We start from the raw sequence: 55,674 nt of genomic DNA on the forward strand, positions 1-55,674 counted from the left end.
GACGAGATGGACGGGCGCAGCGAAGCCCGCCTTGGCCGCGGCGCGGAGCGCGTCGGCGGAGAGCGTGCCGCGGCCGGGACCTAGCTCGACCCAGACGGCGTCCAACCGGCCTGCGCGGTCCCACAGGTCGGCTGCCCAAAGGCCGAGGAGCTCCCCGAACATTTGGCTGATCTCGGGCGAGGTGGTGAAGTCGCCGCCTGCGCCCAGCGGGTCACGCGTGGCGTAGTAGTGCGCGTTGGCGGCGGCCATAAACTGGCTGACCGGGATCGGCCCGGCGAGCGCGATGGCACGCGCTAGGCGTTCAGGGAGGTGGGGGTCGGATTGGTCCATCACGTTTTCCGCTCCAGGCCCGCCGCGGGCAAAGCCCGCGTCGTCAGACGGGCTGCGCCCGCTGGCCGGGCTTGCCGGCGTGGCGCGGCGCGGCCGCGTTCTCGCCGGCTACGCCACGCTCTCCGTGCCGGCAATGGGCTCGACACGCTCGCGGCGGTGCTTCGCGGTAAGGACGAGGTAGAGCCCGCCCAGGATCATGGGCACGCACAGCCACTGCCCCATGTGCAGGCCCGTCGCCTCCGCAAACTCCCGCAGGTGGCTGTCGGGCTCGCGGAAGAACTCGACCACGAAGCGGGCGAGGCCGTAGCCGAGCAGGAACAGGCCGACGAGCTTGCCCGGCTCGTAACGCGCCTTGGTGCGCCAGAAGGCGAACCACAGGATCGCGAAGAGGAGGATGCCTTCAAGACCCGCCTCGTAGAGCTGGCTCGGGTGGCGCGCCGGCTCGGGGACGCCGAAGGGAACGGTGCGGTCGAACACGATCGCCCAGGGCACGTCTGCGGGCTTGCCCCAGAGCTCGCCGTTCACGAAGTTCGCCAACCGCCCGAAGAACAGGCCGAAGGGGACGCAGCACGCGACATAGTCGTGGACGCGCAGCCAGTTGAGCCCGTGGTTGCGCGCGAACAGCATGATGCCCAGCGAGGTGCCGATCACGCCGCCGTGGAACGACATGCCGCCGTCCCACAGCCGCAGCACGCGCAACGGGTTGGCGAACATGTCGGGCGCGTAGAACAGCACGTAACCGAGCCGGCCGCCGAGGATGATGCCGAGGGTCGCGTAGAAGACTAGGTCGTCGGCGTGGCGCCTGGCCATGGGCGCAGCCGGCTCACGCAGCAGGCGGAGCAGGTACCACCAGCCGATCACGATGCCCGCGATGTACGCCAGGCTGTACCAGCGCAGGCTGAAGCCGCCGACGGTGAATACATCGGGACGCAGCGGGAGATCGCTGAAGCGGATGTGGCCGGCGGTGCTGGCCAGGGTTTCTAGGATCAAGGTCTTTTCCCCTCTGGTCGCGGGCTGCATAAAGATGGTCGAGAACAAACCCAAGCGGAGAGAGGGATGCCGACCGAACTTGACCGCATGATGGATGCGGGGCTCGAGCAGCTGACGGGCCAGGGCGGGCCGGCGATGACCGCCACGGTCGAGCGGGACGGCCTGACGCTGCCGGTGATCGCCACCGCGCCGCCGACGCTGCCCGCGTACATGCGGCACTTCTGCGCGCAGCACGGTGATCTGACCTTTCTCGTCGCGGGGGAGGAGCGGTTGAGCTTCGCGCAGATGCTGGAACAAGGCGAGGCGGTCGCGCGGGCGCTGGTCTCGCGGGGCGTCCGCAAGGGCGATCGGGTGGGCATCGCGATGCGTAATTCGCCGAGCTGGATCGCGCTGTACATGGGCGCGGTGATGGCGGGCGGCGTCGCCACGCTGCTCAACGGCTGGTGGCAGTCCCACGAGTTCGCGCACGCGGTCGCGGACGTGGAATGTTCGCTGATCCTCGCCGATCCACCGCGCGCCAAGCGCCTGGCGGCGATCGACGGGCTTAAGCCACCGGTGCTGGTGATTGACGATGCGTTACCGCTCGCCCAGGCGCTCGCGCCTTTGTTGGGCGAGGGTGGGCAGGTCCCGTTCCCCGACATCGGACCGGACGACCACGCCACCATCCTGTTCACCTCCGGCTCGACGGGGCAATCGAAGGGTGCGCTGTCGGATCATCGCGCGGTGGTGCAGGCGACGTTCAACTACCTGGCCCAAGCGCTGGTGATGCTCGGCATCGCGACCAGGATGGGCACGCCGCCCCAGGGTCAGCCGGCGACGCTCCTCAACCTGCCGCTGTTCCACGTCACCGCCGAGGTGCCGATGTTCCTTCAGAGCTTCGCCATGGGCAGGAAGCTCGTGCTCATGCCGAAGTGGGACGCGGAGGAGGCGATGCGGCTGATCGAGAGGGAGCGCGTCACCTACTTCGTCGGCGTGCCGCTGATGAGCTTCGAGATCCTCAACCACCCGAAGCGCGGTGCTTACGACCTGTCCTCCGTCACCGACTTCGCCGCGGGCGGCGCGCCGCGGCCGGTTGAGCACGTCAAGCGCATCAACGACGAGATGGGCGGCGGAGCGCCCCTGATCGGTTACGGCCTCACCGAGACGAACGGCGTGGGCACGGGCAACTGGCGGTCCAATTATCTGGAGAAGCCGGCCTCGGCGGGCAGGCCGTCGCTGCCGCTCGTCGACCTCGCGATCAAGGACCCGACCGGCCGGACGCTCGGCGCTAACGAGCGCGGCGAGGTGTGCATCCGCTCGGTGTGCAACTTCCGCGAATACTGGAACAACCCGGAAGCGACGCGCGCCGCCTTCACCGCCGACCGCTATTTCCGGACCGGCGACATCGGCTATCTCGACGAGGACGGTTACCTGTTCATCGTCGACCGTTTGAAGGACATTATCATCCGCGGCGGCGAGAACATCAGCTGCCAGGAGGTCGAGGCCGCGCTCTACGAGCACCATGAGGTTGCGGAGGCGGCGGTCTTCTCGCTCCCCGACGGGAGGCTCGGCGAGATACCGGGCGCGGTGGTCGAGCCGCAGCCCGGCCACGCGCTGTCCGAGGAGGGCCTGCGCGAGTTCCTGAAGGCGCGGCTCGCGGCGTTCAAGGTGCCCGCGCGCATCTGGATCGTCTCCGACCCATTACCCCGATTGGGGACGGAGAAGATCGACAAGGTGGGGCTGAAGGCGACCTACCGCGCGGTGTACGCGGCGGAGGGCTAGCGCAGGCGCTTCACCAGGAAGCTCCGGCCGCCCTCCACCTGGGCTCGGTAGCCGCCCAGCGCGGCGGTGCGGATCGTGATGGACTTGCCCGCCCTGGGGTCGAAGCTGCTCGGCTCGACCGATTGCCACGACGTGCCGTCGGCGAGCTGAAGGTTCCAGCGGCCGTGATCGCGCGCCGGCTCGACGGTGCGGACCGTGGAGGTCAGCTCGCGCACCTCGGGCGCTCGGCCGCCCGTCGCCGCGGCCAGGGCGTTGTCGGCGCTGCCGGGCAGACCGAACCGGCGGCGCTGCTCGGCCGCCAGCCGCTCGCGGTCGACCACCAGCACCTCGTCGCGAACCTTGGCGACGGCGACGCCGTCCGCCAGCCGCTCGAAACAGGCGAGCCGCTCCGGCGCGCCGGGCACGGCGCGGCAGCGCGCCAGGTCGTCCAGGAGGCGCGCGCCCGAGCCCTCGCGCTGTGCGGAGGCTGTCGCGGGCAGGAGAAGGAGCAGCAGGACGCAGCACGGCGACGAACGGAACATGGGTCACTCCAACGGGTGGGAAGCCGGACTTGTAGTATGAATGGCCGATCCGGCCTGTATCGAATTTGCAACAGTGGAATACGAAACGACGCCGGCCTGTCCGGAATCGTCACACCGGCATTGCGGCACGGTCGTTTTGTTCCTTTAGTCGCGCCCAGAGCCGGGCCAGCCCGGCCGCGAACAGTGACGGCGTCGGCCGTTCAAGGGGGTATGACCAGATGATGACCCGTATCCGCGCGCGCTTGTTGGCGTCCGCGCTTCTCGCCGGTGGCGCCGCGTTCGCGACCCCGGCGCTCGCCCAGGTGGCGCCGCAGGAGGCCGTGAACGACGGCAACGCCGACATCGTCGACCAGACTGACGCCGCGCAGACGGCGGCCGAAGACGTGGTCGTCACCGGCTCGCGCATCGCGCGTCCCGACCTGGAGCTGTCGAGCCCCGTGACCGTGGTCGGCGCGGAGGAGATCGCGCTGCGCGCGCCCGCGTCCGTGGAGCAGGTGCTGCGTCAGCTTCCCGGCGTCGCGCCCGGCATCAATCCGGCCGTCAACAACGGTGCCAACGGCGTCGCCTCCTTCAATTTCCGCAATCTCGGCACCAACCGCAACCTGGTCCTGCTGAACTCGCGGCGCGTGGTTCCCTCCACGATCGCCGGCGTGGTCGACTTGAACGTCATCCCCGTGGCGCTGATCGAGCGGTCGGACCTGCTGACGGGCGGCGCCGTGACCAACTACGGCGCGGACGCGATCGCGGGCGTGATCAACTTCATCACCCGCCGCGATTTCTCCGGGTTCGAAGCCAACGCCCTCTACGGCGTGACGGAGCGCGGGGACGGCCAGAGCTTCCGCCTCGACCTGACCACGGGCGCGAACTTCGACGACGGCCGCGGCAACGTGGTGCTGGGCGTCAGCTACACCGACACGCGCCCCGTGCTGCAGGGTAACCGCGACATCGGCACCGTGTCGCGCGCCTCGACCTTCGCCGGTACGACGTCACCCGCGCGCGGCACGCCGCAGGGCTCCAACACCGCCGTGCCGGCGTCCGTGTTCTTCCCGATCCAGAACTCGCGCTTCGATCCGGCGTCCGGCACGATCGTCGCCGGGCTGTCGGACTACAACTTCAACCCGCTCAACTACTTCCAGACGCCGCTCGACCGCTGGAGCGTTTACGGCTCGGGCCATTATGAGATCACGAGCGGCGTCGAGGCGTTCACCGAAGCGCTGTTCACCCGCTCGACCGTGGTGCAGAACCTGGCGCCCACCGGCACGTTCACCGAGCAGTTCCAGGTTCCGCTCAACAACCAGTTCCTCACGCCGGCCCAGCGGACGCAGCTCTGCGCCGCCGCCAACGTTCCCAACGCCGCCGGCGTGTTCCCGCTCGGCGCGGCCTGCCCGGCCGCGATCGCCGCGGGCACGGAGATCACCGGCATCTTCGCCCGCCGCTTCGTCGAGTCCGGCCCGCGCGTCGGCACGTTCCGGACCAACCTGTTCCAGGTGACCGCGGGCTTCCGCGGCTCGATCACCGAGTCGCTGAACTGGGAGGTCTTCGGCCAGTACGGCGAGGCCGAGCGCCGCTCCGTCAACACCAACACGGCGCTGCGCAGCCGCGTGCAGCAGGCGCTGCGCGGCTGCCCGACGGGCTCCACCGCGGGCTGCGTGCCGATCAACATCTTCGGCGCGGAAGGAACGCTGAGCCAAGCGTCGCTCGCCTTCGTGGGCGTTCCGACGACGCAGACCACCAACACGGAGTTCGCGGACGCGCAGGCGATCATCAGCGGCGACCTGGGCTTCTCCAGCCCGCTCGCCGACTCGCCGATCGGCATCGCGGTCGGCGCCGAATACCGCCGCAACGCCGCCAGCCAGCTGGGCGACCTGCCGAACCAGATCCCGGGCGAGATCCTGGGCGCGGGCGGCGCGTTCCTGACCATCGACGGCGAGATCGAGTCGACCGAGTTCTTCGGCGAGCTCAACGCGCCGCTGATCACCGACCGGCCGTTCTTCCACGACCTGACGCTGGAGGCCGGCGTCCGCTACTCCGACTTCAGCACCACGGGCGGCAACACCACCTACAAGGTGGGCGGCAGCTGGTCGCCGATCGAGGCGGTCAAGTTCCGCGGCCTGTACACGCGCGCCGTCCGCTCGCCGAACGTCTCCGAGCTGTTCTCGCCGGTGAACACCGTGCTGAACAACCTCGCGGTGGATCCCTGCCAGGGCACGGTGGCGCAGGTCCAGGCGCGGGGCGCGAACAACGTCGCGCTCTGCACGGAGCAGCTCAACCGGGTCGGCCTCCCCGCATCGGCGCTGGGCAGCATTCCGGCGCCGATCGCCGGCCAGATCAACGTCACCAGCGACGGCAACGAGAACCTCGATCCGGAGCGGGCGACCACGATCACGGCGGGCGTCGTGCTGCAGCCGCGCAGCATCATCCCCGGCCTGTCGATCACGGCGGATTGGTACCGCATCCGCGTGCGCGGCGCGATCACCACGCCGACCGTGGGCGACATCCTGAACGGCTGCTTCAGCCAGGCGAGCCCGGCCGACACGCGTTGCCAATTGATCTTCCGCAACCCGCTCACCGGCGGACTCAGCGGTTCGGCGGCGACGACCCAGGGCGTGTTCCTGCTCACCAGCAACCAGGGCTTCCTGGAGACGGAGGGCGTCGACTTCAACCTGTCGTACACGCGTGACTTCGGCGCGGTCCGCTTCAGCGGCTTCGTGAACGGCAACTATACCGACAAGAGCCGGTTCCAGTCGAACCCGAACTCGTTCATCCGCGAGTGCACCGGCTTCTACAGCGTGTCGTGCGACCCGCCGCAGCCGGAGTTCTCGCTCAACGCCCGCGCGACGCTCGGCTTCGAGGGTGTGGACGTGTCGCTCCTGTGGCGTCACATCAGCGAGCTCGAGTACGAGCCGCGCACCGGGGCGAACGCCACCACGCAGCCGGCGGCGGGCACGGTGGGCAGCTTCGGCTCGTCCAACCCGGCGAGCGTCGTCGAGAGCTACCGTCAGATCGACGAGTTCAACTATTTCGACCTGAACATCGGGTTCGACCTGACGGACGCGCTCCGGCTCAACTTCCTGGTCGAGAACCTGCTCGACAAGGACCCGCCGGAGGTGGGCAACACGATCGGTTCGACCTCGTTCAACAGCGGCAACACCTACCCGTCGGTCTACGACGCGCTGGGCCGCCGCTTCACCGCGAGCGCGCGCCTGCGCTTCTGACGCGCGGCTGAGGTTCGGAGAGGAGAGGGGCGGCGGCCGCGAGGCCGACCGCCCCCTTTCTTTACGCCGCCGCCCTGGTCGTCGCGCGGCCGCGGATCAGGTCCGCCGCCTTTTCGGCGATCATGATGGTCGGCGCGTTGGTGTTGCCGCTGACCAGCGCCGGCATGACGGACGCGTCGATCACGCGCAGGCCGTCGAGCCCGCGGACACGCAAGGTCGGGTCGACCACCGCGCGCGTGTCGTCCGCGAGCCCCATGCGGCAGGTGCCGACGGGGTGGTAGATCGTCTCGGCGTTGGCGCGGACCCAGGCGTCGACCTGCTCGTCGGTCCGGACGTCCGCGCCGGGGGCGAGCTCGTCGCCGCGATAGGGGTCGAGCGCGGATTGGGCGACGACCTCGCGGCCGATCTTCACCGCTTCACGTAACACGCGTCGGTCCTCGGGCGTGGACAGGTAGTTCGCCTGGATCCTGGGGTCGGCGAACGGGTCGGCGGAGTGGAGGCCGATCACGCCTCGGCTCTCCGGGCGGAGCTGGCAGAGGTGGAGCGAGAAGCCGTCCTCCGTCGCCTTGACCTTGCCGTGGTCGCGCATGATCGCGAGCACGGCGTGGATCTGGATGTCGGGCCGCGACAGGCCGGGCCGCGAGGGGAGGAACGCCCCGGACTCGAGATATTGCCGGCGGCCGAGCCCTTGGCCGCGGAGCAGGTAGTTGAGCCCGACGGCGAGCTGACGGAGGCCGCGCGTCGCCGAGTAGGCGGTCCGCAGGTCGCGGCTGCGCCAGTTCATGGTGACGTCGAGATGGTCCTGCAGGTTCTCGCCGACGCCGGGCAGGTCGTGGACGGGCTGGACGCCGGCCGCGCGGAGCATATCCGCCGGCCCGATACCGGAGAGGTGGAGGATGTGCGGCGACTGCACCGCGCCCGCCGCGAGCAGCACCTCGGCGTCGGCGTGCGCGACCTCGCGCCGGCGGCCGCGCGCGTACTCGACGCCGACCGCGCGGCCGCGTTCGAGGAGGATGCGCGTGGTGCGCGCGTCGGTGACGACCGTCAGGTTGGGGCGGTTCAGGGCGGGCCGGAGATACGCCTCGGCGGCGCTCCAGCGGCGGCCGTCGGAGATGGTGAGGTCGTAGCGCCCGAACCCCTCGCATGACCTGCCGTTGAAGTCGTCGCAGCGCGGATAGCCCGCTTGGGCGCCCGCCTCGATCAGCGCGTCGTCGAACGGGCTCGCGCCCTCGCCCGCGGAGATGTGGAGCGGACCCTCGGCGCCGTGATGCTCGCCCCCGCGGTGGTGGCGTTCCAGGCGGTGGAAATAGGGGCGGACGTCGTCCCAGCCCCAGCCGGTCAGCCCCATCTGCCGCCACTCGTCATAGTCGAGCGGGTGGCCGCGCATGTAGATCATGCCGTTGATCGCCGACGAGCCGCCCAGCCCACGCCCACGCGGCCACCAGAGGCGGCGGCCGTCGAGGTGCAGCTCGGGCTCGGTCCAGAAGCCCCAGTTGTGCTTGCTCTTCTGCTTGATGAGCTCGCCCACGCCGGCGGGCATGCGGACGAGGACCGAGTCGTTCTTGCCGCCGGCCTCCAGGAGGAGGACGCGGACGGCGGGGTCCTCGGAGAGGCGCGCGGCGAGGACGCAGCCGGCGGAGCCCGCGCCGATGATGATGTGGTCGTAGCGGGTCATGCGCCTCTCCTGGGTGCTTATGGCGTAAGGACGAGTTTGCCGACGTGCTCGCTCCGCGCCATCGCGTCGAAGGCGGCGCGCCAGTCGGCGAGTTCGTAGGCGGCGTGGACGCGCGGTCGGATGCGGCCCTCAGCCGCGAGCGAACATATCGCGTCCAGGTTCTCGGCCCCGCGCTCGGGGAAGCGGCGGCCGTACTCGCCCGCGCGGACGCCGATGACCGAGAAGCCTTTGATGAGCGGGACGTTGGTCGGCACGGTCGCGATGCGGCCGCTCGTGAAGCCGACGACGAGCAGCCGGCCGCCGAAATCGATGCAGCGGGTGGATTCGTCGAACACGTCGCCGCCGACGGGATCGAACACCAGGTCCGCGCCGCCGCCCGTCAGCTTCTTGACCGCGTCGCGGAAGCCGGCGGCGGGCATGGTGGCGTGGGGCTGGTGTTCGGACGCGATCACCTCGAGCTTGGCGGGCGAGCGCGAGGTGGCGATGACGCGGCCGCCGAGCGCTTGCGCCAGGTCCACCGCCGCGAGCCCGACGCCGCCGGTCGCGCCGTGGACGAGCACCCACTCGTCCGCCTGCAACCGCCCGAGGCGCACGAGCGCGACATAGGCGGTGAGGTAGGCTGCGCCGAGCGCGGCGGCGGTGGCGTCGTCGGTGCCGGGCGGGATCGGGCGCGCGGCGGCGGCGTCGACCGCGACGAGGTCGGCGAAGGCGCCGAGCCGCGTGCCGGCCGCGACGCGGTCGCCCGGGCGGAACGCGCCGTCCGCATCCGCTTCGACCACCTCGCCCGCCATCTCCATGCCGAGGGTGAAGGGGAGGTCGGGCTTCAGCTGGTACGCGCCGCGCGTCATCAGCAGGTCGGGGTAGTTGAGCGACGCCGCGCGCACGCGGACGAGGAGCTGACCGGGGCGGCGTTGCGGCTCGGGAACCTCGTCGAGCGACACGCCCGACAGGTCGTCCGAGAGCGCGGAGACCCGCAGCGCCCTCATGGCCGGCAGAGCAGGTCGAGCATGCCGTCGACGAAGCCCTCGCGTAAGCTCGGCGCGTGGATGCGGCTGAGGCCGACGGCGACCAAGGCGTAGGCGCGCAAGCCCGCCTCGCGTTCCGGGAAGCCCGCTTGGCGCAGGCAGTCCGCGAGGAAGCCGAGCACGACCTCGTCGTGGCGGTCGACGGCGGCCTTGGCGCGGGCGTCGCTTTCGCCCCAGGCGCGCATGGCGAGGCTGAGGCGCGCGAGGTCGTTGCGGACCACCAGCGCGGAAAGGAGACGGATGCGGCCCACCGGATCGCGCTCGGCGCGCGACACGGCGGCGAGTAGGTCGGTGATCTGCTGGTCGGCGAAATAGCCCGCGAGCCGGCCCTGGTACGCGTCGAAGTCGGGGAAGTGGTGATAGAAGCTGCCCGTGGAGACGCGGAGCTCGTCGGCCAGGGGGCGGAGCTTGAGCGCCTTCAAACCGCCGCGCTTGAGCAGCGCCTGGCCCGCTTCCAGCCAATCGCGGGGCGTCAGGTCGCGGGTGATCGGCTGGGCGGTCGCCATAACGGAAGTTACGCGCGGTTCGGCGGGCGCGTAAAGGGGCGGCTAGCGGGCCAGCACTTCCGCCAGCCGCTCGCGGTCGAGCTTGCCTTCCCAGCGGGCGACGACGATCGCGGCGACAGCGTTGCCGATGAAGTTGGTGAGGCTGCGGCACTCGCTCATGAAGCGGTCGATGCCGAGGATCAGCGCCATGCCCGCGACGGGCACGCCGGGTACGATCGAGAGCGTCGCCGCCAAGGTGATGAACCCTGCGCCCGTGACGCCGGCCGCGCCCTTGGAGCTGATCATCGCGACGCCGAGCAGGAGGAGCTGGTCGCCCAGGCTGAGCTCGACGCCGACGGCTTGGGCGATGAACAGCGCGGCCAGCGTCATGTAGATGTTGGTGCCGTCGAGGTTGAACGAGTAGCCGGTGGGCACGACGAGCCCGACCACCGCGCGGTCGCAGCCCGCCTCCTCCAGCCGCTCCATGAGCGCAGGGAGCGCGGACTCGGACGAGGAGGTGCCGAGCACGAGCAGCAGCTCGGCCTTGAGGTACGCGATCAGCCGGAGGATCGAGAAGCCGTGCGCCCGCGCGATGCCGCCCAGCACGACGAGGACGAAGAGGAGCGACGTGCCGTAGAAGGTGGCGACGAGCCCGCCCAGGCGGACGAGCGACCCCGCGCCGTACTGGCCGACGGTGAAGGCGATCGCGCCGAACGCGCCGATGGGGGCGAGGCGCATGAGCATGTGCACGATGCGGAACACGACGGCCGACAGCCGCTCCAGCGTCGCGAGGAGCGGGCGCGCGGGCTCGCCGACGAGCGAGAGCGCTACGCCGAACAGCACGCCCACGAACAGCGTCTGGAGGATGGAGCCCGACGTCAGCGCGGAGACGAGCGTGTCGGGGATGATCCCGAGTAGGAAGCCGGTGACGCTCGTGTCCGCGGCCTTGCCGGCGTAATCGGCGACCGCGCCCGCATCGAGCGTCGCGGGATCGACGTTCATGCCCGCGCCGGGGCGGAGCAGGTTGGCGATGACGAGGCCGACGACGAGCGCGAAGCTCGAAACGACGAGGAAGTAGGCCAGCGCCTTACCTGCGACGCGGCCGACGGCGCGGAGCTCGCCCAGACCGGCGATGCCCACCGCCAGCGTCAGGAAGATGACGGGCGCGATCACGGTCTTCACGAGCTTGATGAAGCCGTCGCCGAGCGGTTTCAGCGCGCGGCCGGTCTCCGGCGCGAAATGGCCGAGCAATGCGCCGAGCACGATGGCGGCGAGCACCTGGAAATAGAGGTGCCGCCAGAGGGGGGTAGAGATCATGTCCGCGTGATCGTAACCGCCCGCGTGGCCCGGTCCACCCGGACGGTGACGCCGGGCAGGCGGAGCTCGAAGCCGTCGGCTTGGCGCCAGCGCTCGGGCGTCATCGGCTCGCCGTCGAGCGCGCGCCAGTCCGCCTCGTCGAGCAGCGTCACGTCCTCCAGGCGCGAGCCGGCGCGGGCGGCGGCGAGTGCTGCGATATAGTCCTCCAGCGCGCGGTCGCGGCCTTCCCAGTCGAGCCAGGAGAGCTCGTCCTGGCAATAGGCGTTGTTGTTGCCGCCTTGCGTGCGGCCGAACTCGTCGCCGGCGGTGAGCATGGGGGTGCCGAGGCTGGCGAACAGCGTGCCGAGCATCGCGCGGGCGGCGGCGTTCGGGTCGGGGTCGGTCCAGCTCACCTCGTCGGCGTGGCCGTCGCGGTTGCCTTCGCCGTTGGCCCAGTTCTCGCGGTGCGCGTAGGTCGCGACGTCGCGGAGCGTGAAGCCGTCATGCGCGGCGGCGAAGTTGACGGAGCGCCCGGCTGCGAACACGTCCGCCGAGCCGCACAGGCGTGTGGCGAGCACGCCGGCCGATCCGTCGCCGCGCCAGAAGCGGCGCACGTCGTCGCGGTAGCGGTCGTTCCACTCGAGCCAGGCGTCCGGGAAGCGGCCGAGCTGGTAACCGCCGGGGCCGGGGTCCCAGGGCTCGGCGATGAGCACGCGGGTGCTCAGCAGCGGGTCGGCGGCGATCTCGGCGAAGATGGGTGCTGCCGGGTCGAAACCGGGGCCTCGGCCAAGCACGGCGGCGAGGTCGAAGCGGAAACCGTCGACGCCGCACCGCGCGAAGTGACGCAGGGTGGCTAGCGTCAGCGCGCGGACGTGCGGGTCGGCGAAGTTGAGCGTGTTGCCGGTGCCCGTGTCGTTGATCAGCTCGCCGTGCGGGCCGCGGGCGTAGGCGTCGGGATCGAGGCCGCGCAAGGAGAGGGTGGGGCCGTGCGCGTCGCTCTCGCCCGTGTGGTTGAAGACGAGGTCGAGGATCACGCCGATTCCCGCCTCCCGTAGCGCGGCGACGATGGCGCGCAGCTCGGCGACGCCGCCGGGGACGAGCCGCGGGTCGAGCGCCATGGGCGCGACGGGATTGTAGCCCCAGGCGTTCACGAGCCCGAGCGGGGGCAGGTGGCGCTCGTCGATCGCGGCGGTGATCGGCATGAGCTCGACCGCGCCGACGCGGAGCTTTCGGAGGTGCGCGACGACGGCGGGATGGGCGAGCGCGGCGAGCGTGCCGCGCTGTTCGGGCGGTACGTCCGGGTGGCGCATGGTGAAGCCGCGGACGTTGAGTTCGTAGACGAGGCGGCCGGGGCGGAAGAGGGGCTGCTCGCAATGCGCATCGAACGGCTCGGGCACGATCGCGCGGGGCACAAGGTCGGCGGTGTCCGCGCCGTGGGTGGCGAGGCGGGGGTCGTAGGTGAAGCGGCGGTCGAGTTCCTGGGCGTACGGGTCGACGAGGAGCTTGGCGGGGTCGAACCAGCGGTCGTGCGCGGGAGCGTAGGGGCCTTCGGCGCGGTAGGCGTAGCGCTGGCCGGGGCGGACGTGGGGGACGTGGAAGGACCAGACGTCGCCGGTGCGGGACATGGGGAGGCGCTGTTCGGCGTCGCCGGTGAAGAGGCAGAGGTGGACGGCGGTGGCGTGCGGGGAGCGGACGGCGAAACGGGTGCCGGTGGGGTGGTGATGGGCGCCTAAATCCTCCCCCGCCCATGGCGGGGGAGGGGGACCAGCGTAGCTGGTGAAGGGGGAGCTACGGGATGCGGTATCCCGTTGCTCCCCCTCCACCACGCCCTGCGGGCGCGGTCCCCCTCCCCCGCTGTAAGCGGGGGAGGACTTTAGGTCGGTCACGTCACGACGTCCGGCGCCGTCCGCCCGGTGTGCCGCTCGATCCCGGCGATCTCCTCGGCCGCGGCAGTGATGTCGCGGAGCATGTCGGGGGTGTCGCGGTCGAGGTCGCCGCCCGCGGGCTCGTAGCGTTCCAGGTACACGCGCAGCGTCGCGCCGCTCGTGCCCGTGCCCGACAGGCGGAACACGACGCGGCTGCCGCCCCGGAAGAGCACGCGTGACCCCTGGTTGCGGCTGACGGAGCCGTCGGTCGGGTCCTCGTACGCGAACTCGTCCGCCGCCTCGACGGTGAGCGGGCCGAAGCTGCGGCCGGGGAGCGACGGCAGGCTCGCGCGTAAGGCGGCCATGAGCGCGTCGGCCCTCTCCGTCTCGACGCCCTCATAATCGTGGCGGGCGTAGTAGTTGCGGCCGAACCTAGCCCAGTGCTCGCGCGCGATCTGGTCGACGCTCTTGCCGGTCGCGGCCAGGATGTTGAGCCAGAGCAGCACCGCCCACAGCCCGTCCTTCTCGCGGACATGGTCGGAGCCGGTGCCCGCCGACTCCTCGCCGCAGATGGTCGCCATCCCGGCGTCGAGCAGGTTGCCGAAGAACTTCCATCCCGTCGGCGTCTCATAGGCGGGGATGCCCAACTCGGCCGCGACGCGGTCGGCGGCGGCGGAGGTCGGCATGGAGCGGGCGATGCCCTTCAACCCCGAGGCGTAGCCCGGCGCGAGATGCGCGTTGGCGGCGAGCATCGCCAGGCTGTCGGACGGTGTGACGAACCGCCCGCGCCCGATGACGAGGTTGCGGTCGCCGTCGCCGTCGGATGCCGCGCCGAAATCGGGGGCGTCCGGCCCCATCATCAGCTCGTACAGCTCCGCTGCGTGGACGAGGTTGGGGTCGGGATGGTGGCCGCCGAAATCGGGCAGCGGCGTGCCGTTCCGCACCGTGCCCGCCGGGAAGCCGAGGCGGCGTTCGAGGATTTCGTGCGCGTAGGGGCCGGTGACCGCGCTCATCGCGTCGAACGCCATGCGGAAGCCGCCATCCACCGCTTGGGCGATCGCCGCGAAGTCGAACAGGCGCTCCATCAGGTCGGCATAGTCGGCGACCGGATCAACTACCTCGACGGCCATGCCGGCGACCTGCACCTCACCGGGCGCGTCGAGGTCGATGTCGGGCGCGTCGACGGTGCGGTACTCGGCGATGTCGCGCGTGCGGGCGTAGATGGCTTCCGTCACCTTCTCGGGCGCGGGGCCGCCGTTCGCGATGTTGTACTTGATCCCGAAATCCTCGTCGGGGCCGCCGGGATTGTGGCTGGCGGACAGCACGAGGCCGCCCAGCGCCTCACGGATGCGGATCATGTTGCTGGCGGCGGGCGTGGAAAGGATGCCGCCGCGGCCGACCACGACGCGACCGAAGCCGTTCGCCGCCGCCATGCGGATCGCGACCTGGATCACCTCGCGGTTGAGGAACCGGCCGTCGCCGCCGATCACCAAGGTCGCGCCCGTCTTGCCTTCGATCGCGTCGAAGACGGACTGGATGAAGTTCTCGGCGTAGTGGGGCTGCTGAAAGACGCGGACCTTCTTGCGTAGGCCCGACGTGCCGGGCTTCTGGTCGGGATAGGCTTGCGTCGAGACCGTCCGGATCATTCAAGTCCTTCCACGAGGCTGGCGAAGAGCTGGGCGTAGCGGCGGCCGCTCGCTCCCCAAGAGAAGTCCTGGCGCATGCCGTTCTTCTGCATCTGCGTCCAGGGCGTGCGCCGGTCGTAGAGGTCGACCGCGCGGGTGATGGCGCGGGTGAGGTGCGGGAGCGTCACCTCGGGAAACTGGATGCCCGTCGCGACGCCCGCGGCGATCGCGGCTTCGTTGGCGTCGATCACCGTGTCGGCGAGCCCGCCCGTGCGCGCGACGATGGGCACGCACCCGTACGCCAGGCCGTAGAGCTGGGTGAGCCCGCACGGCTCGAAGCGCGAGGGGATCAGGATCGCGTCCGCGCCGCCCTGGAGCAGGTGGGAGAGCGCCTCGTCGTAACCGACCCGCACGCCGACGCGGCCGGGGAAGCGCTGGGCGGCCTCCCGGAACGCGGCTTCGAGCGCCTGATCGCCGCTGCCGAGCAGCGCGAGCCGGCCGCTCATGCCCACCAGCGCATCGACGGCGCTCGCGAGCACGTCCATGCCTTTCTGCCAGGTGAGGCGGCTCACCACGCAGAAGATCGGGCCAGGACCGGGGTCGAGCTCGAACCGCTGTTCGACGGCGCGCTTGTTGGCGGCGCGCTTGGGCAGCGTCCGGGCCGAGTAGCGGGCGGGGAGGGCGGCGTCGATCTCCGGGCTCCAGATGGCGGGGTCGATGCCGTTGACGATGCCGTGGACGCGTTCGCCCTTGGCGGCGATCAGGCCTTCAAGGCCCATGCCGAAGCGCGGCTCGCGGATCTCGTCGGCGTAGGTCGGGGAGACGGTGGTGACGGCGTCCGCCGCCTCCAGCCCCGCCTTGAGATAACCGACGCCGCCGTAATATTCGATGCCGTCGACCGACCAGGCGCTCTCGGGCAACCCGAGATGCGGGAAGATCTCGGCGTCGTAGCGGCCCTGGAACGCGATGTTGTGGACGGTGGCGACGGCCTTGGCCGCGCGGCCCGGGCCGGGGGCGAAGCGGAGATAGGCGGGCGCGAGCCCCGCCTGCCAGTCGTGCGCGTGGAGGACGGCGTAGGTGTGCCCCGGCACCGCGCCGCTCGCGAGGTCGGCGGCGGCGCGGGCGAGGGCGGCGAAGCGGCGCCAGTTGTCGTCCCAGTCGCGGCCCGTCGCGTCGGCGTATGGACCGCCGGGGCGGGCGAAGAGCTCAGGCGCGTCGAGGATCAGGAGGGGGTGATCGCCGAGCTTGCTTGCGAGCAGACGGGCGGGATGGCCGAGCAGGTCGGGCCATTGGTGGACGGCCTTGGCGCGCTTCGCCGCGGCGGTGACGGCGGGGTAGCCGGGGAGGAGGGTGGTGACCTGCACGCCGTGCGGGGCGAGCGCTGCGGGGAGCGCGCCGACGACGTCGGCGAGGCCGCCGGTTTTGACGAGGGGGTAGGCTTCGGAGGCGACGGAGAGGACGGAGAGCATGGCCTAAAGTCCTCCCTCGCCATGGGCGGGGGAGGGGGACCATGCGAAGCATGGTGGAGGGGGAGCTACGGGATGCGGCATCGCCCTGCACCCCCTCCACCACTCGCTACGCGAGCGGTCCCCCTCCCCCGCAACTGCGTTGCGGGGGAGGACCGAGGTGGCGTTTTCCGTCACCCCGCCAACCGATCGATCATCGGCTGCGTGATCAGGCAAATCCCCTTGTCCGTCCGCCGGAACCTACGTCCGTCGAGCTCGGGGTCGTCGCCCACCACCAGCCCGTCGGGGATCACCACGCCGCGGTCGACCACGACCTTGCGCATGCGGCTGCCCCGGCCGATGTGGCAGCCGGGCAGGATCACCGCCTCGTCGAGCATCGAGTAGCTGTGCGCGCGGACGCCGGTGAAGAGCAGCGAGCGGTGGATGCTCGACCCTGAGACGATGCAGTCGCCCGAGACCAGGCTCGCGACCGCGACGCCGCGCCTTCCGTCGACGTCGTGGACGAACTTGGCGGGCGGGGTCAGCTCCGAATAGGTCCAGATGGGCCAGCCATGGTCGTACAGGTCGAGCTCGGGGACAACGTCGGTCAGGTCGATGTTCGCCTCCCAATAGGCGTCCACCGTGCCCACGTCGCGCCAGTAGCTCTGCTGCTCCAGGCTGGATCGAACGCAGCTCGTGGAGAAACGGTGCGCCTGGGCGTGGCCGTGCTTGACGAGGTACGGGATCAGGTCCTTGCCGAAGTCGCGGCTGGAATTGGGGTCGTCGGCGTCGCGGCGGAGCTGCTCGATCAGGAAACGCGTGTTGAAGGCGTAGATGCCTAAGCTGGCCAGCGCATAGTCGGGATTGCCGGGAATGCCGGGCGGGTCCTTGGGCTTCTCGACGAAGGCAGTGACGCGGTCGGTCTCGTCCACCGCCATCACGCCGAAGCCGGTCGCCTCGCGGCGCGGCACCTCCATGCACGCGACGGTGACGTCGGCGCCGCTGTCGACATGCTGCTGGAGCATGATCTCATAGTCCATCTTGTAGATGTGGTCGCCCGCGAGGATGACGATGTACTCGGGCGGACCGTAGCTCTCGATGATGTCGATGTTCTGGAACACGGCGTCGGCCGTGCCCTCGTACCACTGGAACTCGGAGATGCGCTGCGAGGCGGGGAGGATGTCGAAGCTCTCGTTCCGCTCGGGGCGGAGGAAGGTCCAGCCGCGCTGGAGGTGGCGGATCAGCGAGTGCGCCTTGTACTGGGTCGCGACCGCGACGCGGCGGATGCCGGAGTTGATGGCGTTCGACAGCGCGAAGTCGATGATGCGCGACTTGCCGCCGAAATAGACGGCGGGCTTGGCGCGGACGTCCGTCATCTCGTGGAGGCGCGACCCGCGACCGCCGGCGAGGACGTACGCCATCGCGTCGCGGGCCAGAGGTTGGCGGTGCCGGTCGGTCATCGGTTCTCTCCCGTTCTTATCCTTCATATTCCAACATGATCGTCGCGAGCGGCGGCAGCGTGACCCAGGCCGCGCCGTCCTTGGCCTCGACGCCGCCCATGTTGCCGCAGCCCGAGCCCCAGTAATCGTGCGCGTCCGAGTTCACGATCTCGCGCCAGCGGCCCGAATGGGGCAGCGGCACGCGATAGGGCGCGCGGGCGACGGGGGTAAGGTTGGCGATCACCGCGACGGGCGGGCTGTCGGGCGCCTTCCGTAGCCACGCGAAGACGCTGTTCGCGGCGTCGTCGACGACCAGCCACTCGAACCCTTCCGGCTCGCAGTCGCGCGCGTGGAGGGCGGGGCGGTCGCGATAGGCGCGGTTGAGATCGCGCACCAGCTTGCGCACGCCCTCGTGCGCGGCGCTGGCCCGCAGCTCCCAGTCGAGCGCGCGGGCCTCCGACCATTCGCGGCGCTGGGCGAACTCCTGGCCCATGAAAAGGAGCTTCTTGCCCGGATAGCCCCACATCATCGCGTAGAGCGCGCGGAGGTTGGCGAACTTCTGCCAATCGTCGCCCGCCATCTTGTTGAGCAGCGAGCCCTTACCGTGGACGACCTCGTCGTGGCTCAGCGGCAGGACGTAGTTTTCCGACCAGGCGTAGGTCAGGCCGAAGGTGAGCTCGTTGTGGTGGTAACGGCGGTGGACGGGCTCCTTGCTGAAATACTGGAGCGTGTCGTGCATCCAGCCCATGTTCCACTTGAAGCCGAACCCCAAGCCGCCCTCGTGCGTGGGCGCGGTGACGCCGGGCCAGGCGGTCGACTCCTCGGCGACCGTGAACACGCCGGGGTGGCGGCCATAGACCTCGCGGTTGACCTGCTGGAGGAAGCGCACCGCCTCCCAATTCTCGCGGCCGCCCTCCTGGTTCGGGATCCACTCGCCCGCGCGGCGGGAATAGTCGCGGTAGAGCATGGAGGCGACCGCATCCACGCGAAGCCCGTCGACATGGTAGCGCTCGGCCCAGAACAGCGCGTTGTTGACGAGGAACGACGCGACCTCGCGCCGCCCGAAATTGTAGATCGCGGTGTTCCAGTCGGGGTGGAAGCCGAGCCGCGGGTCCTCATGCTCGTAGAGCGCGGTGCCGTCGAAGCGCGCGAGCCCGAACGCGTCGGTGGGAAAGTGGGCGGGAACCCAGTCGAGGATGACGCCGACCCCTGCGCGATGCGCGCCGTCAACGAAGCGGGCGAAGCCTTCGTGATCGCCGAAGCGGGCGGACGGCGCGTAGAGGCCGGTCGTCTGATAGCCCCAGCTCGGATCATAGGGGTGCTCGGAGACGGGCAGGAACTCGATGTGCGTGAAGCCCATCTCGACGGCGTAGGGGATGAGGCGGTCGGCGAGATGGTCCCAGGGCAGGAACCAGCCATTCTCGTCGCGGTCCCAGGAACCCGGATGGACCTCGTAGATGCTGACGGGGACGCGGCGGGGGTCGACCTTGCTCCACGCCTCCCGGTGCGCCGCGTCCTGGAACTCGTGGTGCGGCGGGCCGGTGACGATCGAGGCGGTGGCGGGGCGGAGCTCGGCGGCGAAGGCGTAGGGGTCGGCTTTGAGCGGCTGGAGCTGGCCGTCGCCGCCGACGATCTCGAACTTGTAGTGCCGGCCCGAACGGATGTCGGGGACGAAGATCTCCCACACGCCCACGTCTTGGCGGTGGCGCATGGCGTGGCGGCGGCCGTCCCAGTCGTTCCAGTCGCCGACCACCGCGACGCGCTGCGCGTTGGGCGCCCAGACGGCGAAGTGGACGCCTTCGGCGCCCTCATGCTCGATCAGGTGCGCGCCGAGCTTGTCGTGGAGGCGGAAGTGCGTGCCTTCGCCCATGAGCAGGTCGTCGACAGGGCCGAGCACGGGGCCGAAGCTGTAGGGGTCGGTGGCCCACCACTCCGCGCCATGGCCGCGGGCGCGGTACTTGACCGGTTGCGGGTCGCCCTCGACCACGCCCTCGAACAGGCCCCGCTCGTCGATCCGTTCCAGCTCGCCCAGGCTCGCGCCGCCGAGCGTGAACGCCTCCACCTCCTCCGCGCCGGGTACGAGCGCGCGGGCGAAGGTGCCGGCGGGGCCGCGGTGCAGCCCGAGCAAGGAGAATGGATCGGCGTGGCGGCCCTCGAGAAGCGCGTCGATCGCCGATCCCGGCGGCCTCACATGACGCCCCAGATGTCGCGGGCGTATTCGGCAATGGTGCGGTCGGACGAGAACCAGCCGACATTGGCGATGTTGCGGATCGCGCTCGCCCGCCAGCCGGGCTGGTCGCCCCAGCGCCGGTCCACCTCGCGCTGCGCCGAATGATAGGCGTCGAAGTCGGCGGCGACCATGAACCAGTCATGATCGTAGAGGCCGTTCATCAGGTCGCGGTAGCGGTGGGGATCGTCGGGCGAGAAGACGCCCGTCGCGATCGCCTTGACCGCCTGGGCCAGCTCGCGCGATCCCTCGATCATCGCGCGCGGCACGTAGCCGTTGGCGCGCTTGGCCGCGACTTCCTCGGCGGTGAGGCCGAAGATGACGATGTTCTCGTCGCCGACGCGGTCCTTGATCTCGATATTGGCGCCGTCGAGCGTGCCGATCGTCAGCGCGCCGTTGAGCGCGAACTTCATGTTGCCCGTGCCCGACGCCTCCATGCCGGCGGTCGAGATCTGCTCCGACAGGTCGGCGGCGGGGATGATCTTCTCGGCGAGGCTGACATTGTAGTTGGGGATGAACACCACCTTCAGCAGCTCGCCCACCGCCGGGTCGGTGTTGACGCGCCGCGCGATGTCGTTCGCGAGTTTGATGATCAGCTTGGCGTTGTGATAGCTCGACGCCGCCTTGCCGGCGAAGATCTTCACGCGTGGGCTCCAGTCGCGCTCGGGATGCGAGCGGATCTGGTCGTAGAGCGCGACCGTCTCGACGAGGTTGAGGAGCTGGCGCTTATACTCGTGGATGCGCTTGATCTGGACGTCGAACAGCGCGTCCGGGTCGAGGCGGAGCTTCATGCGGTCACGCAGGAAGCTGGACAGCGCCTCCTTGTTGGCGCGCTTCACGCCCGCGACATGCTCCTGGAGCGCGGCGTCGCCGGCATGGGCGTTCAGCTCCGACAGCTTCTCCGCGTCGTCGAGGAAGCCGGGGCCGATCACGTCGGACAGGATGCCGCACAAGCCGGGATTGCACTGCTGCAGCCAGCGGCGCGGCGTAATGCCGTTCGTCTTGTTGTTGATCCGCTCCGGATAGAGGCGGTGCAGATCGGCGAAGACCGTCTGCTTCATCAGGTCGGTGTGGAGCGCGGCGACGCCGTTGACCGAGTGCGAGCCGGCGAAAGCGAGGTTCGCCATGCGAACGCGGCGCTCGCCGCCCTCGTCGATAAGGCTGATCGTCGATACCGCGCGGTCGTCGGCGCCGCTACGGCGCGCTTCGCGCAGCACGCGGGCGTTGATCGCGTAGATCAGCTGCATGTGGCGGGGCAGCATGCGCTCGAACAGGGGCAGCGGCCAGCTCTCCAGCGCCTCGGGGAGGAGCGTGTGGTTGGTGTAGCCGAACGTGCCCTTGGTGATCTCCCACGCCTCGTCGAAGTCGAGCTCATGATGGTCGATGAGGAGGCGCATCAGCTCGGCGACGGAGACGGCGGGGTGCGTGTCGTTGAGCTGGATCGCGGCCTTGTCGGGCAGCGTGCGGACGTCGCCGAAATACTGAACGTGGCGGCGGACGATGTCCTGGATGGAGGCGGAGGAGAAGAAATACTCCTGCCGAAGCCGCAGCTCCTGGCCCGCGGGGGTGGAGTCGGCGGGGTAGAGGACGCGCACCAGCGTCTCGGCGCGGACCTGGCCCTGGAGCGCGCGCTCGTGATCGCCGGCGTTGAACGCATCGAGGCGGATCGGGTCGAGCGCGCGCGCGGTCCAGAGGCGGAGCGTGTTGACCCGCTTGCCCCGCCAACCGACGGCGGGCGTGTCGACGGCGATGGCCTGCACGGCCTCGGCGGGCTTCCAATGCGCGCGGCCGGCGTCGGTCGTCTCCACCTCGCCGCCGAAGCCGACTAGATAGGCGCTCTCGCGGCGCTCGAACTCCCACGGATTGCCGTGGGCGAGCCAAGTTTCGGGCAGCTCGACCTGCCAGCCGTCGTCGATGCGCTGGCGGAACATGCCGTTCACGTAGCGGATGCCGTAGCCGTAGGCGGGCAACTCGAGGGTCGCCATCGACTCCATGAAGCAGGCGGCGAGCCTCCCTAAGCCGCCATTGCCGAGTGCTGCGTCGGGCTCGATCTCCTCGATCTCGGCCAAGTCGACGCCGAGGCTGGCGAGCGCGCGCGTGATCTCGTCGGTGCGGCCGAGATTGGCGATCGCGTCGCGGAGCAGGCGGCCGATCAGGAACTCGAGCGACAGATAATAGACGCGCTTGGCCCCGGCCGCGTGCGCGGCCTTGGTGGACGCCATCCAGCGCTCGATGATGTCGTTGCGCACGGTCAGGATGGTGGCCGCGAGCCAATCGTGCGGACGCGCGGCTTGGGCGTCCTTGCCGATGCGATGGACGAGCGTGTCGAGGATCTGCTCCGCCAGCGGATCGGCGGGCGCGTGCGTCTGGGGCGCGACGGGCGCGGGGGCGAGGGCGTTCACGGTAAATCCGGATGATGGGGCGCGGCCGGACGGCCGGGCTTGGGAGGGAAGATCACCCGGTAACAACCGCTACCGAATGGGGCGGGTTCCTCTCCCGGCACGCTCTCGACGGCGCTGCTCACGACACAGGTTAGAACAGACTTGGCCCCGCCCGGCAAGTGCGGGGCGGCTCAGAGGACCATCCCCGCCAGGAGCGTCACGTTCAGCGCGATGATCACCGCCGCGACGACCCAGGCGACCGATTTCAGCCAGGCGGGGCTGGCGAAGCGGCCCATCAGCTTCCGGTCGCTCGTGAACCGCACCAGCGGCACGATCGCGAAGGGGAGCTGGAGCGAGAGGATCACCTGGGACAGGATCAGGAGCTGCGTCGCGCCGCTGTCGCCCGCGGCGGCCACGACGATCACGGCGGGGATGATGGCGAGGCCGCGGGTGATGATGCGGCGGAGCCAGAAGGGCAGCTTCAAACGTAGGAAGCCCTCCATCACGATCTGGCCGGCGAGCGTGCCCGTCACCGTCGAATTCTGGCCCGACGCGAGCAGCGCCACGCCGAACAGGATGCTCGCCAGCCCCGTGCCGAGCATGGGCGCGAGCAGGCGATAGGCTTCGTCGATCTCCGCCACGTCCGTCCGTCCGGCGACGTGGAAAGTCGACGCCGCCAGGATCAGGATCGCCGCGTTGATGAAGAAGGCGAGGCCGAGCGCGACCGTCGAGTCCACCGTCGCCCAGCGGATCGCGTTCGCCTTGCCCGCGTCGTCGCGCTCGAAGGCGCGGGTCTGGACGATGGAGGAGTGGAGGTAGAGGTTGTGCGGCATCACAGTGGCGCCCAGGATGCCGATGGCGATGTAGAGCTTGGTGGGATCGGTGACGATCTCCGGCGTCGGCACCAACCCGCGCAGCACGTCGGGCATATAGGGCTGCGACAGGATCAGCTCGAAGGCGAAGCAGCCCGCGATGATCGCGAGAAGCGCGATGATGAAGGCCTCCAGCTTCCTAAACCCGTAGCGCTGGAGCGCGAGGATCAGGAACACGTCGAGCGCGGTGATCACCACGCCGGCGGTGAGCGGGATGCCGAACAGGAGCTTGAGCGCGATCGCGGTGCCCAGCACCTCCGCCAGGTCGCAGGCGATGATCGCGATCTCGCAGAGCACCCAGAGCGCGAGGGCGACGGGCTTGGAGTAGTTGGCGCGGCATGCCTGCGCCAGGTCCATCCCCGCCGCGATGCCGAGCCGGGCGGACAGCGCCTGGAGCAGCATCGCCATGAGGTTGGAGAGCAGGATGACGGAGAGCAGCGCGTAGCCGAACGCCGAGCCGCCCGCGATGTCGGTGGCCCAGTTGCCCGGGTCCATGTAACCGACCGCGACCAGATAGCCGGGCCCGAAGAACGCGCCGACGCGCCGCCACCGGGAGCCGGTGGTGTGCACCTCCACCGTGCCATGGACCTCCGGGAGCGACGGCGCGAGGGGCTGGGAGCTCATCGCGGACCCGCTTGGCGGATCGGGCGCGATACGGCAAGGCTCGGCCGTATCTCGAATGGACGGACCTGCATGCGCTTCCCCCTTCTTCCCGGAATGCTGTTCCTCGCAAGCGCCGCCCAGGCGGCCCCGCCGATCGCGGGCCGCTGGGTGACGCAGGAGGGCGACTCGATCGTGACGATCGGCCCCTGTGGTAGTGGGGGCGGAGACCAAACGTGCGGGCGGATCACGACGTTCCTGCGCCGGCCGGACACGCCGAACCCGACCGACCGTAATAACCCGGACCCGGCGTTGCGGAGGCGGCCGGTGCTCGGGCTGGCGGTGCTGACGGGCTTCACCGACCAGGGCAAGGACTGGCGCGGCCGCATCTACGACCCGCGCTCGGGCAAGAGCTACAAGTCGATCCTGAGCCGCAACCCGGACGGCACGCTGAAGGTGCAGGGCTGCATCGCGTTCATCTGTCGTACGCAGACGTGGCGACCGGCGCGATAGGGGCGCTGAAGGTAACGAAGGTAAGCGTATGTCGGCGTGAAAACGCGACGAAGCGAGTGCCGGGCTCCTCCGTTCATTCAGCTTGCGCTGCGACGACGGGCTTGGGGCTGACGATTCGAAAGAGCGGCGGCCCGGTCGGGGCCGAGTCGCCGAGGAGCATGGCACGGGTTGAGGGCTATAGGACAGCGGTTTTGTTCCTCCCCGGAACGGGGAGGGGGACCATGCGCAGCATGGTGGAGGGGCGGCCGCGAAGGGCGGTGCGCGTCGCGAGCACCCCTCCACCACGCCCTGTGGGCGCGGTCCCCCTCCCCGTTCCGGGGAGGAGCTAGGGACTCGCCCGGATTTCACACCGGCGCGGCGTCAGGCCCTGCGCCGTAATGGTGCCAGGTGAAGATCGCCGCCGCGCCCCGGTACGGTCGCCACGGCTCCGCCAGCTCGCGCGTCAGCTTCTCGTTCGGGCGTGCGTCGTGGCCGAGGATGCGGCCGACCTCGATCTGGACGGCCAGGTCGCCCGCAGGCCAGATGTCGGGCCGGCCTTCCGCGAAGAGCAGGTAGATCTCCGCCGACCAGCGGCCGATGCCCTTGACGCGCGTCAGCTTGGCGATCGCCTCCTCGTCGTCGGCGGGCAGGTTCTCGAGGTCGAGGCGGCCGCTCGTCACCTCGTCGGCCAGGCTGCGGGCGTAGCCGATCTTCTGGCGCGAGAAGCCGGCGGCGCGCATCGCCTCGTCGCTCGCGGCGGCGATGACTTGCGGGTCGGTCGGGTCGCCGACCGTCTCCCCCAGCTTGCGCCACACCGCGTCCGCCGAACGCACGGAGACCTGCTGGCCGACGATGGTGCGCAGAAGCGTGGCGTAGCCGCGGTCGCGGATGCGCGGCGCGGGGTAGCCGACGCGCGTCAGAGCGCGGGCGAAGGCGGGCTCGCGCACGGCGAGCGCGTCGAGGTGCTCGCGCAACGCCTCCGCGCTCAGGCCCATGCTTGATCCGCGCGCGCGCCGGCGGCATGGCGCGGCGACTTATTCAGGGAGTGATCCATGCCCAAGCTTATCGTCGAGACCCGCGACGGCCAAGAACGCGTCCTGGAGGGCGAGATCGGGCTGTCCGTCATGGAGGTGATCCGCGAGGGCGGGATCGACGAGGTGCTGGCGCTGTGCGGCGGCAACTGCTCCTGCGCGACGTGCCACGTGCATGTGGACCCGGCGTTCGTGGGGCTCTTGAAGCCGATGAGCGAGGACGAGAATGATCTGCTCGACTCGACCAGCGACCGCGACGAGACGTCCAGGCTGTCGTGCCAGATCCAGTTCGGGCCGGCGCTCGACGGGATGCGGGTCAGGATCGCGGCGGAGGACTGAGGCCGAACCGCTCGCTTGGTGGCGAGGCGCAGGCGTGTTGACGGAGTGACACACTCGTCGCTAACCCGACCCTCGCAGTCGGGGGAGGTCGCGATGAGGTTCGTGAGCGCACTATCGGCGTTGGCGGTGGCGGGCGCGGTCCAAGCCCAGACCTTCGATCCTCGACTCCACAAGCGCGTCGCCGGCCAGCCGACTGAAGTCATGGTGCTCGGCACGCCACACCTGTCGGGATTGCCCGAGACATTCACCCCCGCCGCCCTGGAACCGCTGCTCGACCGGCTGGCGGCGTGGCAACCGACGGTCATCACGATCGAAGCGATATCAGGAGAGCAGTGCGACGCGCTCCGGCGTTACCCTGCGCGCTACAAGGATTCGGTCGAGGCATATTGCTGGGACCCGTCGCCCGCCGCCCGCGCGACGGGGCTGGACGTGCCCGCGGCGACCGCGGAAGCGGAGCGGCTGCTCGCCGAGTGGCCCGCCCGGCCCTCGGCGGCGCAGCGGCGGCGGCTGGCGGCGGTGTTCCTGGCGGCGGGCAATCGGGCGTCGGCGCTGGTGCAGTGGCTCCGGCTGCCCCCAGCGGAGCGGCGCGCGGGCGACGGGCTCGACGCGGCGCTGGCCACGCTGCTGGAGAGGCAGCGCGCGCGGCGCAACGAGGACGATCTGATCGCCGCCGTGCTCGCCGCGCGGCTGGGGCTTGAGCGGGTCTTCCCGGCCGATGATCACAGCTCGGACGCGCCGGTGGCCGATCAGGCCGTGTCCGGCCGCGCCATCGAGGCGGCGTGGGACAATCCGGCGACCGCGAGCCGCCGGGCGGAGGACGAGGCGTTGGGGGCGGGACTGGGCAGCGGCGAGGGCGTGCTCCGGTTGTACCGCGCGTACAACGCACCCGGCTATCCCCAGCGGGTGTTCGCGAGCGACTTCGGTGCGGCGCTGGCCGAGCCGTCGCCCCAGGGCTTCGGCCGCGGCTATGTGGCGGCATGGGAGGTGCGCAACCTGCGCATGGCGGCGAACGTCCGCGAGGCCGCGGCCACCCGGCCCGGCGGTCGGGTCCTGGCGATCGTGGGTGCGTCGCACCGCGGCTATTTCGAGGCGTACCTGTCGATGATGCACGACATGCGGCTGGTCCCGGCGGCGACGCTGCTCCGCTAGCCCCGCACCGCCGCCGCGTAGAGGGCGATGGCGGCGGCGTTACTCACATTGAGGCTCTCCACCCGGTCCGAGATCGGCAGGCGCGCGAGTTCGTCGCAATGCGCTTCGGTGTTCTGGCGCATGCCCTCGCCTTCCGCGCCGAGCACGAGGCAGACGCGGCCCGTTCCCATCGTCTCGGCTAGCGTGCGCTCCGCGTGGCCGGTGAGGCCGATGCGCCAGAAGCCCGCTTCCGCGATCTCGTCCAGCGCGCGGGCGAGGTTGACGACGCGGACCCAGGGCACCGTCTCCAGCGCGCCCGACGCGGAGCGGGCGACCGTGCCGGACTCGGGCGGGGCGTGGCGGTCCTGCGTGACGATGCCCAGCGCGTCGAACGCCGCGGCGGAGCGCAGGATCGCGCCGACATTGTGCGGGTCGGTGACCTGGTCGAGGACCACGAGCGGCCGGCGGTCGTCCTCGCCCGCTTCCGCCAGCAGGTCGCCTAGCCAGATGTCCTCGAGCGGATCGACCTCGGCCACGACGCCCTGGTGCGGCGCGTCGGACGGGACCATGCGGCCGAGGTCCGCCACGTCGGCGAAGGTGACCGGCACGTTGTCCGGCACGTCGAGCGCCGCCGCGGCCTCGCGCGTCGCCCAGAGCTTGCGCACGTTCCGGTGGGGGTTGGCGAGCGCGGCGGACACCGCATGCCGACCCCAGAAGCGGGGCCGGTCGCGGGATCCTTCGCGGGGGGAGCGGCCGCGCTTAGCCATGATAAGCCGTCATCGGGCGTCCGCTAGGCGGGCGAGGGGGCCTGCGCAACCGTTTCGGTCCGCTCCGCTGCGGCATTTCAGTCCGTTGACATGCGCCGGAGCGTTCGGCATTGGGCCGCCTCGCTTCGGCTTTCGGACGTTTCGCGTCCGGGCTCCACGGAAGGGTGGCCGAGTGGTTAAAGGCAGCAGACTGTAAATCTGCCCACGCAAGTGTACGCTGGTTCGAATCCAGCCCCTTCCACCAGCTCGCTGCCGCAGGCGCAGCGGAGCTGCACCGCGACAGCAGCGAGCTACGGCCGGCCTCGCCACAGCGAGGACCGACGACGCGGCTTCGCCGCGGCGCTGCAGAGGGCGCTTTCCATTCCTATATACCGCCCATGCAGGAACTCTCCCTCGCCGTTGTCGGCCTGGACTTCCCCAACGCCGACAAGAGCCGCTCCAACCGCCGCTTCGAGGTCGCGCTGTGCCGCCCCGGCGACCCGGTCGAGCTGCGCCCCGAGCCCAAGAACCCCGCCGACCCGCGCGCGGTCGCGGTGTATTCCGAGCGCGGCGTGCAGATGGGCTACCTCTCCGCCGAGCGCTGCGGCCTGATCGGCAAGCGCCTGAACGCGGGCGACGCGTACCGCGCCGTGTTCCAGGAGGCGGACCGCCACAAAGCGGTGATCCGCGTCCGCTTCGGCGGCGGCGAGCCGACGCTGCCGGCGCGGGCCGCCGTGGCAGAGTCCGACGAGTACGCCCAACCCGATTGGGACGACTGATTTGATTGCGCTCGTGTAACGACGGGAACGCCCGACTCGCCACATGGGTTACCTGGGCTCATCACCAGGGAGCCCGCACCCCATGAGCGATCTCACCCATCCGGCCGACTCCGCCCCGGCCGCCACCTCCAAGCGCGACGCCGCGGGCGAGACCGCCGCGCAGGTCACTAAGGCGAAGGGCTCGCAAGTCACCGCCCAGGCGGTCACAATCAACAAGCCCGTGGCGGAAGTGTACGGCTATTTCCGCAACTTCGCGAACCTTCCGACCTTCATGGAGAATGTCGAGCGGATCGACGTCCACGACCAGAAGCGCAGCCATTGGGTGGTGAAGGCGCCGGGCGGCGCCACCGTCGAGTGGGACGCGGTCGTCACCGACGAGGAGCCGGAGCGCTTTGTCGCCTGGACCAGCGAGCCGGGCGCGGACGTGCCGAACAGCGGCCGCGTCGAGTTCCGCGATGCGGGCAAGCGCGGCACGGTGGTCAGCGCCACCATCCTCTACGACCCGCCCGCCGGCTTCATCGGCAAGCTGGTCGCCAAGGTCTTCCAGCGTGAGCCGGCGCTCCAGTCGCGGCGCGACCTCAACCGCTTCAAGCAGCTCATGGAGACGGGCGAGATCGCCACCTCGGCCATGAACCGCCAGCAACATGACGAAGGGAAAAACGGCTGATGCGCGCGCTCACCTGGCACGGCAAGCACGACGTCCGCATGGAGACGGTGGACGATCCCGGCATCGTCAACCCGCGCGACGCGATCATCAAGATCACCTCGACGGCGATCTGCGGGTCGGACCTCCACCTCTACGACCATTTCATCCCGTCCATGCAGGCGGGCGACATCCTGGGCCATGAGTTCATGGGCGAGGTGGTCGAGGTGGGGCCTAAGTCGACGCTGAAGAAGGGTCAGCGCGTGATCGTGCCGTTCACGATCTCCTGCGGCTCCTGCTACCATTGCAACAAGAGCCAGTTCTCCGCTTGCCCGAACGGGCTACCCGCCGACAACCAGGACCTCGGTCGCCAGGGCTATGGCCACGAGATGGCGGGGCTGTTCGGCTACAGCCACCTGACGGGCGGCTATGCCGGCGGCCAGGCGGAATATGTGCGTGTGCCGTTCAGCGACGTCGGCCCGCTCGTCATCCCCGACGGCATCGAGGACGACAAGGTGCTGTTCCTCACCGACATCCTGCCCACCGGCTGGATGGCGGCGGAGAACGCCGAGATCGAGCCGGGCGACATCGTCGCGGTTTGGGGCTGCGGACCCGTGGGGCTGTTCGCGGTGCAGTCGGCGTTCCTGATGGGCGCCGAGCGCGTGATCGCGATCGACCATTTCCCCCGCCGCCTCGAGCTCGCCGCCCGCTTCGGCGCGGAGACGATCAATTTCGAGGAGACGTCGACCTACGACGCGCTGATGGAGATGACGGGCGGCATCGGCCCTGACGCCTGCATCGACTGCGTCGGGCTGGAGGCGCATGGGGGCTTCGTCGACAACATCATCGACCAGATCAAGGTGTCGACCTTCCTCGGCACCGACCGCATCCACGCGATCCGCCAGGCGATCATCGCGTGCCGCAAGGGCGGGCGCGTGTCGATGCCGGCGGTCTATGGCGGCTTCGTCGACAAGTTCCCGCTGGGCGCGCTGATGGAGAAGGGGCTGACGCTTAAGACGGGCCAGACGCACGTCCAGCGCTACACCCACGCGCTCCTGAACGCGATCGTGGAGGACAAGGTCGACACGACCTTCCTCATCTCGCACCGCCTCGACCTCGAGGAGGCACCCAAGGGCTACAAGATGTTCCACGACCGGCAAAACGAGTGGACCAAGGTCGTGCTCAAGCCCGGTATGGGCGTCGGTAAGGAAGCGGTAGCGGCGTAGGAGACGACACATGGCCGACAAGTTCGCGATCATCACCGGCGCCTCGACGGGCATCGGCTTCGAGCTCGCCACCATCGCGGCGCGCGAAGGGCACGACATCCTGGTCGTCGCCGACGAGCCGCTGATCGACGCGGCCGCCGCCGACTTCAAGCAGTTCGGCACCGACGTGCGCTCGGTGGAGGCGGACCTGTCGACGTTCGACGGCGTCGACCGGCTGTTGCAGGCGGCGGGCGGGCGCCCAATCGACGTGCTCTGCGCCAACGCCGGCCACGGGCTCGGCGGCGGGTTCCTCGACCAGGACCCCACGCGCTGGCGGCACGTGGTCGACACCAACGTGACCGGCACCGTGTACCTGCTTCAGCGCGCGCTCAAGGAGATGGTGGCGCGTAACGAGGGCAGGGTGCTCGTGACGGGCTCGATCGCCGGCTATCTGCCGGGCTCGTTCCAGGCGGTCTACAACGGCACCAAGGCGTTCATCGACAGTTTCGTCGCCGCGATCCAGGACGAGCTGAAGGACTCGGACGGGGTGACGATCACCAACCTCATGCCCGGCGCCACCGAGACCGAGTTCTTCGACCGCGCCGACATGGAGGACACCAACGTCGGCACGTCCAAGAAGGACGATCCCGCCAAGGTCGCGCAGGACGGCTGGGACGCGATGATGGCGGGCAAGAAGCAGATCGTGTCCGGCTGGCACAACAAGCTGCAGACAGTGATGGCGAACGTGCTGCCGAACGCGCTGCTCGCGGGGCAGCACCGGAACATGGCCGAACCTGGAAGCGGCAAGGAGTAGGAGCGACCGCGCCCACCAGGGCACTACCCCGGCGAAGGCCGGGGCCTAATCACGATGATTCGCGGGCGTGATCGCCCCCGCCCGCGACGTGGCCCTAGCTGGACCCCGGCCTACGCCGGGGTGGGGCATCCGGAGCCGCTTGCACCGCTAGGCTGCATCGAGTAGTTCGCAGCCCTGAGCCGGGCGGGTATAGCACAATGGTAGTGCAGCAGCCTTCCAAGCTGAATACACGGGTTCGATTCCCGTTACCCGCTCCAGCCCCCAACTCCGCACACACCCCCTCAGCCTAGCATCGCGTCGACCGCGTCCCGCTCGATCCCGCCCGACTGGTGGTCGAACAGCCGCCGATACTGCCCGTCCGGCCGCTCCAGCAGCGTCGCGTGGTCGCCGTCCTCGACGATCCGCCCGCCGTCGAACACCAGGATGCGGTCGAGCGCGCGCACCGTCGATAGGCGGTGCGCGATGATGATCGCGGTGCGGCCGACCATCAGCCGTTCCATCGCCTGCTGGATCAGCACCTCCGACTCCGAGTCGAGGCTCGACGTCGCCTCGTCGAGCACCAGGACGGGCGCGTCCGCCAGGAACGCCCTCGCCAAAGCGACGCGCTGGCGCTCGCCGCCCGACAGCTTCACGCCGCGTTCGCCGACCGGCGTGGCATAGCCGCGCGGTAGCTTGGCGATGAAGTCGTGCGCGTTGGCGAGCCGGGCCGCGGCCTCGATCTCGCTGAGCGTCGCGTCGGGCCGGGCGTAGCCGATATTCTCGGCGAGCGAGCGGTGGAACAGGATCGGCTCCTGCGGCACGATCGCGATCTGCCGCCGCAGCGACGCCTGCGCCGCGTGCGCCACGTCCTGCCCGTCGATGAGCACGCGGCCTTGCCGAACGTCGTAGAGGCGCTGGACGAGCTTGACGAACGTCGTCTTGCCCGACCCCGAGCGCCCGACCAACCCCACGCGCTGCCCGCCCGGGATCGTCACGTTCAACTCCTCGTACAGCGGCGTCGCGTGCGCGCCGTAGCGGAAGGTGACGTTCTCGAAGCGGATCGTGCCGGCGTCGATGCGGATCGGCTTGGCATCGGGCTTGTCGGCAACGCCGAGCGGCTGGGCGCCGAGTGCCACCAGCTCCTCCATTTCGTTGACCGAGCGCTGGAGATTGTGGACGTGCTGGCCGATGTCGCGGAGGTAGCCGTGGACGACGAGGTAGCTGGTTAGCACATACGCTACGTCGCCCGCGCCAGCACCGCCGCGCCACCACAGCCACAGCGACGCGCCCGTCACGCTCGCGCGGATCAGCCACAGGAGCAGGAGCTGCCCGGTGCCCGTCCAGGTGAAGTAGATCCAGGTGCGCCGGGTCCGCCGCGACCATTTGCCCAGCACGCGGGCGAGGTGCGCCTCTTCGCGCTCCTCCGCCCCGAACGCCTTCACGACCGCGTTCGAGCCGACCGAGTCGGCCAGCACGCCGCCGAGCTTCGTGTCCCACTGGTTCGACAGCCGCGCCACGGGGCTCAGCACGCGCGTGGCGAGCGTCACCGTCATCGCGACGTACGCGACCGCGCCCAGCCCCATGACGAGGCCCAGCACCGGCCAGCGCGCCGCAAGCAGCACCATCGTCCCGCCTAGCACGACGAGCGACGGCAGCAGCGCCAAGAGCAGCGTGTCGTTGATCGTATCGAGCGCCCACATGCCGCGCGTGATCTTGCGCACGGTCGAGCCGGAGAAGCTGTCGGCGTGCCAGTCGGTCGACAGCCGCTGCACGCGCCGGAACGCCTCGCCCGCGGCGTCGCGCATGTTCCGGAGCGTCAGCGGGATGATCAGCCACCAGGCCGCGTGCCGGAGCGCCGCCATGGCGAGCCCCAGCGCGACCATGATCCCGAACGCCCCGAGCGCCTCGCCGCGGCCCGCTTGGCCCGCTGCCACGGCGTCGATCATCCGCCCGGCCTGCACCGGCACGAAGATCTCGGTCAGCGTCGCGAGGCACATCGCCGCCGCCACGCCCGCCGTGAGCGCGGGCCGGCGCATCCAATGGGCCCAGGTGAAGCCGAGCACGGTCCGCAAAGTGGACGCCCGGCGAGGCGCGGTGTCGGTCATGATGCTATCCACGCACGCGGTTCCGGCGTGCGTCCCTCAAGTCTCGTGTTTGTGCGGGTAGCGGCTCTAGGGCCGTCCCGGCGTCAGCGGCGGATGCCGCCTTTGAAGCGGGAGAGCGGATGCGGCGATGCGGTCATCGGAACACACTCCCTTGCCTTGAGGTAGGCGCGCGATAGCAGAAACCGGCCGTGTGGACCACCCCCAACCCGTCATGCCGGACTCGTTTCGGCATCCATCGTCGTACGCGCGCTCCGGCTGGAATGTCCGCACCACGATGGACCCCGGAACAAGTCCGGGGTGACGAGTGGAGGGCGTGGTAGCCTTCACGCCTCCCTAACCACCCGCGGCTATGCCGGGCGCGCATGTTCCACGACCGCCGGCTCCGTTTAAGAACCGACCCGCGACCTAGGTCCGCGGTGACGCACGGCGTCGGGCTCGCGGGACTGGCGGGCGTCGCGGCCTGGATCGCGGTCGCCAAACTCTACGGCCTCGACGGGCCCTATTCGGCGCTCGTCAACCTGCTCGCCTGCGCCGTGCCGATGGTGCTGTGGTCGCTCTTAGTCGACAAGGTGCACCGCAACCCGTCCACGGGCGTCGACTGGAGCAGCGCGCGGCCCTTGCGCGAGACGCTCGACGGCAGCCTCACCAAGCTCGCGGGGCTATGGGCGATTTGGGGCCTGATCGCGGTCGTCTACGCGACAGGGCGCTTCTACTGGCAGGGTGGTTTCCAGTTCGCCATGTGGTGCTTCACCCAGGCCGCACCCGTGCTGTTCGTGCTGTCGATCCCTTATGTGCTCTGGATCGACCGCCGTCTCGTCGAGCCGCGCGACGGCGCCTACCATCTCGGCGCGTGGATGACGGGGCAGCCTTACGACCGCGAGCTGATCTTCGGCCACCTGCGCAGCTGGGCGGTCAAGGCGTTCTTCCTCGCCTTCATGCTGGCGATCACGCCGCCGGGCTTTGGCGACCTGATCCGCGCAGGCTGGCGCGACGCGCTCGCCAGCCCGGTGGCGCTCGCGGGCCTGCTCATGACGCTGATGTTCGTCGTCGACGTGGCGTTCGCGAGCGTGGGCTATATCCTGACGATGCGGCCGCTCGACAGCCACATCCGCTCGGCCAATCCGTACGCGGCGGGGTGGACGGCGGCGCTGATCTGCTACCCGCCTTTCCAGCTGATGAGCCCCGGCGGGCCGCTCGATTATCATCCGGGCACGTCCGACTGGGTCCGCTGGTTCGCCGACTGGCCCGTTCTACAGGCCGTGGTCGGCGCGATCCTGGTCGCGCTCACCGCCGTGTACGCCTGGGCGACGGTGGCTTTCGGGCTGCGCTTCTCCAACCTGACGCATCGCGGCGTCCTGACGCACGGGCCGTACGCCTGGACGCGGCACCCGGCCTACCTATCGAAGAACCTGTTCTGGTGGCTGTCGACGCTGCCCTTCCTGTCGACCGCGAGCCTGGTCGACGCCGCGCGCGCGACGATCCTGCTCGGCGTGGTGAGCGGCGTTTACTACTGGCGCGCCAAGACGGAGGAGCGGCACCTCCGCGAGGACCCCGCCTATCAGGCCTACGACGCCTGGATGGCGCGCAACGGCCCGGTGCCGCGCCTGTTCGCGCGCTTACGCGGTCAGTAGCTCTCTTCCTCGTACACTTGCGCGACGTCGCCGTTCCAGGCGCCGTGATAACGCTCCAGCAGCCGCTCGGCGGGCGTCTTCCCCGACCGCACGATCTCGCGCAGCGGGTCGAGGAAGCCCGTCTCGTTGTCGCCCCCGAACCCGCGTCCCCGAGTCGAGAGGCCGGCATGCGCGATGTCGAGAACCTCGCCCGCGATGTCGCGGAGCTTGCCGCCGCCCGGCAGCGGCGCGTCGAGCGCGAGCTTGGGCACGGCGTCGCGTAAGCTCTGGCGCTCGTCGAGCGTCCAGTCCTTCACCAGGTCCCACGCCGCGTCGAGCGCGCCCTGGTCGTATAGCAGCCCGACCCAGAGCGCCGGCAGCGCGCAGATGCGGTTCCACGGACCCCCGTCCGACCCGCGCATCTCCAGGAACGTCTTGAGCCGCACTTCGGGGAAGGCGGTGGACAGGTGGTCGCTCCAGTCCTCCAGCGTCGGCAGCTCGCCCGGCAGCACCGGCAGCTCGCCGCGCAGGAAGTCGCGGAAGGAGAGCCCGGCGGCGTCGATGTACCTGCCCTCGCGGTAGACGAAATACATAGGCACATCGAGCGCGTAGTCGGCGTAGCGCTCGTAGCCGAACCCGTCCTCGAACACGAAGGGCAGCATGCCCGTGCGGTGCGGGTCGGTGTCGGACCAGATATGGCTGCGGTAGCTCAGCATCCCGTTCGGCCGCCCTTCCGTGAAGGGCGAGTTGGCGAACAAGGCGGTGCCGAGCGGCTGGAGCGCCAAGCCGACCCGGAACTTCTTGGCCATGTCGGCTTCGGAGGCGTAGTCGAGATTGACCTGGATCGTGCAGGTTCGGAGCATCATGTCGAGCCCGAGCGATCCCACGCGCGGCATGTGCCTGCGCATGATGTCGTAGCGGCCCTTGGGCATGATCGGCAGCTCGTCCCGCCTTTTGTCGGGCCACATGCCCAGCCCCAGAAAGCCGAGCCCCAGCTTGTCGCCCGCCGCCTTGACCTGCTCCAGGTGCCGGCCCGTCTCCTGGCAGGTCTGGTGCAGGTTCTCGAGCGGCGCGCCCGACAGCTCGAACTGGCCCGCGGGCTCCAGGCTGATCGAGCCGTCCCGGCCGGTGAGCGCGATGACCCTGCCGTTCTCCTCGACCGGCCGCCAGCCGAACTCGGTCAGCGCCAGGAGGAGATCGCGGATGCCGCCCGGCTCGTCGTAGGACGGCGCGCGGTGGTCTACTTTGCGGTAGACGAATTTCTCATGCTCGGTGCCGATGCGCCAGCGTTCCGCCGGCTTCTCGCCCTTGGCGAAGGACGCGATCAACTGATCGCGCGACTCGATGACCGCGGATTTGGGATCGGTGGCGGTCTTGGTCGTCATGGGTGCGCGCCTTAGGCGCGACAGGGCACCCCGTAAATCCTCCCCCGCTCACAGCGGGGGAGGGGGACCAGCGTAGCTGGTGGAGGGGGAGCTACGGGATGCGGCATCGCCCACGGCCTACGTCCCGCAGGCCGGCTCCGCGCGGCGACATGCCCCCGGCATGTCGCTCGTCGCGCTACGCCCCCCTCCACCACGCCCTACGGGCGCGGCCCCCCTCCCCCGCTGTAAGCGGGGGAGGAACTTAGGTCACCAATCCCCCGCCACGATCATCCAAATCGAGACCGCCGCCGCCGCCGCGGTATCCGCCCGCAGGATGCGCGGCCCCAGCCCGATCCCGACCGCCTGGGGCAGAGCGCGGATCGCCTCGCGCTCGGCATCGTCGAAGCCGCCCTCCGGCCCGATCAGCACCGCCGCCGGACCCGACCGCGCCCGCATCGCCGCCGCCGCGGGCTCGCCGCCCGTCTCGTCGGCGAAGAACAGCGCGCGCTCGGCGGGCCAGTCGCGGAGCAGGGCGGGGAGCTTCACCGGCTCGGTCAGCTCGGGCAGAGCGGTCCGGCCGCACTGCTCGGCCGCCTCCACCATATGCGCGCGCAGCCGGTCGAGGTTGAGCTTGTCCACCACCGCGCGCCGGGTCAGCACCGGTTGCAGCCGCGCCACGCCCAGCTCGCACGCCTTCTCCGCCACCCAATCGATGCGACCCTTTTTGAGCGGCGCGGCGCAGAGCCACAGGTCGGGCGCCGCCTCGCGCCCGTGCAGGCGTTCGGTGAGCTCCACCGTCAGGTCGCGCTTGCCCGCCGCGCGCACCACCGCCAGCCACTCGCCCGTGCGGTCGTCGAACAGCTTGACCGGATCGCCGCTCTTCAGCCGCATGACGGAGAGCAGGTAATGCGCCGCCGGCCCCTCGATTCGCCGCTCGCCGGGCTGGAGCAGGTCGTCGACGAACAGCCGCGGCGTCGATTGCGGCGGCCATGCGGGTACGGCTCCCATCAGCGCCTGACCGCGCGCCGTGACCGCCACAGCTTGCGCGCGATCATCCACGTCGCCGCCAGCCCCAGCGCGCTCAGCACCGCCACCGCCGCGATGCCACCCGCGACGCGCAGGATGGCCCAGAACAGCGCCTCCACGAAGCGCCCGATCGCGACGGAGAGGCCGACCATGCGGGCTCTAGCGCACCCGCGTCCAGTTCTGCGCGCGGCAGCCGAAGCCCGCGACGAGGCAGCCCTCGGCGACCAGCGTGTTCGGTCCCGCCTGCCTGAGCGACCCGTCGACCGCGCGGCCGAGATCGGGGACGAACACCTGCCCGTACCAAAGCCCGTCCGGCGCGCGCGTCAGCCCGCGGAACAGGTCGACGCCGACCAGCTGCGCCGTACCGCCCCGCGCGGCGTCCGCCTGCGCCTCAGCCGACGCCTGCACCACGCGCCCGCACAAGGCCTGCCCGCATCGCGCGACGCGGATGCGAACGGAGTCCTTCGCGTTGCGCCACACGCCTTCGGGGCTGGGCGCGCGTTGGGCGGAAGGGGCACCCCGCAAAGTACTACTTTGCGGGGACCCCGAGGCGGGGAGGGCGAGGCTCGCGAGGAGCAGGGCGGACAGGATACGCATCGCGATAAGATAGGGAAGGGTGGGAGTGGGGGGAACCTCTCTTCGGCCCTAACCGTCACCCCGGACTTGTTCCGGGGTCCATCGTTGTGCGGGCGAACCACGGGCCGAGAGCGCGGCCCGCCGCTCCCCTCCGATTAACGTTGCACGCGTCGAGAGATGGACCCCGGAACAAGTCCGGGGTGACGGTGATGGGTGACCAAGCTAAGTCCCCGCCCATGCCCGACGCCATCGTCCCCGACAGCGAGCATCGCGGCCTCGTCGCGCGCCTGCCGCGCACGCTTCGCGGGCTCGCGCTCCTCGCCCGGTTCGATCGCCCGATCGGCTGGTGGCTGCTCTTCTGGCCCTGCGCCTGGGCCGTCGCGCTTAGCGGCGCGGCATGGGAGCGATGGGACCTGATCGGCTGGTTCCTGCTCGGCAGCATCGCGATGCGCGGGGCGGGGTGCGTGTACAACGACATCGTCGACCGCGACCTCGACGCGCAGGTGGCCCGCACCGCCGCGCGGCCGATCCCGAGCGGGATGGTGTCGGTCCGCACCGCATGGATCTGGCTCGCCGCGCTCTGCCTCGTCGGCCTCGTCGTCCTGCTCCAGCTCCGCCCGCCCGCGGCGATCGTCGCGCTCGCCAGCTTGGCGCTGGTCGCCGCCTACCCGTTCATGAAGCGCATCACCTGGTGGCCTCAGGCGTGGCTCGGCCTCGTCTTCTCCTGGGGGGCGCTCGTCGGCTGGACGGAGGCGGCGGATGGCTTCAACCTTGCCGCCGCGGCGCTCTACTTAGGCACGGTCGCCTGGGTGATCGGCTATGACACGATCTACGCGCTCCAGGACGTGGACGACGATGCGCTGATCGGCGTGCGCAGCTCGGCGCGCCGGCTGGGGCGCAACGTCCGCCTCGGCGTCGCCGGTTTCTACGCGCTCGCGCTGGCGCTCTGGGGGCTGGCGATCCGGCAAACGTACCTCGACCCGCTCGCGCTCGCCGCGCTGCTCCCGGTGGCGGGACACCTCACTTGGCAGGTCGCGACGCTCGATCCCACCGACGGCGCCAACGCCCTCCACCGCTTCCGCTCCAACCGCTTCGCGGGCCTCCTCATGTTCCTCGCCTGCCTGACCGTCGGCAGCGCTTGAGCGCCGCACCCCGAGCGCCTACGTCCCCGCCCATGCTGACCCCCGACCAGGCGCGCGACCGCGCCCAAGCCGTCGTCGCGGCCGCGATACGCGCCGGCGCCGACGCCGCCGACGCGGTGTTCGCCGCCGACGCCTCCACCGAGATCTCCGTGCGCCTGGGCCAACTCGAGGACGTCGGCCGCTCCGAGTCGGGCGAGCTGGGCCTGCGCGTCTTCGTCGGCTCTCGCTCGGCGAGCGTCGCCACCTCCGACCTGTCCGACGACGCCGTCGCCACGCTGGTCGAGCGCGCCGTCGCCATGGCGCGCGAGGCGCCGGAGGATAAGTGGGCCGGCCTCGCGCCGCCCGAACGCCTGCTCCACGGCGCCCCGCCGCTGCTCGACCTCGACGACCATGGCGACCCCGAGCCGCAGGCGTTGCGCGACCTGGCGCTCGCCGCCGAGGACGCCGCGCGCGCTGTGCCCGGCGTCACCAACTCGGAAGGCGGCGGCGCCTCCGCGTCACGCAGCGTATGGGCGCTGGCGACGAGCCACGGCTTCGCGGGCGCCTACGCCACCACCGGCTACGGCCTGTCCGCCAGCGTGCTCGCGGGCGAGGGCGGGAACATGCAGCGCGACTACGCGCACCACGCCGCGCGCCACGCGTCCAGGCTCGACGCGCCGGAGGAGATCGGCCGCCGCGCGGGCGAGCGCGCCGTCGCGCGGCTTAACCCCGGCAAGCTCCCCTCCGGCGAGATGCCCGTCGTGTTCGACCCGCGTGTCGGCTCCTCGCTCGTCGGCCACCTGATCGGCGCTATCTCCGGCCAGTCGATCGCGCGCAAGACGAGCTTCCTGCTCGACGCGCTAGGCTCCGAGGTGTTCGCGCCCGGCGTGACGATCCGCGACGACCCGCACCGCCCGCATGGGCTCCGCTCGCGCCCCTTCGACGGCGAGGGCCTGCCCGTCGGGCCCACCGCGATCGTGGAGGCGGGCGTGCTCGAGACCTGGCTGCTCGATTCCGCCTCCGCGCGTCAGCTCGGCCTGGAGCCGACGGGCCACGCCGCGCGCGGCGTCGGCGGCGCGCCGGGGGTCACGACGAGCAACCTCTACATGGAGCCGGGCCGCGTCCCCGTCTCGACGCTGATCGAGGACATCGCCGACGGCGTCTACGTCACCGAGCTGATCGGCCAGGGCGTCAACGGCGTCACCGGCGACTATAGCCGCGGCGCGGCCGGCTTCCGCATCGAGAACGGGCGGATCACCACGCCCGTCGCGGAGTTCACCATCGCGGACAACCTTAAGGATATGTACCGCCGGCTCACCCCCGCCAACAATCTTGAGTTCCGCTACGGCACCAACGTGCCCACGATCCGCATCGACGGGATGACGGTTGCCGGGGGATAAGCTTCTCTCCGCCGTTGCCCAGGTCGCCGCCGAGGCCGGGCAGATGGCGCTCGCCCGCTGGCGCACCGACTTCCGCCGGTGGGAGAAGGAGCCGGGCAGCCCCGTGTGCGAGGTCGATCTCGACGTCGACCGCATGCTCCGCGCGCGGCTCCTGGCGCTGATCCCCGATGCGGGCTGGCTGTCGGAGGAGACGGCGGACGACCCCGAGCGCCTAGCGCGTACTCAAGTTTGGGTCGTCGACCCGATCGACGGCACGCGCGATTACATCCGCGGGCGACCTGGCTGGTCGGTGTCGGTGGCGTTGGTCGAGCGGGGCCGCGTCACGCTCGCTGCGCTCGACGCCCCCGCCCGGCGCGAGCTCTGGACCGCGCGCGCGGGCAGGGGGGCGACGCGCAACGGCGTGAAGCTCTCCGCGAGCACGCGGGCCGAGCTGCCCGGCGCGCGCGTCCCCACCGACGCGCTCCCCAAGGCCGACCGCGACCTGACGCCGGTGTTCAAGCCCAACTCGATCGCGCTCCGCATGGCGATGGTCGCCGCCGACGAGGCCGACATGGTCGCCACCATCCGCTGGGGCAACGAGTGGGACATCGCGGCGGCCGCGCTCATCGCCGAGGAGGCGGGCGCGGCCGTGTCGGACGCGTGCGGCAAGCCGTTGCTGTTCAACAAGCCGGACCCGCAGGCGTTCGGCATGCTGGTCGCCGCGCCCGGTATCCACGCCGCCGCGCTCGACCGCCTTTCGCCTCGGGCGGCGACGCTGCTGGCATAGCTTGGCCGGCCGCGCGGCCTGGTGTATGGCCGCCCTATAAGAACGGATCGGTATGCGGGTCGCTCTTCCAAGGAGAGCCGCAATGCCCACCATCCCCTATCGTCCCGAGTTCATCGCCAACGGCGGCGCGTTCGGAAGGGAGGTCGCCGTCGCGAGCGACGTCGACCGCTTCATGCTCGTCTGGGAAGGGCCGAACGCCCCGCCGCCGCCCGACCGCGACTATGACAGCGATTACAACGAGCTCCTGGGCCGCATCTTTCAGGTGGAGCAGGCAGCCACCGGCGTGTTCCAGGTCAACACGGTGGAGGACGACCCGCAGTTCGACCCGGAGATCGTCCGCTACGGCGACGGCTCCTACCTCGTCGCGTACAGCAGCGGCGTCGAGGACTCGCTGGAAGGCACCTTCATCGCGACCCAGCGCGTCGGCGTCGACGGCGCGAAGCTGGGACCGGAGGTCTATTCGCCCAACTACAGCTACTACCACCGCGAGCCGGACGCGGCGGTGCTGTCCGACGGGCGCTCCGTGGTCGTCTCCACCGAGGAGTTCGACGTCGAGGCGTTGATCTACAACGCGGCCGGTGCGGTCGTCGCCGATTACGCGCTCGGCTTCAACGTGTCGGGAGCGGCCGCCGTCGCCCGCCACCCCGTGCTCGCCGACCGCGTGATCGTGTTCTGGCAAGGCTATGCGGTCGAGGAGCCGGGCGACGACGACGTGCGCGGCCTCTACTGGCAGGAGCTGGACGTGGACGACGGGACGCGGGGACCCGCCCAACTCATCCAGGCGCTGCCCGACAATTTCGACGCGGACCCGTCCGCCGTCACCATGCGGATCGGCGACCGCATCAACCTCGCCTATGCGGCGCCAGACGGCGGCGGCCGCGACGTCAAGCTCTACAGCCTGCCCTTCGACGGGGTCTCGACGCCCTATGCGATCACCGTCAACGAGGCGACGGCCGGGGACCAAGTTCGGCCCGCGATCGACGATCTCGACGGCGAGCGCGTCATCGTCGCCTGGGAGGACCGCCAAGCGGGTGCGGACGACGCGTCGGGTTCGTCGATCAGGGCGAGGCTGGTCGACACGGTCGCGGGCGCGGCGGACGGCCCCGCCTTCCTCGTCAACCAGGTCACGGCGGGCGACCAGCGCGGCCCGTCGGTCGCGCAGGTGGACGAGGGCATCTTCGTCGTGGCCTGGACTGACGGCGACGGCGTCAAGGCGAGGCTGTTCGACGCGGACGGCGATTACTTCCTGCCCGCGCTCACCTCCACGCTCGTCACCCGGCTGGAGACCCAGGACGGCTCCGACTCGCTCGACCAGCGCCTCCGCGGCTTCGACGCGCCGCAGAGCTATTTCTTCGAGATCGGCGCGGAGACGGGCGACGACGTCGTCACCGATTTCGCCCGCGACGACGTGCTGGTGACGGACGCGCCGCTGTTCGACGGCAATGGCGACGGGATCATCACCTTCTCCGGCGGGCGGCTGCGGCTCGACGGTCGGACGGCGGGCGGCGACACGGTGCGGCTCGACGGGCTGGACGGCTCCGCGCTGCGCTATGTCGGCCGGGACGAGGGGCTGTCGGTCTACGCCACCGCCTCCGTACGGCCGGCGGGGGCGACCGAGGTGCTGCTCGGCTCGACGGGCGCGGCGGGGACCAGGGGCGCGGACCTGTTCTTCTACGACGCGGCGCTGTGCCTGCCCTCCGGCCGATCCTATGCGATCACCGGCTTCGGCGCGGCCGACGTGTTCGTGACCACGGTCGCGATCGCCGACAACGACGGCGACGGCCGGATCGGCTTCGGGTCGGATCGCCGCGTCGAGGTCGACGGCTCGGACTTCGCCGTGACGCGGAGCGACGGGCGGCGGGTCACCGCCTTCGAGTTCGACGGCGCGGTGATGCGCGACGGCACTACCTACTACGTCTATAGCCTGATCGGCAGCGCCGTGGGCGTGGACGCGCTGGGATAAGGGCTCGCACGGTCACCGCAGGTACGCCGGCAACGCCACGCCGGTCGCGAGCAGCGCGAGAACCGCCAGCACGATGAGTACGAGCACCGTCGCCATCAGGCAGCTGCCCGTGTGGTTGTCGATGCGCGACACGCTCCAGAGCAGCCAGGCGATCGCCAGGAGCGTCGCGACCCGCACGCTCCACGTCCGGTCGGCGGGCCACAGCAGGACGGGTGCGAGCATCGAGACGGCGGCGGCCAGCACCAGCCGCCACCGGGTGCTCAGCCCTGATCCCCGTCGCGGTACTTCATCTCCAGGTAGCGCCCGCGCGTCTGGAGCGAGTCGAGATTGCCCTGCGCCAACCGCTCGGTCATCATCGCGATCTCCTGGTCGATGAGCTTGAGCCCGTCGACCAGCTGCGCGTCGGGCGTCCGCCCGTTCCTCACCTGCGCGCGCAACGGCGGCGGGACCTTCTGATAGTCGCCCACGAACGCCGGCAGCTGCTCGCCGATAAGTCGCCGGAGCTCATACGCCGCCTCGCCGTCGTTGGGCACGTTGGCGAGCTGCGGCGACAACGTCTCCAGCCGGACGCCGATCTGATCCACCAGCGTCCGCGCAGGGGGAGGCAGGGCGGGGCGCTGCCGCTCCAGCCAGCGCTCGGTCTGCGCAGGCAGCGCGCGCACGTCCACCGCACGCAGCTTCTCCTCCGTCACGACGCGCTCGGCCGGCGCCAGCATGATGCCGATCGTCACCGCCGCCATCAGCAGCATCACCGCCAGCCCGCCGAACAGTCCCAGCGGCACGAAGAACCCCGCCACCATCGCCGCCAGCAGGATCAGCGCGTTGGCGACCAGGATGCGCACCAGCTTGCGCCCCGCCGACCTCGCCTTCCTGCGCACGCGCTTGCCCGTGCCGGCGTAATCGGCGGAGATGCGCGCCATCACCTCGCGCGCGCGTTCGATCTGCGCGTCGACGTCGGAATAATCGCGCGCCATCACACCGCCTCTAGCCGGTACTGGCTGGCGTTCGGCCCGGTGATCTGGCCGGCGCCCTGCGCCGCACCCTCGGCCCGCGCGATATAGCCCTTCGACTTCTCGACCTCCTGGCCCAGCGCGTTGACCGTGGTCTTCATCGAGTCGAGCGCCTTCAGCTTGAACGTGTCGATCGCGTCCATCGTGTCGTAGATGTTCTGGAACGCGCGCTGCAGCGTCTCCAGCGGGATCGTCGCCGACGCCGCCTGCTCGTGGATGCGCGCGGTGTTGGAGCGGAGCAGCTTGCCCGTCGAGTCGATGATGTTGGCGGTGGTGGTGTTGAGCTGCGTGATCTGCTCCAGCACCAGCTTCTGGTTGGTTAGCGCCTGCGCCACCGTGACCGCGGTGCGGAGCGCCGAGACGGTGGTGGTCGACGCGCGGTCGACGCCCTTCACCAGCTCGACGTTGTTCTTCTTGACGAGGTCGAGCGCGAGATAGCCCTGCACCGTCACCGCCATCTGCGTGAGCAGGTCCTGCGTGCGCTGGCGGGTGTAGAAGAGCGCCGTCTCGCGGATCGCCTTGGCCTTGGCGGGGTCGGTATGGTCGAGCTCGGCCGCCTTTTCCTCCAGCTTGGCGTCCATCGTCTTGGACAGGTGGATCATCTGCTCCAGCCGGCCCATCGCCGCCCACAGGTTCGCGCGCTCGGTGTCGATCGCGGCATTGTCCATCAGGAGCTCGTCCTTGCCGCTGCTAAGCGACTTCAGAATCGAGGCGATGTGCGTCTGCGACGATTTGTAGCTGTCGAAATAGTCGCGCATCTTGTTGCCGAAGGGCAGGATGCCGAACAGCTTCTTCGGAGCCGTTAGGCTGCCGCGCTTGCCGGGGTCGAGGTCCTCGATGACGCGGCGCAGCTGCGCCAGGTCCGCGCCGACGCCCGTGTCCTTGTCCATCGCGCGGATGGGGCGGTCGAGGAAGCGGTTGGACTGGCCCGCCGCGTCCCGGATCTCCTTCTGGCCCATCGCGGTGATCGCGTCGACGCGACGCCCGAACTCGGGGCTGTTCACGTCCTGCGCTACGAGGTCGGCCACGAACCCGTCGACCCGCTCGTCCAGCTTCGACTTGGTGCCTGCGTCGACGGGCACCAGCCCCGCAGCGCGCTCGGGCGAGACCGCCGGCACCGGATCAGGCGGCGTCAGCTTCAGCTCGGCCGGCGTCTCGGTCAGCGTGTCGGTCGCGGTCGCCATGTCTTCACTCCGTCAGGGACGGTAATGACTCTGACGGCGAACCGGCTCGGCTTCAAGTGTATTGTTAGGGCAATACAGGCCCGGAGCTCACGCCGGCAGCACGGGCTCCGGCGCGTAGCCGAACTGGTACATCACCACCCACACGGCGAGCAGCGCCGCCAGCGTCGCCGAGGCGGAGAACGCCACCTGGCCCGCCATCATGATCGCCGCCCCGTGCGGGCGGTCCTCGCGCCGGTTGCGGCTCGCGCTGGTCAGCACGAACATGACCACAACCGCATAGACCATCATCAGAAAATTCAGCATCGCGTCCCCGCTTCCCCGGGGACCAGTCTAATGCCCAAAGGTTAACGGATAGGCAATCGCGCTCCGGAACGCGGGCGGCGGAAAGCGCGTTCGGCGCGACGGATGGCGGGAACCATTGATCCGACACCGCGCAGGGAACGCGTCTGGACGCTGCGGCGGCGCAGCCGCACGCCCGCCTGGATCTCGCTGCTGTTGCGCATCGCGCTCGTGCTGCTGCTCGTCGGCATCGCCTTGGGCGGTCACTGGTTCGACCGCGAGGGCCTGCGCGACAATGTGGACGGCGAGATCAGCTTCATCGACGTGATCTACTTCACCGCGATCACCGTCACCACGGTGGGTTATGGCGACATCACCCCCGTCACCGACCAGGCGCGGCTGTTCGACACGTTCGTGGTCACGCCCATCCGGCTGTTCATCTGGCTCATCTTCCTAGGGTCGGCGTACAGCTTCCTCATCACGCGCGTGTGGGACAGGTGGAAGATGCGGATGATCGAACGGACGCTCAACGACCACGTCGTCGTGGTCGGCCACGGCAAGAGCGGGTCGGAGGCGGTGGGCGAGCTCGTCCGCCGCGGCACCGACCCGCGCGGGATCGTCGTGGTCGACTGCATGGCGTCCGCGCTCGCGGAGGCGGAGGCGTGCGGCGCCAACGTCGTCGAGGGCGACGGCACGCGCGACGTGGTGCTGCAGGCCGCGCACGTTGATCGCGCCAAGGCGGTGGTCGTCTGCACCGGCCGCGACGACACCTCCATCCTGGTCGTGCTCACCACCCGCCGCCTAGCCCCGCGCGTGCCGATCAGCGTCGTGGTGAAGTCCTACGACAACGAGGCGATCGCGCGCCAGGCGGGGGCGGGCACCGTCATCAACCCCGCGAGCTTCGCCGGCCTGCTCCTCGCCGGCTCCACCTATGGCGAGCACATCGCCGACTATGTCGCCGACCTGGCCGCCTGCGAGGGCGAGGTGCGCCTCCACCAGCGCCCCGTGCTGCCGAACGAGGTCGGCCACGCGCTCCACGACGTGACGCCCGGCCTGGGTCTGCGCGTGCACCGCGGCGATCGGTCCTACGGCTTCTGGACGCCCGAGGCGAAGCGGCTGGAGGAGGGCGACATACTCGTGGAGATCGTTCCGACCGGTCAGGCCGCCTGAGGCTGCGCGGACGTGTCCTCCTTCTCGTCGTCCGCCGCCTCCTCGTCCGCGTCCGGATCGCGGCCCTGGCTCCGGTCGATCCAGCGCATCACGGGCGTCACCGTCAGCCCGTGCATCAGGATGGACAGGAGCACGATCAGCCCGACGATTGCCCACAACCGCTCGCGCCCTTCCACCGCCATGTGGTTGAGCCCATAGGCGATGTAGTAGAACGAGCCCACGCCGCGGATGCCGAAGAAGGACAAGGTCAGCTTCTCCCGCCAGTCCGCGCGGAAGCTCGCCAGCCCGATCAGCCCGGCCACCGGCCTGATCACCAGCAGCACCAGGATCGCGACTACCCAATCGGCGAGCGTCAACGGCACCAGCAGCCCCGACACCAGCGCGCCGCCGAACAGCAGCAGGCCCACCATGGTCGTGATCCGCTCGATCTGCTCCGTGAAATCGTGCATCTCGCGATGGAACTCGTGGGAGCGGTGCGACGCGCGAATGCTCATCGCCGTCACGAACACGCCCAGGAAGCCGTAGCTCTGCGCCGTCTCGCACAGCCCGTACGAGATCAGCGTCGCCGCCACCGCGATCACGCCGTCGCCCGTCTGCGCTAGCTTGGTCTCGGCGGGGATGTGGAACGTCACCCACCCGAACGCGCGGCCCACCAAGTAGCCCAGCGCCACCGCCGCGCCGATCTCCCACAGCACCGAATGCAGCACGAACTCGGCGACCCAGGGCTTCCCCTCCGTGTAGAACGCCGCCAGCAGCACCGCGAGGTTCACGAACGGGAAGGCGAGCCCGTCGTTCAGCCCCGCCTCCGACGTCAGGCCGAAGCGGACCTCGTCCTCTTCGCCCGTCTTCGGCGGCCCCACCTGCACGTCCGACGCCAGCACCGGGTCGGTGGGCGCCAACGCGCCGCCGAGCAGGATCGCGAGCGGCAGCGGCAGCCCGAGCAGCGCCACGCCCGCCCAGGTGATCGCCGCGATCGTGAGCAGCATCGTCGGCCCCAGCAGCCGCCAGGTGATGCCCCATTTGCGCCAGGAGAAGCGCCGGTCGATCTTCAGCCCCGCGCCCATCAACGCCACGAGCACCACGAACTCCGTGAACTTCTCCACGAAGACTTGGTGGTTCCAGGGCAGGGGGTTCACCGGCATCTCGCCCGTCGCGAACAGGCCTACGCCGATGCCGATGCACACGATCGGCAGCGATAGCGGCAGCTTCTTCAGCGCCAGCGGCAACCACGCGACCAGCGCGATCAGGAACCCCGCCCCCGTCAGGAACAGGATGTACGGGTCGGGCGGCCATTTGAAGATGTCGGCGAGGTCGGGCATCGGGGGCGAACGCGTCAGCGCCGGTTATCGTTCATCGCCAATGCGATAAGCCCATCCTACTATCGAAAGGTCACCGCCAGAAGCGCTTGCGCCCCATCAGCGCGTCATACGCCTCCGCCGCCGCGTCGATCAGGCGTTCACGATCGTGGGCCGGCGCGGGCTCGACCGCCACGCCCAACCGCGCCAGCACCACGGGCGCGGTGGCGATGTCGTTCAGGTCGCCCAGATGCGCCTGGAGGTCCTGCATCGCGCCGATGAACCGCCGGGCGCGCCGTTTGCGCTTGTCGCCCGGGAACAGCCCCGCGAAGAACTCGGCGGCGTAGCGCAGCTTCTTGGCGTCGATCCTGACCTCGTGGCGCGTCTCGTCGTCGACGTGGCGCAGGTCTTTACCCCGCTTCTTGAGTCGCCGTCGCAACCGGTCGAGCGTCTCCTCCGCGAAGTCCCGCGCCGGCCGCGCCACCGCCGCCGCATCGGCGGGCGCGGTGCGCCACGCGCCGACCGCGAGCCATTCCGCCAGATCGAGCATCAGCGTCCGCGCCCTGACCGACCCGAGCGCTTCCGCAACGCGCGCGTACGCCGCCGCCCGCGCCTCGCCCAGCGCGTCCCGCCGCCCCGTCCGCGCGAGGAGCACGTCCAGGTCGCGCGCCTCGCCCAGCGTCGCCGCTAGCCAGCGCAGTTCGCCGCGCAGGTGCTCGAACCGGTTGTCCGCAACTACGCGCCGGAAGATCGACAAGGCCGACCGTAGGCGCCTGAGCGCCACGCGCGCCTGGTGCAGCGCGTCCGGGTCTTGCGCCCGCAGCAGCAGGTCCTCGTTCAACCGGAACTGCCTGAGGCACGCGCCGGCGATGGCGGCGAACGCCTCGCCCGTGCCCGCGTCCGGCGCGATCGCCGCCTGAGCGCCCTTCACCGGCTTGTCCGCCGCCCGATCGAGCAACCGATAGCCGCGCTCCGCCTTGGTCAGCATCCCCAGCCGCACCGGCGCGGCGTCCGCCAGCATCCGCGCCAGCGCGAACAACGCCGCGGGCGTCCCGTCCGTCAGCTCCAGCTCGATCTCGGCCACCGGAGCCTCGCGCCTGTCCCCGCGCACGACGCCGCGGTCGATCACCACCTCGATCCCGCCCGCCTCGTCCAGCACCGCGCCGACGCGCCGCTCCACTTCGACCGAGAAGGCGGGTGCGAGCGCGTGCACCGCCCCGTTCGGCAACGCCCCGCGCATCGCCTCCGGCGCATCGTCGAGCACCGGCGTGTCATCCTCCACCGCCCGCTCCCACTCGGGTCGTGCGAGCAACGCGCCCAGCGCCGCCCCCTCCGCCTTCAACGTCTGCACGCGCACGTCGCCCGACCGCCTGATGCGCAACGACAACCCGGCGCGCCGCAGCTCCCCTTCAGGCGTGTCGAAGTAGCGCGCATGGAGCGCCCGCGTCGCGAACCGCACGCCCCGCGCCTCCAGCGCCGCGGCGAGCGCGTCCAGCCCGTCCGCGTCCGCCTCCAGCTTGAGCTCGACCTCCAGTCCTTCGGGCCCGTGCACCGTCACCAACCTTTCGTACACGCGCGAACGCGCAGGCGCGGGGCATCGTTCACTTCGGGCGGCAACGCGCATTTCGAAGGGGGAAGCGGAACCTCAGTCGTGCGTCGATCAGACCGTGGGACGTGGCCAGGTCTGACGAGCCAGAAGGAACAGCTCTCCTGCTCTCACGGCGATGGCCTCCTCATCCCAACGTTCCTGCTCGAGGAGCTTCTTGTTGAGGTGAAGCACCGTATGAGCCGCCAATCCATCGCGTTTACCCGGCGCATCTCCGCCGATCCACGGACGGTTAGACTGCATCGCGTTGAGCGCGCCTTTGAGCAGCGTAAGATTGCCGATCGTGTGGAGCGCTCGATTTCGCCGCTCCTCCGCTTCGATGGGATCGACGCCGGACGGCAGCGACCAGTGTTCTTGCCAGCTTCGAGGGAGTACATGCTCGATGGTGAGGCTAGAAGGTACGCCGTCGACTTCGGCGTAACCGCCCTGCTGCAACGCTGCCTCCATCGCCTCCAGCAAAAGACGCAGACGCGGGCGGGTCAGGTTCTCATAAAGAGGATTATCGCTCCAGCCCCGTCGGAACTCTTGATCGTCGGGCCAGCGATCTACCTCCGCTTCGCCGGACTGCAGTCGTTCGCGCACTGCGTCCGGCGCTGCATCAGGTTCGACGTCCAGCGCGAAGAGCAGGTCCGCAAACAGCTTGTTGTACCCGCGCGTATCAAGGCGCGCGACCATGCGCCGCACGAGAAACGACTCGAGATCGACCAGCACCCGTTCGAGTGCTTCGCCGTTATCGTCGAGCAGATCAAACAGCTTGATCAGAAATGGATAGCTTGACTCAAAATCCATCACGGCAAGGCGGCGCAGGAACAGCTGGACGCGCGGCGGGTGATGCCCTTCGACCAGGCGTCTGTAGATGTCACCGTAGCGCCGGAGCCGCTCCATCTGCGCCGGCGCAGTTGGCGCGTCGGGTCGGGCCGCGAAGTCGCGGTACGCAGCGTATAGATGGCCAGCCGCGACTTCGCGGCGCGACATAATCGTTAATGCGAACTGCAGAAACTGCTCGATGCGGGCACGTCGCGCGTGGCCGCGCCCGGTCTGGCCGCGCCAAAAGTACGAATCATTGTCGAAGGGTGCCCAATAGGTTTCGTATGCCTGCTCAACATTCGATCCGGCGCGCTCCACAGCACTGAGTAAGGCGTTCTTGACAAGGTCGGCGGCGAGCAGAGGAGTGCCACGCGCGTTGAGCGTCTCAAAGATAAGTTGCGCGTCGTCTTTCTCGTCGACGTCGATAACCACCAGCCGAACTTCGTCGCGCACCGCCCCGTACAAGGCCGCCGCGCGCGCCTTCATCTCCGCGTCGTCCGGGCCCAGCCACGCCTCGATCTCCCGCGCGAAGAACAGGTAGCCATCGATGATCGTACGGCCGGTCGCCATTCCCGGTTTTGCGCCGCAGGCTTTTAGCAACGCGGCCCGAGACTCGCTCGTCATCACAATGTGGAAGTCGGCACGGTCAGCGTTGGTCGGGTAAACCTTGAACGACTGGTGCAGCTTCGTATTCAACGCGTGGCTGTTGCGATACAGCATGGCCAGGGCAGAGGCATAATCCGTTAGACCCGCGACCGCGACCAAATCGTGGAATGCTCTTAAGAGAAGCTGGAGCGTGGTCATCCGTTGCTGCCCGTCGATGAGCAGACGCGACTCCATCTGTCCGGGCGCGACAATCTCCTTGCCCTGCACCGTCGCACCGAGAAAATGCGCGCGGGGTTTCTCGCCTGCCATAACTTGGTCGGCCAGGCGGCTGATGTCGTCCCACATCGGTCGCCACTGGCCGTCCTCGTTCCAAACGTAAGGGCGTTGATAAAGCGGCACGCGGTAGAGCACGTTCTGCTCAAACAGGTGCTGCACAGCGAGCGTAGCGACTTGCATATCTTTTCTCCCCCGCCTCACCGTTCGACGCAGTGGGGCGGAGAGCAACGGCCAAAACGTCCATTTTGGAGGTGACTTGATGGCGGGGCAATCGCGATCGAGTCGCTCGATGCAGCTGGCCGCTCGCTAGTCGAAGTCGCTCCTTCCCGCCTCCGTCCCGTGCAGCCGCGACCACAACCCCTGCGTGCCCGCCTCCTGCGCGCGGTTCACGTACTGTGACGCGACGAGCCAGCCCTTGATCGGGCGCAGCGGCAGCACGGTGCCGAGCACCATCAGCGGCAAGGACGTGACGAAGTGCACCCAGGCGGGCGGGTCAAACGCGACCTGGATCCAGACCACGATCGCGATCAGCGGCAGGGCGATGATGCACAGCGAGAAGAAGGCGGGCCCGTCGTCGGGCGCGGCGAAGCGGTAGTCGAGCGCGCAGCTCGGGCAGCGGTCGGTCACCGTCAGCCACGACCGGAACATCCGCCCCTCGCCGCATCGCGGGCACAGGCCCTTCCACCCGCAGCGCAGGATCCAGGCGAACGCGGCTTTGTCGGTCAAGGCCAAGTCGTTTTTCGGCATCGCGAAGCCCTACTCGGTTTCCGCCCCGGCGGGGATGGGACATAAGGTCCTACCTTTCGGTCGCGTCGCCCGCACCATCATGGGTTCGACCGATCCGCGGCACGAGACCGCTGTCCTACAAGGCGCGGCCGTGGTCCAAGCTGTTCGACGCCCGTCCGATTCGTCCGCCACCCTCTCATCGCCCTGGTCGCGTCGGCGTGCGATCCCGTCGCGCCAATGGCGCGGACGTGCGGCGCCGGTGTCGCGCCGGTGTCGCGCCGGTGTCGCGCCGGTATCGCGTCGCGGACGCCTCGCCGGCGCTCCCCGGGCGCGGTCGGCCCGGGAAGGTTTCACGCCTCAACCGCCGTCAACTTGTCCGGCCACGCCGCCGACGTTCGTGGCCCGGCGTTCTTGGCGTGTACTTTATTGTACTTCCGCCCGCGCCCTTCCGCTTTTCGCACGCCTCGGCTATGCGCGCGCCGATCTTTCTTCCCAGGACATCGACATGAACCTCCGCAACGTGGCGATCATCGCCCACGTCGACCACGGCAAGACCACGCTCGTGGACCAGCTCTTCCGCCAATCGGGCACCTTTCGCGACAACCAGCGCGTCGAGGAGCGCGCGATGGACTCGAACGACCTCGAGAAGGAGCGCGGCATCACCATCCTCGCCAAGTGCACGAGCGTCGACTGGAAGGGTACGCGCATCAACATCGTCGACACGCCCGGCCACGCCGACTTCGGCGGCGAGGTGGAGCGCATCCTGTCGATGGTCGACGGCGTGATCCTGCTGGTGGACTCGTCGGAAGGCGCGATGCCGCAGACCAAGTTCGTCACCGGCAAGGCGCTCGCGCTCGGCCTCCGCCCCATCGTCGTCGTCAACAAGATCGACCGCTCCGACGCGCGCGTGCAGGAAGTGCTGGACGAGGTGTTCGACTTGTTCGTCAGCCTGGAAGCGACCGACGAGCAGCTCGACTTCCCCGTGCTCTACGCGTCGGGCCGCAACGGCTACGCATCCGACGACGCCGACGCGCGCGAGGGCACGCTGGAGCCGCTGTTCGAGAAGATCGTCGGCCACGTGCCCGCGCCGAACGTCGACCCGGACGCCGAGTTCAAGTTTCTCGTCACGCTGCTCGACCGCGACAACTTCCTCGGCCGCATCCTCACGGGCCGCGTCGACAGCGGCACGATCAAGCTCAACCAGCCGATCCACGCGCTCGACGGCGACGGCAACGTCATCGAGACCGGCCGCGCGACCAAGATCATGTCCTTCCGCGGGCTGGAGCGCGTGCCCGTCGAGGAGGCGCGCGCCGGCGACATCATCAGCCTCGCCGGCCTCACGGTCGCGACGGTGGCGAACACCATCGCCGACACCTCCGTCTCCGAGCCGATCACCGCGCAGCCGATCGACCCGCCCACGCTCTCCATGCGCTTCGCCGTCAACGACAGCCCCATGGCGGGCCGCGAGGGCAGCAAGGTCACCAGCCGCATGATCCGCGACCGGCTATTTCGCGAAGCCGAGAGCAACGTCGCGATTCGCGTGACGGAGTCGGCCGACAAGGACAGCTTTGAGGTGGCGGGCCGCGGCGAGCTCCAGCTCGGCGTGCTCATCGAAACGATGCGCCGCGAGGGCTTCGAGCTCGGCATCAGCCGCCCGCGCGTGCTGTTCCGCGACGGCGACGCGGGCCGCGAGGAGCCGTACGAGACCGTCGTTATCGACGTTGACGAGGAGTTCTCCGGCACCGTCGTCGACAAGATGAACCAGCGCAAGGCCGAGATGGTCGATATGCGGCCCTCGGGCGGCGGCAAGACGCGCATCACCTTCTCCGCGCCCAGCCGCGGCCTCATCGGCTATCACGGCGAGTTCCTGTCCGACACGCGCGGCACCGGCATTATGAACCGGCTGTTCGAGAAGTACGGGCCCTACAAGGGCCAGATCGAGGGCCGGAAGAACGGCGTGCTTATCTCCAACGGCAACGGCGAGGCGAACGCCTACGCGCTGAACGCCCTGGAGGAGCGCGGCATCCTGTTCGTCGCGCCCGGCGATCCGCTCTACGAGGGCATCATCGTCGGCGAGAACGCCAAGACCGACGACCTCGAAGTCAATCCGATGAAGTCGAAGCAGCTCACCAACTTCCGCGCTTCGGGCGGCAAGGACGACGCCATCCGCCTCACGCCGCCCAAGAAGATGACGCTGGAGCAGGCGATCGCCTACATCGACGACGACGAGATGGTGGAGGTGACGCCCAAGTCGATCCGCCTCCGCAAGCGCCACCTCGACCCCCACGAGCGCAAGCGCGCGAGCCGTCAGAAGGAGGCCGCATAACGATCACGCCACCTCCGTTCGTCTCGAGCCCAGTCGAGAGACGGAAGCGCGCGCACCGCCGCCCGCTTCTCGACTAGGCTCGAAGCGAACGGGAGAGGGTGTCGATCAGCTCTTTGACATCGCCGACACCGTTCAAGGTCCCCGCGTCCACCAGCACGCGGGGACCGCTGCCCTGGTCTAGCAGGATCGCGGGTAGCTCGACGTCGAGCTCCGGATAAGCCCGCCGGAAATCCTGCCGGTGAAAGAACCGCGTCGCGTACGGCAGCGATCGTAGGTGCGCCCGCCACTCGGGCCGCATCCGGACCGCCCCGTAGCTCACCGCGCAGAGCGAGCAGGGGTAGGTGTCCGGCGACACCGCCTTGTGCACCGCATCGCCGAGCGCCGCGAACAGACCCTCGTCGGCGTTGTAGACGAACAGGAGCATAGGGCTGGTCATCCGGCCAGCTCGCGGATGGCCGCCCACTCCGCGTCGCTCACCGGCGACACCGACAGCCGCGACTGCCGGATCATCGCCATACCGCCAAGCCGCGCATCCGCCTTCATCGCCGCCAGCGTCACGGGGCGGGGCAGGGCCTCGACCGGCTCGACCGCGACCGACACCCAGTTCCCCTCTTCGCCGTCCTTCCGCGCCTCGCGGGCGATCCGCGCCACGCCGACCGCCGCCTTGTCCGCGCCGCTATGATAGACGAGCGCCAGGTCGCCCTCGCGCATCGCCCGCAGATGCCCCGCCGCGGCCGCGTTGCGCACGCCGTCCCACTCGGTCCCGCCGTCCCGGACCAGGTCGGCCCAGCCATAGCTCTCCGGTTCCGATTTCAGCAGCCAATAGGCCATTCCTATGCTCCGGATCGTCACTCGCTTGGGCCGGAACGGCCGCTTCCATGCTATATCGGCCGCGTCGCGGCGCTCCGCCGCGGCCTGTTCAGGAGGAGTAGCATGACGGGACGCTTTTGGAAGAAGCCGCTGGCGGCCGCGGTGCTGGCGGCGACCGTGTTTACCACCGCCGCGCCCGCCGAGGCGCAGCGCCGCTGGCGCGGGCGGGACCGGGGCGGCGACGTCGCCGCCGGCGCGGTGATCGGCGGGCTGGTGGGTCTGGGCGTCGGTGCGGCCATCGCCGACGGCCGTCGCGGCCGCTGGGTCGGTCCGGGCTGGCGCGGGCGCGGCTGGGCGGGCCCGGGCGTCGGGTTCGGCTGGGGAGGTCCGGGTTGGGGCGGTCCGGGCTGGGTGGGGCCCGGTTGGCACGATCCGCGCTTCGTCGGACCCGGTTGGGGCGGTTGGGGTTTCCGCGGACGTTTCGGCCCGCGCTGCTTCACCAGCTGGCAGTTCGACCCCTATTGGGGAGACATGGTGCCCGTGCGCATCTGCCGTTGATTAACGACCCGTTACGCCGCCGTTCAGCCCGGGCCCGGTAATAGGCCCGTCACGGTTCCTTTCGACCGCGCGTTATTGGGTGGAGGGTTTCATATGACTGGATTGGTGAAGAAGGCGGTGCTGGGCGCGACGCTGGCGGCGACGGCGCTCACCGCGGCGGCGCCGGCCGATGCGCAGCGCTG

Annotated in this window: 48 protein-coding genes, 2 tRNA genes and 1 pseudogene (2 of these 51 cut by a window edge); 20 read left to right on the top strand and 31 right to left on the bottom strand. The window is 70.0% G+C overall.

The genetic code is table 11. The annotated features are described in order from the left end of the window. Positions 1-330 carry the 5' portion of a class I SAM-dependent methyltransferase gene (locus tag CKY28_RS14650; RefSeq protein ID WP_245841856.1) on the bottom strand. The gene continues 717 nt to the left of window position 1, outside the view, so 330 of the gene's 1,047 nt are visible here — the first part of the coding sequence; the start codon lies at positions 328-330; its stop codon lies beyond the left edge, outside the window. A 108-nt stretch (positions 331-438) separates the two neighbouring features. After that, entirely contained in the window at positions 439-1,320 is an 882-nt protein-coding gene (gene lgt, locus CKY28_RS14655; RefSeq protein WP_245841857.1) for a prolipoprotein diacylglyceryl transferase, read from the bottom strand. A 66-nt stretch (positions 1,321-1,386) separates the two neighbouring features. Here lgt and CKY28_RS14660 point away from each other — a divergent pair, with 66 nt between their 5' ends. Then, on the top strand, positions 1,387-3,081 hold the full coding sequence (locus CKY28_RS14660) for a class I adenylate-forming enzyme family protein (RefSeq protein WP_176473112.1): 1,695 nt from the start codon (positions 1,387-1,389) through the stop codon (positions 3,079-3,081). On the opposite strand, the gene CKY28_RS14665 is transcribed toward CKY28_RS14660, so the two are convergent. Then, positions 3,078-3,602 carry a hypothetical protein gene (locus CKY28_RS14665; RefSeq protein WP_095999087.1) on the bottom strand — a complete coding sequence of 175 codons (525 nt, stop codon included), beginning with the start codon at positions 3,600-3,602 and terminating at the stop codon, positions 3,078-3,080. The two genes, CKY28_RS14660 and CKY28_RS14665, sit on opposite strands and share 4 nt — an antisense overlap. Positions 3,603-3,820: 218 nt before the next feature. Here CKY28_RS14665 and CKY28_RS14670 point away from each other — a divergent pair, with 218 nt between their 5' ends. After that, entirely contained in the window at positions 3,821-6,817 is a 2,997-nt protein-coding gene (locus CKY28_RS14670) for a TonB-dependent receptor domain-containing protein (protein ID WP_095999088.1), read from the top strand. 61 nt (positions 6,818-6,878) lie between these two features. On the opposite strand, the gene CKY28_RS14675 is transcribed toward CKY28_RS14670, so the two are convergent. The 11 genes and pseudogenes from CKY28_RS14675 to CKY28_RS14725 all read right to left on the bottom strand — a co-directional run bounded on the left by CKY28_RS14675 (position 6,879) and on the right by CKY28_RS14725 (position 23,776). Beyond that, the gene (locus tag CKY28_RS14675; RefSeq protein ID WP_095999089.1) at positions 6,879-8,492 is read right to left on the bottom strand and encodes a choline dehydrogenase; all 1,614 of its coding nucleotides are present in this window, start codon (positions 8,490-8,492) and stop codon (positions 6,879-6,881) included. A gap of 17 nt (positions 8,493-8,509) precedes the next feature. Then, positions 8,510-9,478, bottom strand: a complete 969-nt coding sequence (locus CKY28_RS14680; RefSeq protein WP_095999090.1) for an NADPH:quinone oxidoreductase family protein — start codon at positions 9,476-9,478, stop codon at positions 8,510-8,512. Then, on the bottom strand, positions 9,475-10,023 hold the full coding sequence (locus CKY28_RS14685) for a TetR/AcrR family transcriptional regulator (RefSeq protein ID WP_095999091.1): 549 nt from the start codon (positions 10,021-10,023) through the stop codon (positions 9,475-9,477). Before CKY28_RS14685 ends, CKY28_RS14680 begins: the two co-directional genes overlap by 4 nt. Positions 10,024-10,065: 42 nt before the next feature. Beyond that, a complete protein-coding gene (locus CKY28_RS14690; RefSeq protein WP_095999092.1) occupies positions 10,066-11,319 on the bottom strand; it encodes a dicarboxylate/amino acid:cation symporter in 1,254 nt (417 codons plus the stop codon). Next, positions 11,316-13,031: pseudogene (locus CKY28_RS14695) on the bottom strand (glycogen debranching protein); the annotation flags it as partial. The pseudogene CKY28_RS14695 and the gene CKY28_RS14690, both read right to left, overlap by 4 nt. A gap of 149 nt (positions 13,032-13,180) precedes the next feature. After that, positions 13,181-14,809: an alpha-D-glucose phosphate-specific phosphoglucomutase gene (locus CKY28_RS14700; protein ID WP_095999093.1), complete on the bottom strand. Its 1,629-nt coding sequence runs from the start codon at positions 14,807-14,809 to the stop codon at positions 13,181-13,183. Further along, a complete protein-coding gene (gene glgA, locus CKY28_RS14705) occupies positions 14,806-16,257 on the bottom strand; it encodes a glycogen synthase GlgA (RefSeq protein WP_095999094.1) in 1,452 nt (483 codons plus the stop codon). Before glgA ends, CKY28_RS14700 begins: the two co-directional genes overlap by 4 nt. Positions 16,258-16,427: 170 nt before the next feature. Beyond that, entirely contained in the window at positions 16,428-17,693 is a 1,266-nt protein-coding gene (gene glgC / locus CKY28_RS14710) for a glucose-1-phosphate adenylyltransferase (protein ID WP_095999095.1), read from the bottom strand. A 16-nt stretch (positions 17,694-17,709) separates the two neighbouring features. Then, entirely contained in the window at positions 17,710-19,863 is a 2,154-nt protein-coding gene (gene glgB, locus CKY28_RS14715) for a 1,4-alpha-glucan branching protein GlgB (protein WP_095999096.1), read from the bottom strand. Then, on the bottom strand, positions 19,860-22,244 hold the full coding sequence (locus CKY28_RS14720) for a glycogen/starch/alpha-glucan phosphorylase (protein ID WP_245841869.1): 2,385 nt from the start codon (positions 22,242-22,244) through the stop codon (positions 19,860-19,862). Before CKY28_RS14720 ends, glgB begins: the two co-directional genes overlap by 4 nt. Positions 22,245-22,471: 227 nt before the next feature. Then, the gene (locus CKY28_RS14725; RefSeq protein ID WP_095999098.1) at positions 22,472-23,776 is read right to left on the bottom strand and encodes an Nramp family divalent metal transporter; all 1,305 of its coding nucleotides are present in this window, start codon (positions 23,774-23,776) and stop codon (positions 22,472-22,474) included. 93 nt (positions 23,777-23,869) lie between these two features. Between CKY28_RS14725 and CKY28_RS14730 the strand changes: the two genes are divergently transcribed. Beyond that, a complete protein-coding gene (locus CKY28_RS14730; protein ID WP_245841858.1) occupies positions 23,870-24,265 on the top strand; it encodes a DUF2147 domain-containing protein in 396 nt (131 codons plus the stop codon). A gap of 344 nt (positions 24,266-24,609) precedes the next feature. Here CKY28_RS14730 and CKY28_RS14735 read toward each other — a convergent pair whose 3' ends face one another. Then, positions 24,610-25,239 carry a DNA-3-methyladenine glycosylase family protein gene (locus CKY28_RS14735; protein WP_095999100.1) on the bottom strand — a complete coding sequence of 210 codons (630 nt, stop codon included), beginning with the start codon at positions 25,237-25,239 and terminating at the stop codon, positions 24,610-24,612. A gap of 57 nt (positions 25,240-25,296) precedes the next feature. Between CKY28_RS14735 and CKY28_RS14740 the strand changes: the two genes are divergently transcribed. Together CKY28_RS14740 and CKY28_RS14745 are read left to right on the top strand one after the other, a co-directional pair. Beyond that, positions 25,297-25,614, top strand: coding sequence for a 2Fe-2S iron-sulfur cluster-binding protein (locus CKY28_RS14740; protein WP_095999101.1), 318 nt, complete (start codon positions 25,297-25,299; stop codon positions 25,612-25,614). Between the two features lie 93 nt (positions 25,615-25,707). Next, positions 25,708-26,763, top strand: coding sequence for a DUF5694 domain-containing protein (locus tag CKY28_RS14745; protein WP_095999102.1), 1,056 nt, complete (start codon positions 25,708-25,710; stop codon positions 26,761-26,763). On the opposite strand, the gene rlmB is transcribed toward CKY28_RS14745, so the two are convergent. Beyond that, positions 26,760-27,509 (bottom strand): 23S rRNA (guanosine(2251)-2'-O)-methyltransferase RlmB, encoded by a 750-nt coding sequence (gene rlmB / locus CKY28_RS14750; protein WP_095999103.1) that lies wholly within the window; start codon positions 27,507-27,509, stop codon positions 26,760-26,762. The genes CKY28_RS14745 and rlmB overlap by 4 nt on opposite strands. 158 nt (positions 27,510-27,667) lie before the next feature. Between rlmB and CKY28_RS14755 the strand changes: the two genes are divergently transcribed. The 6 genes from CKY28_RS14755 to CKY28_RS14780 all read left to right on the top strand — a co-directional run bounded on the left by CKY28_RS14755 (position 27,668) and on the right by CKY28_RS14780 (position 31,186). Next, positions 27,668-27,753 (top strand) — tRNA-Tyr (locus tag CKY28_RS14755). A gap of 133 nt (positions 27,754-27,886) precedes the next feature. Further along, positions 27,887-28,267, top strand: a complete 381-nt coding sequence (locus tag CKY28_RS14760; RefSeq protein ID WP_095999104.1) for an HIRAN domain-containing protein — start codon at positions 27,887-27,889, stop codon at positions 28,265-28,267. Positions 28,268-28,349: 82 nt separating this feature from the next. After that, a complete protein-coding gene (locus tag CKY28_RS14765; protein WP_095999105.1) occupies positions 28,350-28,934 on the top strand; it encodes an SRPBCC family protein in 585 nt (194 codons plus the stop codon). After that, positions 28,934-30,136 carry a zinc-dependent alcohol dehydrogenase gene (locus CKY28_RS14770; RefSeq protein WP_095999106.1) on the top strand — a complete coding sequence of 401 codons (1,203 nt, stop codon included), beginning with the start codon at positions 28,934-28,936 and terminating at the stop codon, positions 30,134-30,136. The genes CKY28_RS14765 and CKY28_RS14770 overlap by 1 nt, the downstream gene beginning before the upstream one ends. A gap of 10 nt (positions 30,137-30,146) precedes the next feature. Continuing rightward, complete coding sequence (locus tag CKY28_RS14775; RefSeq protein WP_095999107.1) at positions 30,147-30,929, top strand: SDR family NAD(P)-dependent oxidoreductase; 783 nt, start codon at positions 30,147-30,149, stop codon at positions 30,927-30,929. Positions 30,930-31,112: 183 nt separating this feature from the next. Beyond that, positions 31,113-31,186: transfer RNA gene (locus tag CKY28_RS14780), tRNA-Gly, on the top strand. Positions 31,187-31,210: 24 nt separating this feature from the next. Here CKY28_RS14780 and CKY28_RS14785 read toward each other — a convergent pair. Further along, on the bottom strand, positions 31,211-33,013 hold the full coding sequence (locus tag CKY28_RS14785; protein WP_095999108.1) for an ABC transporter ATP-binding protein: 1,803 nt from the start codon (positions 33,011-33,013) through the stop codon (positions 31,211-31,213). A gap of 362 nt (positions 33,014-33,375) precedes the next feature. Here CKY28_RS14785 and CKY28_RS14790 point away from each other — a divergent pair, with 362 nt between their 5' ends. Then, positions 33,376-34,644, top strand: coding sequence for a methyltransferase family protein (locus CKY28_RS14790; protein WP_095999109.1), 1,269 nt, complete (start codon positions 33,376-33,378; stop codon positions 34,642-34,644). On the opposite strand, the gene CKY28_RS14795 is transcribed toward CKY28_RS14790, so the two are convergent. The 4 genes from CKY28_RS14795 to CKY28_RS14805 form a co-directional block, all read right to left on the bottom strand. Next, the gene (locus tag CKY28_RS14795) at positions 34,638-36,008 is read right to left on the bottom strand and encodes a glutamate--cysteine ligase (protein WP_095999110.1); all 1,371 of its coding nucleotides are present in this window, start codon (positions 36,006-36,008) and stop codon (positions 34,638-34,640) included. The two genes, CKY28_RS14790 and CKY28_RS14795, sit on opposite strands and share 7 nt — an antisense overlap. Positions 36,009-36,254: 246 nt before the next feature. Then, positions 36,255-36,995, bottom strand: coding sequence for a 16S rRNA (uracil(1498)-N(3))-methyltransferase (locus CKY28_RS14800; RefSeq protein ID WP_095999265.1), 741 nt, complete (start codon positions 36,993-36,995; stop codon positions 36,255-36,257). Beyond that, positions 36,995-37,165 (bottom strand): hypothetical protein, encoded by a 171-nt coding sequence (locus CKY28_RS18790; RefSeq protein WP_176473113.1) that lies wholly within the window; start codon positions 37,163-37,165, stop codon positions 36,995-36,997. Before CKY28_RS18790 ends, CKY28_RS14800 begins: the two co-directional genes overlap by 1 nt. 7 nt (positions 37,166-37,172) lie before the next feature. After that, on the bottom strand, positions 37,173-37,610 hold the full coding sequence (locus CKY28_RS14805; protein WP_095999111.1) for a DUF2147 domain-containing protein: 438 nt from the start codon (positions 37,608-37,610) through the stop codon (positions 37,173-37,175). A gap of 215 nt (positions 37,611-37,825) precedes the next feature. Between CKY28_RS14805 and ubiA the strand changes: the two genes are divergently transcribed. From ubiA to CKY28_RS14825, 4 genes are all read left to right on the top strand, one after another. Next, positions 37,826-38,731, top strand: coding sequence for a 4-hydroxybenzoate octaprenyltransferase (gene ubiA, locus CKY28_RS14810; protein WP_095999112.1), 906 nt, complete (start codon positions 37,826-37,828; stop codon positions 38,729-38,731). A 32-nt stretch (positions 38,732-38,763) separates the two neighbouring features. After that, positions 38,764-40,110 carry a TldD/PmbA family protein gene (locus CKY28_RS14815; protein WP_095999113.1) on the top strand — a complete coding sequence of 449 codons (1,347 nt, stop codon included), beginning with the start codon at positions 38,764-38,766 and terminating at the stop codon, positions 40,108-40,110. Continuing rightward, entirely contained in the window at positions 40,097-40,876 is a 780-nt protein-coding gene (locus tag CKY28_RS14820) for a 3'(2'),5'-bisphosphate nucleotidase CysQ (protein ID WP_095999114.1), read from the top strand. The genes CKY28_RS14815 and CKY28_RS14820 overlap by 14 nt, the downstream gene beginning before the upstream one ends. Positions 40,877-40,958: 82 nt before the next feature. Continuing rightward, positions 40,959-42,839, top strand: a complete 1,881-nt coding sequence (locus tag CKY28_RS14825; protein ID WP_095999115.1) for a hypothetical protein — start codon at positions 40,959-40,961, stop codon at positions 42,837-42,839. Positions 42,840-42,851: 12 nt separating this feature from the next. Here CKY28_RS14825 and CKY28_RS14830 read toward each other — a convergent pair whose 3' ends face one another. The 4 genes from CKY28_RS14830 to CKY28_RS14845 all read right to left on the bottom strand — a co-directional run bounded on the left by CKY28_RS14830 (position 42,852) and on the right by CKY28_RS14845 (position 45,336). Next, positions 42,852-43,082: a hypothetical protein gene (locus CKY28_RS14830; protein WP_095999116.1), complete on the bottom strand. Its 231-nt coding sequence runs from the start codon at positions 43,080-43,082 to the stop codon at positions 42,852-42,854. A gap of 17 nt (positions 43,083-43,099) precedes the next feature. Continuing rightward, positions 43,100-43,813 carry a hypothetical protein gene (locus CKY28_RS14835; protein WP_095999117.1) on the bottom strand — a complete coding sequence of 238 codons (714 nt, stop codon included), beginning with the start codon at positions 43,811-43,813 and terminating at the stop codon, positions 43,100-43,102. Beyond that, positions 43,813-45,033 carry a toxic anion resistance protein gene (locus tag CKY28_RS14840; RefSeq protein ID WP_095999118.1) on the bottom strand — a complete coding sequence of 407 codons (1,221 nt, stop codon included), beginning with the start codon at positions 45,031-45,033 and terminating at the stop codon, positions 43,813-43,815. Before CKY28_RS14840 ends, CKY28_RS14835 begins: the two co-directional genes overlap by 1 nt. 87 nt (positions 45,034-45,120) lie before the next feature. Continuing rightward, a complete protein-coding gene (locus CKY28_RS14845) occupies positions 45,121-45,336 on the bottom strand; it encodes a hypothetical protein (RefSeq protein WP_095999119.1) in 216 nt (71 codons plus the stop codon). A gap of 102 nt (positions 45,337-45,438) precedes the next feature. On the opposite strand from CKY28_RS14845, the gene CKY28_RS14850 reads away from it, so the two are divergent. Then, the gene (locus CKY28_RS14850; RefSeq protein WP_095999120.1) at positions 45,439-46,482 is read left to right on the top strand and encodes a potassium channel family protein; all 1,044 of its coding nucleotides are present in this window, start codon (positions 45,439-45,441) and stop codon (positions 46,480-46,482) included. Here CKY28_RS14850 and CKY28_RS14855 read toward each other — a convergent pair. The 4 genes from CKY28_RS14855 to CKY28_RS14870 form a co-directional block, all read right to left on the bottom strand. Further along, a complete protein-coding gene (locus CKY28_RS14855; RefSeq protein ID WP_095999121.1) occupies positions 46,470-47,801 on the bottom strand; it encodes a cation:proton antiporter in 1,332 nt (443 codons plus the stop codon). The two genes, CKY28_RS14850 and CKY28_RS14855, sit on opposite strands and share 13 nt — an antisense overlap. A gap of 70 nt (positions 47,802-47,871) precedes the next feature. Further along, complete coding sequence (locus CKY28_RS14860; protein ID WP_245841859.1) at positions 47,872-49,350, bottom strand: CYTH and CHAD domain-containing protein; 1,479 nt, start codon at positions 49,348-49,350, stop codon at positions 47,872-47,874. 87 nt (positions 49,351-49,437) lie between these two features. After that, positions 49,438-51,252 (bottom strand): DUF262 domain-containing protein, encoded by a 1,815-nt coding sequence (locus CKY28_RS14865; RefSeq protein ID WP_095999123.1) that lies wholly within the window; start codon positions 51,250-51,252, stop codon positions 49,438-49,440. A gap of 126 nt (positions 51,253-51,378) precedes the next feature. Continuing rightward, a complete protein-coding gene (locus CKY28_RS14870; RefSeq protein WP_095999124.1) occupies positions 51,379-51,819 on the bottom strand; it encodes a DUF983 domain-containing protein in 441 nt (146 codons plus the stop codon). 484 nt (positions 51,820-52,303) lie between these two features. Between CKY28_RS14870 and typA the strand changes: the two genes are divergently transcribed. Next, complete coding sequence (typA, locus tag CKY28_RS14875; protein WP_095999125.1) at positions 52,304-54,124, top strand: translational GTPase TypA; 1,821 nt, start codon at positions 52,304-52,306, stop codon at positions 54,122-54,124. A 73-nt stretch (positions 54,125-54,197) separates the two neighbouring features. Here typA and CKY28_RS14880 read toward each other — a convergent pair whose 3' ends face one another. Further along, entirely contained in the window at positions 54,198-54,560 is a 363-nt protein-coding gene (locus CKY28_RS14880; protein ID WP_245841860.1) for a hypothetical protein, read from the bottom strand. Continuing rightward, positions 54,557-54,955 (bottom strand): EVE domain-containing protein, encoded by a 399-nt coding sequence (locus tag CKY28_RS14885; protein WP_095999127.1) that lies wholly within the window; start codon positions 54,953-54,955, stop codon positions 54,557-54,559. Before CKY28_RS14885 ends, CKY28_RS14880 begins: the two co-directional genes overlap by 4 nt. 102 nt (positions 54,956-55,057) lie before the next feature. Between CKY28_RS14885 and CKY28_RS18795 the strand changes: the two genes are divergently transcribed. Both CKY28_RS18795 and CKY28_RS14895 read left to right on the top strand, forming a co-directional pair. Next, positions 55,058-55,492, top strand: coding sequence for a hypothetical protein (locus CKY28_RS18795; RefSeq protein WP_095999128.1), 435 nt, complete (start codon positions 55,058-55,060; stop codon positions 55,490-55,492). A gap of 93 nt (positions 55,493-55,585) precedes the next feature. Beyond that, positions 55,586-55,674, top strand: partial view of a hypothetical protein gene (locus tag CKY28_RS14895; RefSeq protein WP_176473114.1) — the 5' end (the start) only. It continues 334 nt past the right edge of the window; 89 of the gene's 423 nt are visible here — the first part of the coding sequence; the start codon lies at positions 55,586-55,588; its stop codon lies off the right edge, out of view.

This window comes from Sphingomonas lenta (assembly GCF_002288825.1).
Classification (GTDB): Bacteria; Pseudomonadota; Alphaproteobacteria; order Sphingomonadales; family Sphingomonadaceae; genus Sphingomonas; species Sphingomonas lenta.

Excerpts from the sequence above, each read along its gene's own strand:
- CKY28_RS14790 (WP_095999109.1), top strand. The coding sequence starts at position 33,376 with ATGTTCCACGACCGCCGGCTCCGTTTAAGAACCGACCCGCGACCTAGG.
- glgC (WP_095999095.1), bottom strand. The coding sequence starts at position 17,693 with ATGACCGACCGGCACCGCCAACCTCTGGCCCGCGACGCGATGGCGTAC.
- CKY28_RS14690 (WP_095999092.1), bottom strand. The coding sequence starts at position 11,319 with ATGATCTCTACCCCCCTCTGGCGGCACCTCTATTTCCAGGTGCTCGCC.
- CKY28_RS14670 (WP_095999088.1), top strand. The coding sequence starts at position 3,821 with ATGATGACCCGTATCCGCGCGCGCTTGTTGGCGTCCGCGCTTCTCGCC.
- CKY28_RS14770 (WP_095999106.1), top strand. The coding sequence starts at position 28,934 with ATGCGCGCGCTCACCTGGCACGGCAAGCACGACGTCCGCATGGAGACG.
- CKY28_RS14745 (WP_095999102.1), top strand. The coding sequence starts at position 25,708 with ATGAGGTTCGTGAGCGCACTATCGGCGTTGGCGGTGGCGGGCGCGGTC.
- CKY28_RS14815 (WP_095999113.1), top strand. The coding sequence starts at position 38,764 with ATGCTGACCCCCGACCAGGCGCGCGACCGCGCCCAAGCCGTCGTCGCG.
- CKY28_RS14840 (WP_095999118.1), bottom strand. The coding sequence starts at position 45,033 with ATGGCGACCGCGACCGACACGCTGACCGAGACGCCGGCCGAGCTGAAG.
- CKY28_RS14675 (WP_095999089.1), bottom strand. The coding sequence starts at position 8,492 with ATGACCCGCTACGACCACATCATCATCGGCGCGGGCTCCGCCGGCTGC.
- CKY28_RS14735 (WP_095999100.1), bottom strand. The coding sequence starts at position 25,239 with ATGGGCCTGAGCGCGGAGGCGTTGCGCGAGCACCTCGACGCGCTCGCC.
- CKY28_RS14760 (WP_095999104.1), top strand. The coding sequence starts at position 27,887 with ATGCAGGAACTCTCCCTCGCCGTTGTCGGCCTGGACTTCCCCAACGCC.
- CKY28_RS18795 (WP_095999128.1), top strand. The coding sequence starts at position 55,058 with ATGACGGGACGCTTTTGGAAGAAGCCGCTGGCGGCCGCGGTGCTGGCG.
- CKY28_RS14685 (WP_095999091.1), bottom strand. The coding sequence starts at position 10,023 with ATGGCGACCGCCCAGCCGATCACCCGCGACCTGACGCCCCGCGATTGG.
- CKY28_RS18790 (WP_176473113.1), bottom strand. The coding sequence starts at position 37,165 with ATGGTCGGCCTCTCCGTCGCGATCGGGCGCTTCGTGGAGGCGCTGTTC.
- CKY28_RS14800 (WP_095999265.1), bottom strand. The coding sequence starts at position 36,995 with ATGGGAGCCGTACCCGCATGGCCGCCGCAATCGACGCCGCGGCTGTTC.
- CKY28_RS14785 (WP_095999108.1), bottom strand. The coding sequence starts at position 33,013 with ATGACCGACACCGCGCCTCGCCGGGCGTCCACTTTGCGGACCGTGCTC.
- CKY28_RS14775 (WP_095999107.1), top strand. The coding sequence starts at position 30,147 with ATGGCCGACAAGTTCGCGATCATCACCGGCGCCTCGACGGGCATCGGC.
- CKY28_RS14835 (WP_095999117.1), bottom strand. The coding sequence starts at position 43,813 with ATGGCGCGCGATTATTCCGACGTCGACGCGCAGATCGAACGCGCGCGC.
- CKY28_RS14795 (WP_095999110.1), bottom strand. The coding sequence starts at position 36,008 with ATGACGACCAAGACCGCCACCGATCCCAAATCCGCGGTCATCGAGTCG.
- CKY28_RS14880 (WP_245841860.1), bottom strand. The coding sequence starts at position 54,560 with ATGACCAGCCCTATGCTCCTGTTCGTCTACAACGCCGACGAGGGTCTG.
- CKY28_RS14700 (WP_095999093.1), bottom strand. The coding sequence starts at position 14,809 with ATGATCCGGACGGTCTCGACGCAAGCCTATCCCGACCAGAAGCCCGGC.
- CKY28_RS14805 (WP_095999111.1), bottom strand. The coding sequence starts at position 37,610 with ATGCGTATCCTGTCCGCCCTGCTCCTCGCGAGCCTCGCCCTCCCCGCC.
- CKY28_RS14730 (WP_245841858.1), top strand. The coding sequence starts at position 23,870 with ATGCTGTTCCTCGCAAGCGCCGCCCAGGCGGCCCCGCCGATCGCGGGC.
- CKY28_RS14870 (WP_095999124.1), bottom strand. The coding sequence starts at position 51,819 with ATGCCGAAAAACGACTTGGCCTTGACCGACAAAGCCGCGTTCGCCTGG.
- CKY28_RS14865 (WP_095999123.1), bottom strand. The coding sequence starts at position 51,252 with ATGCAAGTCGCTACGCTCGCTGTGCAGCACCTGTTTGAGCAGAACGTG.
- rlmB (WP_095999103.1), bottom strand. The coding sequence starts at position 27,509 with ATGGCTAAGCGCGGCCGCTCCCCCCGCGAAGGATCCCGCGACCGGCCC.
- CKY28_RS14850 (WP_095999120.1), top strand. The coding sequence starts at position 45,439 with ATGGCGGGAACCATTGATCCGACACCGCGCAGGGAACGCGTCTGGACG.
- CKY28_RS14885 (WP_095999127.1), bottom strand. The coding sequence starts at position 54,955 with ATGGCCTATTGGCTGCTGAAATCGGAACCGGAGAGCTATGGCTGGGCC.
- CKY28_RS14660 (WP_176473112.1), top strand. The coding sequence starts at position 1,387 with ATGCCGACCGAACTTGACCGCATGATGGATGCGGGGCTCGAGCAGCTG.
- CKY28_RS14740 (WP_095999101.1), top strand. The coding sequence starts at position 25,297 with ATGCCCAAGCTTATCGTCGAGACCCGCGACGGCCAAGAACGCGTCCTG.
- CKY28_RS14680 (WP_095999090.1), bottom strand. The coding sequence starts at position 9,478 with ATGAGGGCGCTGCGGGTCTCCGCGCTCTCGGACGACCTGTCGGGCGTG.
- glgA (WP_095999094.1), bottom strand. The coding sequence starts at position 16,257 with ATGCTCTCCGTCCTCTCCGTCGCCTCCGAAGCCTACCCCCTCGTCAAA.
- CKY28_RS14845 (WP_095999119.1), bottom strand. The coding sequence starts at position 45,336 with ATGCTGAATTTTCTGATGATGGTCTATGCGGTTGTGGTCATGTTCGTG.
- CKY28_RS14765 (WP_095999105.1), top strand. The coding sequence starts at position 28,350 with ATGAGCGATCTCACCCATCCGGCCGACTCCGCCCCGGCCGCCACCTCC.
- CKY28_RS14665 (WP_095999087.1), bottom strand. The coding sequence starts at position 3,602 with ATGTTCCGTTCGTCGCCGTGCTGCGTCCTGCTGCTCCTTCTCCTGCCC.
- CKY28_RS14725 (WP_095999098.1), bottom strand. The coding sequence starts at position 23,776 with ATGAGCTCCCAGCCCCTCGCGCCGTCGCTCCCGGAGGTCCATGGCACG.
- ubiA (WP_095999112.1), top strand. The coding sequence starts at position 37,826 with ATGCCCGACGCCATCGTCCCCGACAGCGAGCATCGCGGCCTCGTCGCG.
- CKY28_RS14855 (WP_095999121.1), bottom strand. The coding sequence starts at position 47,801 with ATGCCCGACCTCGCCGACATCTTCAAATGGCCGCCCGACCCGTACATC.
- CKY28_RS14825 (WP_095999115.1), top strand. The coding sequence starts at position 40,959 with ATGCCCACCATCCCCTATCGTCCCGAGTTCATCGCCAACGGCGGCGCG.
- typA (WP_095999125.1), top strand. The coding sequence starts at position 52,304 with ATGAACCTCCGCAACGTGGCGATCATCGCCCACGTCGACCACGGCAAG.